This is a genomic window from Phycisphaerae bacterium (assembly GCA_041652575.1).
Lineage (GTDB): Bacteria > Planctomycetota > Phycisphaerae > Sedimentisphaerales > UBA12454 > UBA12454.
This window is the reverse complement of record JBAZHC010000002.1, coordinates 115,344-173,014: the sequence shown is the minus strand read 5'-3', so window position 1 is coordinate 173,014 and position 57,671 is coordinate 115,344. Positions and strand designations below refer to the sequence as shown.

Sequence of the window (57,671 nt, the reverse complement as noted above, 5' to 3'; positions counted from 1 at the left end):
TCACTAAATCAGGATATATTGCTCCAGTCTGAAAAAGCCTTTCAGGCCGCCATACAAAGAGACCCTGCGAATTTCAAAAATTACGAAAACCTGGCCGAAGTTTATCAAAAACTTGCCGAGGTATCGCCGCCGCAGCATCTTTTATGGTTTGAAAAAGCCTTCGAATCGCTCAGCCATGCCGTCAGTCTCTATCCAGCCTCGGCAGATTTGCATTTGACTCTTGCTACTGCCGCACAGCAGATTAACAAAATTGATATTGCCATCGACAATTACGCCCAGGCCATAGCCATCGAGGATGCTTACAGGGAACAATTTAAAATTATGTATCCCGGAAAAGAAGTCTTCAGCAGAATAGGAGAAGTAAATTACAAATTCGCAAAAGAAAGACTTGAACAACTAACCCGGAATGAGGAAAATAAGGATTAACCGTCGAAGCCTCGCGCAGCCGACAACCAAAAGACACAGTTAATATGGAGAAAAATATGAAGATAACCGCAATAATTTCCATACTTTTAATTTCAGTTGCTATCTGTACTGCCCAGCCTGATATGTCGAAATCGGTAGTTATGATTCAGATTGTAAAGCAGCCTTTCGACTATACGACGCCGTGGAAACAAACCTCTATCTCTCAGGGTGTAGGCTCAGGTTTTATAATCGCAGGCGACAGGATTCTAACCAACGCCCACAACGTATCGGATAACAGATATATCATCCTCAAAAAAGAAAACGTCGCGAAAAAATATCCTGCGACCGTCGAATTTATCGGCCATGACTGCGACCTGGCGATAGTTAAACCGACCGACCCTTCTTTCTTTGAAAACACCCAGCCCCTCAGCTTCGGCACTCTTCCGCAGGTCAACAGCACCGTATCGACCTATGGCTTTCCTATGGGCGGCACGCATATCAGCGTTACCGAAGGTGTTATTTCCCGCATCCAGACCGATGCCTATGTCCACACCGGTGCCGATGCCCATCTCGTCGTCCAGACCGATGCCGCGATAAACCCAGGCAACAGCGGCGGTCCTGTGGTACTCGACGGCAACGTCGTCGGCGTAGCCTTTCAGGGAATGATGCAGGCTGACAACATAGGCTATATGATACCGACTACTGTCATCGAGCATTTTCTGCTCGACGTAAACGACGGCAAATACGATGGATTCGGTTCGCTTGGCATAATGCTCTTCGCGGGTCTTCATAACGACAGCTATAAAGATTATCTAAAGCTGCCAGAAAATACTCAGGGCGTCGTCGTAACCGCGGTACTGCTTAACAGTTCCGCCGAAAACGTCTTGCAGAAAAACGACTGTATTACGCAAATCGACAATTACGACGTGGATAACGATGGTATGGTTATGATTTACGGCCAGAAATATCATCTCTCCGAAGTCGTGGAGACAAAACAAATCGGCCAGCCCGTTGACCTGACGTTCTGGCGCAGCGGCCAAAAGCAAACCGCGAAATTACAGGTTCAGCTCAATCGTCCTGTTTTCGAAATTGCACGGCTTTACGACAATCCTCCGCCTTATGTTTGCTTTGCCGGACTTACATTCGTTACCGCAAACAGAAACTTTCTTGAGACATGGGGCAAAAACTGGATTAGCGATATTCCACATACCCTCAGATATCTTATGAGCGATTCGCAGCAGCTCAACAAAGACAGGCTTCGAAAGGAATATGTCGTGCTTGCGGAAATCCTGCCCGACCAGATGAACGCCTACGCCGATGAGTTTATAAATAAACCGCTCGAAACTATTAATGATATCCCTGTACGCAGCATCAGCGATGTCCGCAAGGCTTTTGAAAACAAGGATTGCGAATTTTACATCCTTAAATTTATGAATTCTGAAAAACCTCTGCTGATGGACGCCAGGCAAGCTCATCAGCGAAACGATGCCATTTTGAAAAAATATAATATTCCATCCTGGGCATTCACGGAGAATCAATTATGAAAAAAATTATAAACATTATTGCTTTCATCATTCTTTTGCCGTTTCCTGTTTTCGCCGGCAATGCCGACATCAGCGAAACTCTGAAAAACTCCATCGTTTATCTTCAGATATCGTATTACGGCTACGAGCAGTACCAGCCGTGGAAGAACAGGGACCTTACTGAAGGTTTCGGCATCGGCTGCGCAGTCGCGGGCAATCAGGTCATAACCACCGCGTATAACGTCGCCAACGCCGCTTTTATCAGGGTCCGCAAAGCCGACCGTAACGACTATATACAGGCGAAAATAAAAGTCATCGATTACGAATGCAATCTCGCGCTTATCGAACTGGACGCCAACTCGCCGGGCAAACCTCTCGTCCCGCTCGTCTTCAGTGAAAAATATAAAAAAGGTGCAGGCGTTAATTTCTACTGGCTCTCGGCAGGCAGTCAGATGTACAGCGGCAGAGGTTTTCTCGACAGAGCATCGGTCGATTCTTCTACAATTTCATTTTCTCAAATACTCACTTTCGTAGCCGCCGGAATATCCGACAGCACCGCTTCCGGACAGCTATACTGTCTCGACAATAAACCACTCGGCATCGCCTCATGGTCAAACGAAAATAAGGAGGCCGGCATTATTCCCGCAAAGGTTATTAACCGTTTTTTAGCAGATGTTAAAAACGGAGCATATAACGGCACAGGTTCCGTTGGTTTTGATGCATCCAGGCTCCTCGAACCGGCAATGAGAAAATATCTCAAAATGCCTGACGACCTTCAAAATGGCATTTACATCTCGGACATTTATACAATCGGCACCGGCAGTGATGTCCTCAAAACCGGCGATGTCTTGCTTTCCATCGACAGTTTCGAGCTTAACCCCTACGGCAGGTTTAAACATCCTCAATTCGATATGCTCTCTTTCGACTATCTGATTACGAACAAAACTGCCGGCGATAAAATCTCCTTCGAACTCTGGCGCGACGGCAAAAAACAATTAATTGAAACATTTGTCAAAAACTTTGACGTATCCCAAATGCTCGTCCCCTGGTACGAATTCGACCGTCAGCCCGAATATATTATCGTAGGCGGCTGTATCTTCCAGAAGCTTACGAAAAGTTATCTTGCCGGAAGAGGCGGCGATTGGCGGGGAAAGGTTGAGCCGCACATTTACAATTATCTGCTCAACGAGGCTTTTAAACCCACCGACCAGCGGAAAGAGATTATTGTTTTAAGTTATTGTTTGCCTGCCAATATCAATATTGGCTATCACAACCTCGGTCAGTTTGTTGTTGACAGTATTAACGGAATGAAAATCGGTTCGATGAAGGATATTCCAGTCGCCCTTGCGCTGAACCAGCAGGCAAAATATGATTTGATAGAATTCGAGATGTCTCAGCCCGCTATTGTTTTGGACAGAAGCCAACTCAACTCTGCCGGCCTCGAAATAGCCCAAAATTACGGCATAGATAAACTTTCAAATATTAATTCCAAATAAGACAACTTAAGAACAGGTGGAATATTCTAAGTAATGGCAGAATTCAGGGCTTCAGGACTGTTTTTGCTCCTGTTCCCCATTTATCGCATCGTGGTTATTTTTAACATAATTGAATGTATCAGGCGAAACTACACCGCCGGAAATAAATATCTTGAACCCGTCTTCGATGCTCAAATCCGTCATAATTACATCGCTAAGAGGAACCATCTCGAAAAATCCTGTCGTCGGATTCGGTGTCGTAGGCAAAAATATTTTGCAGTATTTTCTTCCGTCAGGGTCTGTGATATAGCCCGTTAAAAAACCAAACGCTTTCATCCCCGGTCTTGGAAATTCCACCAGCACTACCGATTTAAACACCGTTCGGTCCGGCATCGACATCGCCTTGATAACCTGTTTGCTCGAACCGTAGATTGTGCGTACTATCGGTATTCGCATAAACAGTTTTTCGCCAATCGATATGAAACGCCGGCCTATAACAAGCTGTCCGACTGCGCCGACAAAATACAGCAGCAAAACAAGCAATATTACGGACATAGTCGTCACAGCGATACGCTGGTAAGTGTCAGGAACGGGACTGGTAATAACAAACTTCGCCAGCCACGGCAAAACTCTGCTCACCACCGGCTGCAGAAGGCCGGCCATCGCCTTAAAAAGCCATTGAATAATCAGTAGGCTGACCACAAAAGGCACTGCTATAAGCACCCCTGAAATCAGGTTTTTGCGTATATTAATCTTTATTTCCCTGTTCAGCTTTTCGTCGTATCTTTCAGCCATTGTTTTATCCCGTAAATTCCCTTTTAATCAAGTTATATGCAATTAGCCTTCTGTTGTCAAATATTAAGGAGACCTTGACCTTTTTTAAAAAAACAGGCTTTGTCTTGTTATTTTTAGTCGATACGCTCGCCGACAAATAACCAGCCGTCCTTCTTTGAAGGTTTCGCAGCCGAATCCCAATAATACAGCGTCTTTTTCCTCGGAAACATTTCTACAAGACCAATTTGCCGGTAGCGGGAGGATACATATTGGTCTATCCAGTTAAAGATTAATCTTTCCGAACCCGGCCAGTCCGTCCACGAATCAAGGCCCTTCATTACCACAGCAAATCCCGGCTTATTTGCTTCAATTTGAGTGATTATTTTTCGCTGCATATCGACGACATAAGGCTGCGGTTCCATAATCGGGCAGTCTATCCACGAATCAAAGCATCTTACTACTACAACAAATCTCGGCTTATTCGCTTCAATTTGACTAATCATTTCACGCTGCATATCGACAGCATATGGCTGCGGCTCCATAAGCGGATAAGTATAGATATACGAAGTAGCTGAGCGTCTCTGCGAATAGAAATATATTTCCGGTTCGGAGCCGAGCACTGCTATTTTGTCTTCCTTGCCGGAATGATTCTTTATAAAATTTCCTATCTCACGGGCCTCCGAAAAAGGAAATCTGCCGAAGGTATATCTTGAAAGAATAATCGGGTCGGATTCCAAAAGATAATTTCTCTGGCTGTAAAAACTCTGAAGCCATATAACCAAAATGATTAAGATTGAAATAAAGGAAGTTTTAGCCGCTGACTTTATATTGCGACCGACTAAATTCTTAATCTCAGCAACGCCTGCACCGGCCAATATGCTAAGCACCGGTAAAAAAAGAACGAAATAGTGGGGACGGAAATAAAAACTCGGACAAACAGACACAAAGGATAATATTAAAAAACCGGCAGCAAATACGCTTTGTTCGTGAATCTTCTTATCCCGTAAAATACGCAAAAGACCCAATAACGCCGACAGCCAGACAAACCATGCCGATGGAACTATTATCCCGAGAGTTTCATTAAGATACCCAAGACCTGTCGCAAAAGGAACTACGCTGACATAATGTCTGGCATAGTTGAATGTCCAGAACCAGAACTTTTCAAATACCCCGCAGCGCCATAAAATCAAACAGGTTATCAAAAACGGCACAAGAACGGAAATCCCGTAGATTGCGATTACCAATACCGGCTTCTTCCACGTTATCGGTTTTTGACGAACTTGCTTCCAAATCAAAAAAAACAGACCGAAAAGTATAAATCCAGCTCCGTGTTGTTTCATCATAAAAGCAATGCCCAGCAGCAAGCCGCCTGTTATAAGGTAAAGATATTTCTTTGTCTCGGCAAAATTCATCAAAAGAATTATTCCGGCCATCGCGAAAAAAACGACAAAATTCTCTGCGTTAGCCGTTGCCTGGATAGTGTTGCTTATAGAAGTAATCGCGAAAAAAACTGCCGCCCCGACACCGGCAATCGGCCCAAAAAGTTTTTTAGTCATAAAAAAGAGGAATAAGACCGTTGCCATGTTGATAAACAGTACGGCAAGATGAATGCCGGATACAGTCTGCCCGAAAACCGCTAAAATCACCGCATACGCCGCATAAATGCCCGGCATCTTCATATTGTAAGCCAATGAATATGGCGGAACGCCCTCAAGCATTAGCTGCCCTGCGTAAGCGTATTCGCCCTCGTCACGTTCAAGCGGCACATTAAGAGTTCTGATTCTGATAATTACCGTAACAGATACCAGTAATATAAACAGCATCGTCAGGCAAATATTAAATAAGATACTTTTAGAATCAGTCGGTTTTGGATTATCAGAAACTATTTTTTTCATTTTTTATAAACTATCAAAGTTAATCTAATCAATTCGTTCACCAATAAATATTAAATAGTCGCCTTTTGACGATTTGGCAACTGAATTCCAGTGATATAATGTCTGGCCCTGAACGGCAATCTCCACAAGGCCAATTTGGCGGTAATGGGTAGATACATAGTTATCCGCCCAGTCAAGAATTAGTTTCCCAGACTCAGGCCTGAACAGCCAGGAATAATGAAATTTCACAAAAACAACAAATCTCGGCTTGGTAGCTTCGATCTGATTAATCATTTCACGCTGCATATCGACCGCGTAAGGATGCGGCTCCACAAGCGGATAAACATAAATATAAGGGGTAGCCGAACGCCTGTGAGAGTAAAAAAATATCTCCGGCTCGGAACCTAACACCGCTATCCTGTCATCCTTATTGGAATTAGCCTTTATAAATTCCGCTATCTTCTGCGCCTCCGGAAAGGGATTTAAACCAAAATTGGCCCGTGACAGCACAAAAGCGTCCGATTCCAGAAGATAACTTCTCTGGCTGTAAAAACTCTCGAACCAGACTGCAGGAATAATTAAAATCGAGATAAAAGCTGCTTTAGAAGCCGACTTTATGCGTTTACCTGCAAAATCCTGAATGGCGACAACTCCAGCTCCTGCCAATATGGATAATACAGGCAAAAAGAGAACAAAATAATGATTGCGAAAATACAGCCCCGGACAAACCATTAGAAAAGAATAAATTAAAAAACTGATAAGGAACATACCATATTTGCGAATATTTCTGTTCCAGATAATACTCGAAATGCCCAGCAGCGCGAACAGCCATACAAAAGGAGCCGATGAAACTATTTGCCGCAGGGCCTCTTTTAAATTTGCAAAGCCTTCATGAAAAGAAGTTATACTGATGTATTGCCGCGAATATTCGAACGTCCAGAACCAGAATTTCTCAAACACCCCGCAATACCACAAAATTAAACAGGTAATCAAAAAGGGCAAAATTGTAAAAAAAGAATAAATAAGAATTACAGATGAAAGCCTTTTGTAATTCATCGGCTTTTGATGAACCTGATCCCAAAAAAGAATTGAATAACTGAAAAGTATAAACCCCGCCCCGTGCTGTTTCATCAGGAAAGCGATACCGGACAGGATACCGGCCGTTATAAGGAATAAATACTTTTTAGTGTTAATAAAATTTATTAAAAGCATTATTCCAGCTATCGCGGGCAGAACAACGAAATTTTCCGCGTTTGCCGATGCATTAAGGGTTCTGCTTACTGAAGTAATCGCGAAAAAAACTGCCGCCCCGACACCGGCAATCGGCCCAAAAAGTTTCTTTGTCATAAAAAAGAGCAGTATGATTGTCGCGGCGTTGATAAACAGTACGGCAAGATGAATGCCGGATGCACTCTGACCGAAAACTGCTAAAATCACCGCATAGACCGCATAAATGCCCGGCATCTTCATATTGTAAGCCAATGAATATGGCGGAACGCCCTCAAGCATCAACTGCCCTGCGTAAGCGTATTCGCCTTCGTCACGTTCGAGAGGAATATCAAGCATGCGAAGCCTGATTATTATCGTAACCATAACCAGCAATATAAGAACTGCTGCCAACAGGATACTGGATAAAGTCCTTTTGGGACTCGATGGCTTTCGAACGTTAGGCGACACCTTTTTAATCTCTCTTTTTATCGTATCTTAAAAAAAGACCATTATTGCGTTCCCAATACTATATATTATAATACTGTCAAATATGAATAAAAAGGAAGCAAAAAATAGTCCCGGCAGAAAATTCATCATCGCGATACTTGTCTTGGCAGGCATAAGAGTTTTCATTTTTAATGCCGCTTTCCCCATAGGAAATAATGTCGATGAGCCTGCCCATCTCGATTTGGTTTGTAAATATGCCGAAGGTCGCATCCCCGAAAAAGGCATAGAAAGCTACGACCGCAGGACTTTGGAATTATTAATTATATATGCCGGCCCGGAATATTTCTCCGGCGCCGTTTCTGCCTCAGATATCCTCCCGTTATGGAAATATCCTGATGTAGAAAAAACAGAAGACTTTCAAAACCGTCTCGACTCCTATCTTGGCGAGATAAATCACGAAACGGGTTCTTTCCCGGTATATTATCTCTGCGCCGGACAGTGCTCGAATTGGGGAAAATTCATAGGATTAAATAAAGGGGATTTGATTTACTTCCTGAGATTTTTGAATATTCCTGTGTTCATCGCGATGGTTTGGATTGCTTATCTGACAGGAAAACTTTTGTTTCCGGATAATAATTTCCTGCAGAAAGGTTTGCCGATAATGGTGGCCTTTTTCCCGCAGGACTCGTTTTATTCCATAACTAACGATGCCCTCTCCCCTTTGTTGTTTTCGCTGTCTTTTTTTATGCTTATGAAAATACTATTCGAGGAAAAATCTTTGTCTTTTTATTTCTTCACCGCGGCCGTAATCGCCGTAACTTTTTTGAATAAAATAACGAATATTACAATGCTCGCATTATTGGGCCTTGTAATCATCCTGAAGTTTAGGCAGATAATCACCGAAAGAAAGTTAAAAGAAAATATTCTCAGGCTCTTTGTTCTGCTTGGAGTATCGATAATCCCTCTTTGCCTCTGGATGATAAGAAACTATATCGTCTTGGGCGACATAACCGGCGATGCCGCCAAAATCGACTTTTTAGGATGGAAAGTCAGGCCGTTCTCGCAAATTTGGCATCACCCGATTTTCAGTCTCAGCGGCCTTATGTTTTTCCTTACTGAGCTGACAAAAACTTTTTGGCGGGGTGAATTTGTATGGCATTTAAAAAGAATATCGTCGAATTTCTTTGATTTGTTATATGTAATTTCAACTGGTGTTTTTCTGTTGGTATCGCTGGTCTTTTTATTCAGGAACAAGCAAAAGCGTCAGCGCACTGTTTTTCAGCTTAGTTTTGTTTTGATAGCCGTATCGGTTTTGATGTTAGCTGTTTTATCTGTACTTTATGACTATGGAAAATGCTGGTATCCTTCGCAGGAGCACCCTTATTTCACGTCGGGCAGATTGATAGTAACGGCTTTGGTACCGTTTCTTATTCTATATCTGAATGGCCTGGAAAAGCTGTTGACAGCGTTAAAGCTTAGGTTTAATCCGTTGATATTGGTTGTTTTCTGGGTTGCTGCTATTACTATTTCGGAAATAATATTGACCTGGAAGGTGTTTGCAAGTCCTTACAATTGGTTTCATCTTGGCTGACCATTCTCTCATTACACAACCTGTCTTTTGTCTCCCCTTCAGGATAGGTTATTATACAGGTCTGTAATAACAATATATCTTTTGATATCCTCAGGACAGGCGGCGGTGGGATTCGAACCCACGGATAACGGTTTTGCAAACCGTCGCCTTAGGCCACTTGGCTACGCCGCCGAAAAAGAAAACCGAAATACAAAAAACAAAATCAACAGAATCCGAAAATTGTAAATCCGAATCAGAAAACTTCAAATATTAGAAATCCAAATCAGCAAAATCAGAATATTCAGATTTTGCACCTAATTCAAGTTTCGATATTCACTATCCGGATTATTAAAAAAAATGGGCCGGGTTGGAATCGAACCAACGTAGGCTTGCGCCAACGGGTTTACAGCCCGTCCCCTTTGGCCGCTCGGGCACCGACCCATTTTGCTAATTATAACTCTTTACCTGTAAAGCAGTTAGAGTTAACAACTAAATACAGAACAATATATTACCAGAAAAATTATCTTTTGCAAGAGCTTTAGCCACAAAGTCACCATTTGGTATATAAGTTGATAGTTGTTAGTTGATAGTCGATAGTTATTGGAGTCACTGGAGGCAAAACAGCAGAATAACGTGAAGCGGATAGAGCGTATAGGGTGTAGGGTATAGAGGGAAGAAATTTTAGCCACCCAAGAAGGTTTTCTTGACCTCTATATTATTCAACAGATTTTGGCCTGTATCGTTCAGTTTGATTTCGCCGATACTGAATACATAAGCCCTATGAGCTATTCGCAAAGCCTCTACAGCATTTTGCTCGACCAACAATACGCTGGTACCATTTTTATTGATTTCCACAAGTTTTTCAAAAATCAACTCCGCAAAATTGGGAGACAGACCTAAAGAAGGTTCATCGGCCAATAATAATTTGGGTTTCAGCATAAGCGCTCTGCCCATAGCAAGCATCTGCTGCTCGCCGGTAGAAAGAGTGCCGGCTTTTTGCTTAATTCTTTCCTTAAGCTTAGGAAAAAGTGAAAAAACTAAATCAATATCTTTATTGATTAATGCCCTGTCTCTACGCTGAAAAGCTCCCATTTGAATGTTTTCCAGCACCGTCATTGTTGGAAAAACACGCCTGCCTTCCGGAACCAAAGATATACCCCGGACAACGAGTTGATCGGTTCTTAGCCCTTTGATGTTTTTACCATTAAATAGTATTTCTCCACTTCCAATAGTACCATTTCCAGCTTTCAATAGACCGGCAACAGCCTTAAGGGATGTAGATTTACCTGCTCCGTTCGGACCTATCATTCCTACAATTTCACCTTCATTGACCGTAAAGGAGACATCTTTCAAGGCCGTTACAGTGCCGTATCGAACAGTCAGATTTTTTACCTCAAGTAGCAATTTTTCTTCTCCTGCCCAGGTAGGCTTCGATTACTACTTGGTTCTGTTGAATCTGTTCGGGTGTGCCTTCAGCTATTTTTTTGCCGTAGTTGAGAACAATAATCCTTTCAGCAAGGTCCATAACGGTTTTCATATTATGTTCAATAAAAAAAATAGTTTTGCCCGACAGGCCAAGCTGACGAATGATTTGTTTCATTTTCGGAACCATTCCCGGGAAAAGACCGGCTGTCGGCTCATCAAAAAGCAAAAGCTGCGGCTCCAAAGCCAAGGCACGTGCTATCTCAAGAAGCCTTCTTTGTCCGTGTGAAAGGGTTTCAGCAAGTTCACCTTTTTTTTCTAATAGGCCGACTTCTCTTAGATGTTCAAGAGCGTGCTCGGTATTTTCCTTGTCTTCTTTTTTCAATGCTTTGCTTTGCAGCAAAGCACCTGCTAAGCTTTCACCCTTATCGTATTTCAACGCAAGCATAACATTTTCCAGGACCGTCATTTGTGGAAAGAGCCTGATGTTCTGAAAAGTCCTGCCGACTCCAATTCGTGCGATTTTCCAGGGACTAAGAGAAGTAATCTCCGTTCCCTTAAAAAAGAATTTACCGTCACCAGGCCTGAGAAAACCAGTAACGATGTTAAACAAAGTCGTTTTACCCGCGCCGTTGGGGCCTATCAGGGCGGTAATACCGCCTTTTTTTAATTCAAAAGAGACATTGTCAAGAGCTTTGACGCCGTCAAATTCTTTGCTCAGGCCAGAAGCGGAAAATATATTTGTGTTATCAGGCATTTATCATTTCCACCGATATGTTCCGAGAATACCCTGCGGCCTTTTAAGCATCAGGATAATCAATAATAAACCATAAATCATCTGCCGCAGCGGTGCCGCTATAGAGCTTGGCATACCCAGAAACCGCAACATCTCCGGAAATATAACAAGAACAGCAGCCCCTACAAAAGAGCCGCCTAAACTTCCCATTCCGCCGAAGACAACCATCAGGAGAATCGTTATCGACTCCATTACAGTAAAACTCGATGGGTCGATAAACGTGATATAATGGGCGTAAAGACTTCCTGCGATGCCTGCGAAAAAAGCACCAACGATGAAAACTATAATCTTATATTTATTTATGTTCTTGCCCATAGCAAGAGCCGCTATTTCATCTTCACGAATGCCCCTCAGCACTCTGCCAAAAGGCGAATTGACTATTCTGTTTATCACAAAATATGTTATAAAGACAAAAACAGCGACAAGAACCAGATACTGCCAGACCTCAGATAACTGAACACCAAAGATTGAAAAGGCCGGTATTCCCGGCAGGCCCATCGGGCCGCGAGTAAAAGATACCCAGTTTTTAGCAACGGAATATACAATCACGCCAAACCCAAAGGTCGCAATGGCTAAGTAGTCGCCTTTCAGCCGCAAAGATGGAATACCAATAAAAGCACCTAAAACGGCTGCAACACAAGCCCCGACTAACAGCCCCAGCCACGGCGAGAGACCGTAGTTTAATTCAAGAAGTGCGGAAGCATACGCACCCACGCAGGAAAACGCCGCATGCCCTAATGCAGCAAGACCCGTATAGCCGACAAGCAAATTCAAACTGAGCGTCAGAATAATATAAATGCCCGTTATAACCAAAATATGCAGCAAATATTCCATTTATTACAGTTTTTCTCCTGTCGATTTTACTCCCATAATCCCGCCGGGGCGGAGCAATAAAAATACAATCAAAATCACAAAGGCGATGCAGTCTTTCCAACCTGCGGAGATTTTCCATATCCCCAAATTTTCGGCAAGGCCGAGGAAGAGTCCGCCGAGCATTGCACCCGGAATACTGCCGATTCCGCCGATAATGGATGCGATGATTCCTTTGAGTATGGCGTTCATTCCCATTGTTGGCTCGATATTAGTCTCAAGCGAAATAAGGATTCCGGCAGCCCCGGCCAGAGCCGAACCGATAGCAAACGCCGCAAGGATAATCCGCTCCGGATTTATGCCGACGATACTGGCGGCCATTGGGTCATCAGCAACTGCTCTCATCGCTTTGCCGAGTTTGGTATACTTAATAAATAGCCACAGAGCGACACAGAGGGACACTGAGACAATCAAAATCATTATTTGGATATCTGTAATTATTGCGCCTAAGAAATGACGGCCTTCTTTTACCGGCCCGGTTCGGATAGTAAGAATTTGAGCGCCATAGATTAACTGCAAAAAATTCTGGACAAAGATAAATACCCCGAATGAAGCGATTAAAAAGACCAGATTCGGTGCTTTTTTCCTTCTTAGCGGTTTATAAATCATCCTGTCAATAAGGACTCCGATTATCCCGGCCCCAATTACTCCTCCCAATACGGCTAAAATCAGCGCCACAAGTGAATTACTCTCACTAAACGCTATCCGCAATACGCTATACGCCAAGTACGCTCCCGCTGCATAAACCGCACCATGGGCAAAATGAAAGAAACGGACTGTACGATAAATAAGGACAAAGCCCACAGCGATGAGTGTGTAAATACTCCCAATAATTAATCCATTAATAATAAAGTTCATCTTAGTTTAAAAAATAGTCAGATCTGACATCCCCGGCAGGCGTTATTTCTTTCCCTATTTCTAAAGTTTCTTTTAATCGTCGATAAGTTAATACTATTTCTGGTTTGCAGACAATGCTAAATGGCGATAAATTTGCTTCATAAACAAGTCTATTGAAACATTCGCACAAATTAGTTTTTTGTGTTATTACCTCAATATTCATTATTCCATTTTGCTTTATAGGTAAGAGTAACACTGCTTGATTTGCACTTTCTAATAACCCAAAGTCTAAGTATTTAGGATTTTTAATAAAATCTTGTATTGCCTCCTTAGTTAATTTTGTGCGATACAGTGATTTGCATCTAGTCGGCCATGTAGTAGTTTGGCTTTCATTTAAAAAATTATAAACTTGATCGTACGTAAAAAAATGTGTGCGAAGATTAAATATCTCATGAGCTTGCAAAATAGTGGCAGCATATAAGGTTTCATCGGAATTTTTAATTTGTTCTATAGTGTTAGAATTTAAGAAAATTCTCGTACAATCTGCACAACGACTTGTGGTTAGGCAAAAATACAAAAAAGAAGTAGGAGTCATCCATGTTTGAAATGGTATTGTAGAAGTAGCAAAAAATGTTACCCAATGAAAGTTTTTTGGCCATAGTATGATATTCTTTAAAACACTATAAGCTGTTTTACTAAACATTACCATATTCTCGGGTTGTTGGTTTTGTGGTTGTTCTTGTTCCATCAGAACATATTCCAATTATTCAAACTAATTAATATTGTTATATCATCTAAAATCAGTTACTGACTCGGCTAAATTCTCAAGCAAATCTGTCCATTTATTCTTTCCTAAAGCTGTCAATTGTTCAACCGCATTATCTATAAAAGTATTCACATGTGCTATACAAGCATCGACCACGCCATTTGATTGAATTTTGCATAGTACCTCTTTGGCATGAATTTCTTTAAAGGCTTTACTAAGAAGAAACTCTTTATATTCGTCATGCCGAGTTCGGAGGAAAACTATCAAAGGTAATCTTTTCTTCTTTTGTGAGATATCAGCTCCAATTTTTTTGCCAATAACCTGCTCATCTCCAATTATTTCAATCAAATCATCCCTGATTTGGTTAGCTATTGCTAATAACCGACCAAATTCTTGTAGTTTTGTAACTCGGTCATCATTAATAGAGGATAACAAACATGCTATCTGTATGGCTCCCTTATAAAAAGTGCCTGGAAATTTAGATGTCATTTTAAAATAACTATCTTCTGAAAAGATTGATGTTTTTTCAGATTCTATGTCCATAAACTGACTAGTATAGGCGTCACCTTGTATTGCTCGGAAGGTTTGCATTACTTTTTCAAAATAATCTCCAGATATTTTGGCTTCGCTGCAGGCATCAATTAGAGCTTTATGTGCCAATGATATTAGTATCTGGCTTGCACAAATAGCTTCTTTATAACCATATTTTGCCCAAGTTGTTTGTTTTAAGTCATAAAATGAACTTTCATCGATAATATCATCTATCAAACAAAAACTCATCCCCATAAGCTCGATACCAGCAGTTGCTTTAATTAAAGGCATTGTAAATTCCGCACCGAGTGTAAGAGCACATGCTCGTGTCAAAAAACTTTTTTCACGCCAGCTCCAAGTTTTGTTATTATATTTTAATAATTGTAAAATTGATTTATCTTCAACACTTTCTATGTATCGTTCAATTAGAGGGTCAACAAGTTCCTTAGTAATTGCGATTTCTTCCAAAATATTTTCAAGTTTAGGAGACAAACTAACATGATTATTTTCATGGTGTGAAGTCGTAGTCTCTACTATTCGATCAGTTTTTGGGCACAAAACCGTTGATTTAAACTTAGAGTTCAGAAAACCATTAAGTTGCTCTTGGGTATAAAAGAAAGTGAAATCCATAATTGTTTACCTCATCACGTTTTTCAAAATTTTGTTTCCAGCCAAGTAAATTTACCATTCTGTACTTGTTTAATTCCAATTGGTTTAGTTACATCGCCATTGTTGTCAAAAGTGGTAGAACCAGTTACCCCAGGGAAATCTTTTATAGAATATAATGTTTGCTTGATTGATGCCGCCTCAAGTCCACCCTTATTCATTGCATAAGCTAAAATCTTTAATGAATCATATGAACTCGCGGCATAAATATCTGGTTCTTCATTATATTTTTGCCTAAATATTTGCACAAAATTAACTACGTCTTGTTGATTACTGTTTGGATTATATGTTGGGTATGTATAGATAACTCCTTCTGCTGCATCTCCAGCAACTTCGAGTATTTTAGGGTCTTCAAACATAATACAACTTAGAATTTGATTGTTTAAAGCCATTTCCTTTGCTTGGCGAATAACAAGCCCCATTTCTGAATACCCAACCAGATAAATCGAATCCGGGTTGGACTGTTTCACCTTGTTCAGTTGACTTCTGAAATCAGAGGAATTTTCATAACTTTCCAAATCAACTATCTTTCCGCCTAGCTGAACAAAACTTTGCTGAAAAGCTTTACTTAGACCAACACCGAAATCATTATTGATATGCAATATAGCTATCTGCCTAAAACCAAGCTTCTCGTAAGCGTAACGAGCCATGACGGGCCCTTCGTAAATGTCAGAATATGTGTTTCTGAATATATAATCACCCGCTTTGGTTATATCGGGAGCAGAAGATGCCGGTGAAAGCAGAATAGTATGGCTTTTTTCTGCTATAGGAGCTATAGCTAAGGTGACTGAACTTGCCATTGCACCTATAATAACAGGAACTTTATTAACAGTAATCAGCTTATTTGCTGCATTGACTCCTTGTTTAGGGTCTAATATACTATCTTCATAAATAATTTTGAGTTTTTTATTGTGGATTCCACCTGCAGTATTTATTTCTTTTAAAGCTAAGTCTATACCTTTTTTAGCACTCTGTCCATATTTTGCCCCATCACCAGTAAGAGGTAGGATAGCCCCAATTTTTATTTCATTTGGTTCCTGTGGTTTTTTTGCACAGCCGGGGGTACATAACAGTGTAAAGACAGAAATAGTAAGCAGAAATCCACTAACGATAATCAGGTTTGTAAATCGCCTCATTTTATGATCCTTCAATTTTTTCTTCTCAATATTAATCCTCATTCCAATTGAGCTGTATATTATAGCTATTCCAAACCCAGAATCAATACCTTTTTCCGAAGAAATCCCCCAGTTGCCCCCCCCCCCCCGAATACGAACAATGACGAACCCCCAGTATCCGCCTTCGCCATCCTCCTTCGTTAAAACTTCCGTCTTCGACAAGGCTACGGACGGACAGGCAGGTCCGGGGGCTAAACGATTAAAAGAAAACCCCCGCGATAAACACAGGGGCTTGGGGAAATTGGAATAAATGAATTCTTAGATTCTTACTTTAACGGTATATGCTTTTGCGGAGTTTTCTACAATCAACTGCCTAATCTGCGCATCGGTCAGGCCGGCCCGCTTTAACGCAGGAATCAACCGGTCAGCTATTATAGTAAAGGGCTGAATTTTCTGTCCGCCTTTTTCATCGCCAACATTATACCAGCCTGCATCCTGCGAAATAAGCGTTCGATTGAGCAGGCCAGCCCCCATCAATTCTTTTATGAATTTAACATTTTGCGCTATCGAATTTTCATTAACGCCGTCAAGTTCCACCCACGCCCCTGCCGCGGCGATTTTTATCCTGACATTGGGGTCGGCGATTCCATTAGCATGAACAATTATCAAGGCCGACGGGGAAACGCCTTCCTGGCGGATAATTTCCAATACCTCAAGTGCGGCCTGAGCCTGGCCGGTATGACAGGCAATCGTAAGACCGGTTTTGAGATGCGTCCTTGCCGAGGCACGGATAAGTTTTTTGTCCGTGTCATTGAGCGGGCCGGGGTCGACGGCAGTTTTTATAAAGCCGGGATAAATTCCTGTACCTTCTATTCCGCTGTCCCACTCGGCAGTCCATCTTGCAGCCAACTGGTCGGCGGTTTTGCTGAACGCATATTCGGGAAGATACTTATCATTCGATGCGCCGTATAAGCCTGTATTGGTGAGGATATTCAGGCCAGTCTGTCCGGAGAGCTGTTTCAATATTTTCACATCCCTTGCCAGAAATGCCGGCGAACAATCGACAAATCCTGTAAAACCTCTGTCTTTCAGTTCCAGCAGATATGGCAGCATTATAGAAATAACTTCGTTCGCATCATAACGGTCCGGGCCGGTTTTCCCGGCGCCGATGAAGTCGACAAGTATATGCTCATGCGGCAGCGTTTTGCCGAAAGAACTGGGTTTTATCGGCCCGCGAACAGTCATAATAATATTTTGCTTTTTGGCATGTCCGATACCGAAAGACTGTTTGGCATTTACGAAAGCACCGCAACAGACAATCAGCAGCAGGCTGATAATGATTAAATTATTATTATTCATCGTAACCTTTATAAAGAAAAACCCGCCGAATAAATCGGCGGGCTTTTGGTAATTTGAATGAACAAACCCTGCCATAGTAATGGCAGGGCTAATCATATTTTGTTACCACTTTCCGGATTTTTTGGTTGAGGGTTTTGGCAGCCCCTTCAAAACCTCCGTAGATTTTTTCAAATCAGCATCAGGCAATTCATAATCTTTCAACTTTCCACTCAAATACGCATCATAGCCGCTTAAATCCATAAGGCCATGGCCGCTATAACTAAACAGAATTACCTTTTCCTTGCCCTCTTCTTTTGCCTTATTCGCTTCATCAATGGCGGCGGCAATGGCGTGGCTGGTCTCCGGAGCACAAATAAAGCCCTCGGTCTTTGCCCATGTAAGAGCGGCTTCATAACACTTAAGCTGATGATATGCCCTTGGCTTTAAGAGACCTTCGACAATGGCCTGGCAAACGAGCGGAGCCATTCCGTGATAACGCAAACCGCCGGCGTGTATCGGTTCGGGCATAAATGCGTGGCCGAGCGTGTACATCGCCAGAAGCGGAGTCATACAGGCAGTGTCGCCGTGGTCATAAGCAAATTCGCCGCGAGTCATCGACGGACAAGCCTTCGGCTCTACGGGAATAATTTCAATATTTGTGCCGTTAATTTTGTCCTGCACAAACGGAAACGACAGGCCTGCGAAATTGCTTCCGCCTCCTGCGCAGCCGATAACGATGTCAGGTTTATCAATGCCAATCATCTTGAGCTGTTTTTTCGCTTCGAGACCGATGATTGTCTGATGGAGCATAACGTGGTTAAGAACACTGCCGAGTGAATAACGCGTCTTTCCTTCTTTGTCGCTGACGGCTTCTTCAATCGCTTCTGAAATCGCGATGCCGAGGGAGCCGGGAGTATTTGGCATTTCCTTAAGAATTTTGCGGCCGAAGCTGGTCTCGTTACTCGGGCTTGCGACGCAATTTCCTCCCCAGACCTGCATCATAATTTTTCGGAAAGGTTTCTGGTCGAAACTGATTCGAACCATATAAATCTTGCATTCGAGGCCGAACTGATTGCAGGCGTAAGCAAGAGCCGAACCCCACTGGCCGGCGCCTGTCTCTGTTGTGATTTTCTTTATGCCGGCAACCTTATTGTAATAAGCCTGCGCGACGGCGGTATTCGGTTTGTGACTGCCTGGCGGGCTGGTGCTTTCATCCTTGTAGAAAATTTTTGCGGGCGTTTTGAGATATTTTTCGAGCCGAATCGCCCTTCTGAGCGGAGCCGGACGCCACTGATATAAAATCTCGAGCACTTCGGCGGGAATATCAATCCAACGCTGCATGCTGACTTCCTGTTCGATGATGTTCATCGGGAAAACAGGAGCGAGCATTTCGGGCGTGATAGGTTTGCCATCCGGGCCAAGCGGCGGCTGAAGAGGACTGGGCAAATCGGCTGCGAGATTGTACCACTGTTTGGGGATGTCTTTTTCGCTGAGCAGTATTTTTCTATCCATCAACTGTCTCCTTAATTTATACAAGAGTTGAAGTATCTACTTTTTACTGACACAATACCATAGTATAGTAATAAAAATGGCTTAAAGCAAAGGGAAAATAGTGATAGCCACAAAGACACTAAGGCACAAAAAACAAGATTTAGTATATCGTGGAGAGTCCCGATGCATCGGGATCTCCGCTTCGCTTCGATGAAGCGTATCTGGCGGCGGATATTAGAGCGCATAAAAAAAGCGGCGCCCATGGTGCCAATGCCCTTTGAGCCCAACCTCCGGAAGCCAAGACTCAAGTCACCCACCACAGGGATTACCCGCTGTATATTTAAAGTGTACAATATAATCTAAAGAATTCCAAAAAGCCTCAAAATTGGTCTTCAACAAAGAGCAAACCCTGCCAAGGTATTGGCAGGGCTAACCAAAAATTGGACTGTAAATATCCGAATAGTCAATTTTGCGCAATAAAAAAATTGCGCAAATGTGAAAAATGAGATTTTTTGAAAATTTTTATCTTCAAACCATACAAGCAGTTATAAATTCAGGCCCAAAAAATTTTGCGAAAAGTTCGTCAAAAGCGCGCAAGTTTTCAGTAAGGGTAGAGGCCCTTATTGTTATAGGTATTAGTAACGGTAACGTCACGTGTGCCGGTCCCCGGTTTAGGTTTGGTGTTAAAAGACAAAACACAATAAACGAATAACGATTAACGCGACGTTACCGATACCGCAATCGATTAACGAGGATATGATTATGCAAAAATCTTATTTAGTACAAGACACAAAGGCATTCGCCATCGCCAAGGTTATGGCGAGACCGGCTAAGACACAAAACTATTAATCACAGATTACGCTGATTACGTTGATTATTATTCATCACGAAGAAAAGAAGAAGCACGAAGCAATGGTTACGAAAAAAGAAGATTACGTAATAAGAAAAGTGGCGGGGAGAGATGTAAAAATCGACGCGGATATTTTTTGTCTGCCGATGATACTAAATTCAACGCTGATAATCAGTAAGGCAGGACAGGTCTTTGCGCGCAATCGAAAAACCAGAAAGACAACGGCGATGGCACGAATAATCGTCAAGGCAAAGAAAGGACAAATCGTTGACCACATAAACAGAGACCCGCTGGATAACCGCAGGTGCAATTTAAGAATCGTTACGCACCGACAAAATATGCTTAACCGGATACTGAAAAGCTCGACCGGATTTGTCGGAGTAAGTATAAGAAAAAAGAAAATAAAAAATAAGCTGATTTACTGCGCGGCATATCATACTGAAAACAGACGGCGATGCTTCTACAGCCCGTTTACGCCTAACGGCCTGATAGTCGCGGCAATGGCAAGAGATAAATTCGTAATCGAAAACGGAGATGCCGAGTACGCACCACTTAACTTTACAATATTCAGGAAAGAGCCGTTTAAAAGTATTCTGCTGGCAAGCAATTTATATGAAATGAGAGAGAAGCCCGCCGGATAAACCGGCGGTTTTTCGGATTTATAGTTTCATGCCGAAATAATTTTTGGCGTTATTGTAGCAGATGTCTTCGACCATTTGGCCGAGGAGTTTGGTATCTTTCGGCACAAGGCCTGCTTCGGCATCACTGCCGAGAAGATTACATAAAATTCTGCGGAAATATTCGTGGCGTGGATAGGAAAGGAAACTTCTCGAATCGGTGAGCATTCCGACAAACCTGCTCAAAAGGCCGAGGTTGGAAAGAGCAGTCATCTGCTTTTCCATTCCGTCCTTCTGGTCGAGGAACCACCAGCCTGAGCCGAGCTGCATTTTGCCCGGGACGGAACCGTCTCCCGTAAGGGATGCTGCGCACTGGAAATTACCTATCATCGTGCCCAAAAGTTCATTGTCGCGCGGATTGAGATTATAAAGAATAGTCTTAGGCAGTTTGTTTTGCGAGTCGAGCCGGTCGAGAAACTTGGCGAGCGGTTTTGCGATTTCAAAATCTCCGATGGAGTCAAAACCGGTATCGGGGCCGAGAGTCTTAAATAACCTGCTGTTGTTATTCCGGAGCGCACCGAGATGAAGCTGCTGAGTCCAGCCTTTTTCAGCGTCCATAACGCCGAACTCATACATCATAGCCGATTTGAACTTCAGCATTTCGCGGGTATCAAGGTCTTTGCCGTGGCGAATCTTATCAAATATTTTTTTGATTTCGCTGTCGGTGTAATCTTCGGCAAAAGCGGTTTCTATGCCGTGGTCGCTTAATCGGCAGTTATTCGCGTGGAAAAAATCGTGTCTTTTCCTTATCGCAGCAAGATAGCAGTCGAAATTTTTAATTTCCATATCGGCGGCGGCCTGAAGCTTATCTATCCATTCGTTTAAAGCTTCGATATTCTCAACGGCCATTCCCTTATCGGGCCGCCAGGCTGGATAGACCTTTATCTCAAAGCCGTCTGTCGCGATTTTTCTGTGATGGCGAAGGTCGTCAATAGGGTCATCCGTCGTGCAGATAAGTTTTACATTCATCTGACGCATAATTCCGCGTGTGCTGAACCTGGGAGATTTCAAAAGCTCATTACACTGGTCATATATTTCCCCGGCTGTGGCGGGAGATAAAAGTTTTGTTATGCCGAAGGGTCTTTTAAGCTCCATGTGCGTCCAGTGATAAAGCGGATTGCGAAGGCAATATGGAACGGTTTGCGCCCACATTTGAAATTTTTCCCAATCGCTCGCGTCGCCTGTGCAGTAACGCTCATCGACGCCGTTAGTTCTCATCGCCCGCCATTTGTAATGGTCGCCGTATAGCCAGGCCTGCGTTATGTTTTCGAAGCGGGCATCATCGGCAATCTGCTTTACGGGAATATGACAGTGATAATCGTAAATGGGCATTTTTGCCGCGTGATTACGGTAAAGATTCCTGGCGGTTTCAGTCTGCAAAAGAAAGTCGTCATTGATAAATTCTGAAGCCATATTTTCCCTACAGTCCCAAAGCCTTTCGCAGTTTGCCGGTCATATCAGTTTTTTCCCATGTGAAATTCTCGCCTGTTCTTCCGAAATGGCCGTGATATGAAGTGGCCGCGTAAATCGGTCGTTTGAGTTTCAGATGGGTAATAATGCCTCTCGGTGTAAGCGGGAAAACTTTCCTTACGGCCGATTGAATTTCTTTTTCACTGACCTTCGCAGTGCCCTGCGTGTCAATATGAACCGAAACAGGTTCTGCAACGCCAATTGCATAAGAAAGCTGTATTTCACAAACATCTGCGAGTCCTGCCGCGACGATATTTTTGGCTACATATCTTGCCATATAGCTGGCTGAACGGTCGACTTTCGACGGGTCCTTTCCGCTGAAACAACCGCCGCCGTGAGCACCCATGCCGCCGTAAGTGTCAACGATAATTTTTCTGCCGGTCAGTCCGCAATCGCCTTTCGGGCCGCCAATAACAAACCTGCCGGTGGGATTAACGTGGAAGATAATATTCTTATCAACCATTTTCTTCGGCAGTACAGGCAGTATAACCTTTTTAATTATCTCACTGCGGAGTTTATTATATTTTATATCCGGCGAATGCTGCGTAGAAATAATAACAGTGTGAATCCTGTAAGGTTTTCCGTTTCGGTATTCGACAGTTACCTGGCTTTTTCCGTCGGGACGCAGCCATGGAAGTTTTTTGCTCTGGCGCATCTTCGCAAGTTTTTCGACGAGCTGCTGAGCAAGCTGAATGGGCATAGGCATAAGCTGAGGGGTTTCCTTGCAGGCGAAACCAAACATAATGCCCTGGTCGCCGGCACCCTGCTCCTTGTGAAGGCCCTGGCCTTGGGTAACACCCTGCGAAATATCGGGGCTCTGTGTGCCAAGTCCTACAAGAACGGCACAATTATCATAATCGAAACCCATCTCGGGATCCGTATAACCTATTTCCTTTATGGTCTGGCGAACAACCGAAGGCACATCCACTATTGCGCTGGAAGTAATTTCACCCGCGACCATAACCATGCCTGTCTTTACAAGCGTTTCACAGGCAACCCTGCTGTTGGGGTCCTGAGCAAGATGCGCATCGAGGATGGCATCCGATATATGGTCGGCGACCTTATCGGGATGCCCCATAGTCACAGACTCGCTCGTGAACAGGTAATTATCATTGCTGCAATTTAAACTGGTACAATTTCTTTTCTTTGACATAGTTTATCTTTTCCTTATTAATTAATTATTCCGCCGGCTGTTCATTAAGCTGCCAGTTGTACTTTATATATTCAATCGAATATTGTTTTCGTTTAAGAAAATTCGCATTCGGTTCCGAGATAAAATCCTTTACGAAGTTAAGTATCGCCCTGTCGACAGGCAGGTACTCTCTGAAAAGCTTATTGGTTTCATACCGTTTTAAAAACGCGTCTTCGTGCCATTTATACATTTTGAATATAGGCGAAAGATAAACAACATTGTTGGTCTCATCAATCCGGAGGGCATCCGGGCGGCTGAAATAATTCCGCATTTGCTCGTCAAGCTGTTTTTCGAGTACTTTCCCTATATAAGGTTCCGGTTTCAGCGGGGCGCTTCCCATAGTTCCGTAACTGACGGCGAAACAGGACCTTGGCTCTTCGAACCTTCCGAGAAGCACATCTCTTTCGATTTCATCGAGAGTGTACTGTATCCCCATTATCATAAAATATGTCTGGTCTCTTAACCCGCTGATGTGCATAACACTGTTTGCGGGATAAAAAAGGAGCATAAACCTCGAAGGTTTTACAGGATAATTTTCAATGATACCTTTCAAGGTGCAAATATTATAGGCATTAATCCAGAACGCAATTTTTTCATTTCTCGACCATGTAATATAGACTTCCGGCTTGAGACTGTAAAATTTTTCGACCGCGTCATTTAACTCGAGCCGAAATCGTCTCAATTTGGCGTAATTTACAAGTCCATGCTGATTTACATACCCTTTTAAAATCCCGGTAAAACCAAGATTGAAGGCATCGCCTCCGATATAACCGTCAGGGGTATTGGGCCCTTCAACTTCGGCCGCACTCAAAAGTTCCCCATTGTTATTGGCATCGCCGCTATCGTTAGGTTCGGATTTTATAACTTCATTTTTGGCCGGCGTGTTTACGTCGTCTTTTTGCTGCACAACCGCCAATGCAACCCGGCAATACCCGCCGCTGCAAACAACAGCTATGAACAATATTATAATCAGCCTAAAACTTTTCATATCTTTCCAGCTATAAAACCCATAATTTTACAGCACAATCCAAGTATTTGAGCAATGAATTCTAATGATTTCAGCACAGATTACCAGCCAAAATTTGGTTATATGAGTAATAAGCTCGCTAATATGGAAATAACCTTGACAGAAACGGCAGTTTTGTATACTTTTTTAGATGTTAATTTTACCTATTTTCAGTTTTTTTCGGAATTTACGAACTATGCGTATAAATTACATTATTTTCTGCGGATTAGTTTTATTGTCAGCTCTGTTCCCCGTTTATGCCGTCAATACCGCGAAAATAGATGTTGTTAGAGGCAAGGAGATATTAGTCGATGCTGATACGGCGGTTATAGAGGAGTTTTTAGGGGAAGCTTTTTCTGAATTTATCGCGAAAACCGATTTTTCAGATATTGCCTCGCTACGTACCACGATTATAAGCCGAAGCACGTCATTGCTCGAAAGCGGTCAGATTCAGTATGGGCCGCGGTTCTTCACGTCCGTCCAGAAAGAAATGTCGAGTGTTTTTAAAAATATAAACGCCCTGCCAGAAAGCTATCGTAAGACTCTTCTGACAACGAACTTATTGATTTTAGTCAATGACCTTGCCAATACTGAAACGGCTAAAATGGCCCTTGATTATCTTCAAAGCCCAGATGTTATAGTTCGATATTGGGCCGTAAATTCCCTGAGTAATACCAATATTCTTCGCCAGCTTAACGATACATCTGAAGAAAGCCGGCGGTTGTCGCAGGAATTTACGCAGAAGCTTGGGGCGGCGGCAAAGACAGAACAATCCGGCGATATCCTAATCCTTCTGGCCCAGTTCGCATCAGGGGTAAAGCAGCCGGCGGCAAATGATATGCTGACGGCCATATCGCAGAAGAGAATAGACCTTTATATGGCATGGAAAGCTGACGATGAAATGACTGACGCTTCAATACTAAAGGCTTTGGCGGACAGAACTCAAATAGATGCCGACAGCAGCCGAGCGATGGCTAAAAATTTCGCTATTCTTTATTCGCTTGTGATACAAAAATATATAGTTGCCGACCAGAGTCTCAGCGAGACGAGCCGGAGCAATCTTGTCTCGGTAATCACCCAGTCCGAGAAACTTTTGGGCCGTTTTATTCCTGACTGGCAGGGTTCGTTAAAAAGAGCGATTGAAAAAGGCGGCGGCTCGGCACTGCTTGCCGAGGCAGATTCACTTTTCGGTTCCGCAAGCACCTTAGGAAAATTACCGGCGGCAGCAGGTTTCGATTACGGCAGAAATACGGACGGGACAGCCAAGACTGGCCCGCCTGAATTGCCCAAACCGCCTCAAGCGGAAAAAAAGACCCAAACGCAACCAGATGTAAATAATCCCTCATAAATACCAGACAGACAATGGAGGTTTGTCCTGATGAATGGCCGTGTGACCCTGAAAATATTTTTTTTCTTTCTCCTGCTAATCATCATAATATTTTTAGTACTGCTATTCGGTAAAAAATTAAACTCTCCGGCAAAAGCAGATCCCAACGATACCGTTCTCTACAGCACACACGGCGCAAAAGTCAGAGGGCTCGACCCCGGCGATATCGGCGACGTAACATCTTCCATCATCGCCAGCCAAATGATCGAATGCCTATATCAATACCACTATCTCAAAAGGCCGTATCAAATTATTCCATGCCTGGCTGAAAATATGCCGACGGTAAGCGAAGACGGGCTTGTCTATACGATAAAGATAAAGAAAGGTGTGCTGTTTACAGACGATAAATGCTTCAAAGACGACAAAGGCAGAGAACTGAAGGCGGGCGATTTCGTGTTCGCATGGAAGAGAATCGCGGATATAAAATACATAAGCAAAAACTGGTGGATATTCGACAATAAAATTACCGGCCTCGATGAATTCAGGCAATATTCAAAGACCTGTAAAACATCGGCGGACGTAGATTATAATACGCCTGTCGAAGGCCTGCAAACACCCGACGACTGGACGCTCGTAATAAAATTAAGAAGGCCGTGGCCGCAGATTGTCTATATGCTGGCCCATCTGCCGACGGCGCCAATGGCGAAAGAGGCGGTCGATTATTACAGGAAAGATATAATAAACCACCCTGTCGGAACCGGGCCGTACAAACTGAATCGCTGGCATAAAGGCAGTTATATTGAAATGGTCAAAAATCCTACTTTCAGAGACGAATTTTATCCGTCTGAAGGCGAAGCAAACGACGCAACAAACGGTATTCTCGCCGATGCCGGCAAAAAACTTCCACTGACGAACAGGCTGGTAACTGTTCTTATACAGGAAGACCCGCCGCAATGGTTTTTGTTTTTGCAGGGTAAAATCGACGTCTCGGGCATACCGAAAGACAATTTTTCCGAGGCCATCGACCTCAGACGGCAACTCACGCCTGAAATGCGGGCAAGAAATATCAAACTGCTGACTTTCCGAGACCCAAGCACTTACTGGTTCGGGTTCAATATGGAAGACGAAGTTCTCGGCAAAAATCTGCCGCTGCGTATGGCATTAAGCTGCGCCGTTGACAGGGACAAATATGTCGAATTATTCACCAACAACCGCAGCGAGGCGGCTTACGGCTTTATTCCGCCATTGATGAGCTGCTACAATGCGAATATCAAAAATATATCGCAAACTTCATATAATGTTCAAAAGGCCAGAAAACTGGTAAAGGAAGCCGAGCAAATCTATGGCTCTAAACTGCCGAGGCTGGTACTGTCAATGCCCGGGACAGATATTGTTTTCAGGCAGCAAGGCGATTTTCTCAAAAGATGTTTCAGCGATGCCGGACTCGATGTAGAGATGGATTATATGGATTGGCCGACGTTCCAGAATAAAATCAAGACTAAAAGCGCACAAATATTCGCGCTGGGCTGGGTTGGAGATATCCCTGACGCGGAAAATTTTCTACAGCTTTTCTACAGCAAAAATGTTTCTCCCGGGTCGAATAACTTCAACTATTCCAATCCTGAATTCGACCAGATATATGAAAAGGCCTATGTAATGTCTGACGGGGCCGAAAGAGACGCTCTTTATAAAAAGGCCGAAGAAGTAGTCGTAAAAGACTGCCCGGCAATATTTCTTACGCACGGAGTGGCATTTATTCTGACGCACGACTGGGCAATGAATATCAAACCGAACGCCTTCGCATACGGGACGAGCAAATACCGCAGGGTTGACGAGGCAAAAAAAGCCGCATATAAAGAACTTTTAAGAAAATTAAAATGATTGCATATATAATAAGACGACTGCTTTATACGATTCCGATAATTTTCGGAGTCCTCCTGGTAACGTTTATATTGTTCAACGTTGTCAGCGGGGATGTGTCCGACCAGATAGCAGGCAAAGCGGCATCGGCAGAAACCATAAAAGAAATCCGTGCCGAATACGGCTGGGACAAGCCTTTGTTTCTGTCGTGGGACAGCCAGTTTATAAACCATTTGAAAAACTGCCTGACATTCCAGTTCGGCAGGTCCTGGAGCGACCGCGAACTGATAATCACTAAAATCGCACAAGGCGCGCTGCCGTCTTTGTCGCTGACGGTTCCGATGTTTATCGGCGAAGTTGCAATATCAATCAGCCTGGCGCTGATAGTCGCTTTCTTCCGCGGGACGATAATCGATATTATGTCGGTATTTATATGCGTTGTGCTGATGAGCGTTCCGTTTTTGAGTTTTATTCTGTTCGGACAGTATTTCCTGGCCTTCAAATGGGGACTGTTCCCTGTTTATTTCTGGCCGGATTTGCCTTTGCCGCAATATGTCGCGCTGCCTGTTCTTATAGGCATCATCGCAGGGCTTGGCGGAAACCTGCGATTTTACCGCACTGTTATGCTCGATGAATTACGCAACGATTATGTCCGAACGGCTTTCGCCAAAGGACTCAGCAGCCGTTCGGTTCTTTTCCGTCACGTTCTCAAAAACGCGATGATACCTATTATCACACAGGTTATCCTGGCAATACCATTTTTGTTTTTAGGTTCGCTGCTGTTAGAAAGATTTTTCGGGATTCCGGGACTTGGATACCTGATGATTGACGCCATCGGAGCGCGGGATTTTCAGGTTATAAACGCAATGACGTTCATCGGGGCAATCCTGTTTGTCGTGTTCAACCTGATTACCGATATATGTTATTCAATTGTGGACCCGAGGGTAAGCTTTGAATAAGGCAAAAGAAAAAAACAATGTTCCGAAGATTAAAGGCCGAAGCTACTGGGCCGACAGCCTCAGACAATTGCGCAAGCATAAGCTCGCTATGTATTCACTGGGCATAATAGTCGTTTATATCCTTGTCGTAATGTTTATCTATCTGGCCAATTGGACAAAAATCGATGTGCCATTTCTGGACTGGAACCAGCAGGTCGGCAAAGAATATGAAAGGCCGAACAAACAAAATATTTTAGGCACCGATTTTCTTGGCCGTTCTGTTTTGCGAAAAACCATATACGGAGCGAGAGTTTCCCTGACCGTTGCCTTTTGGGCATCCATCATCAGTATGTCAATAGGCGTTCCTCTCGGCGCCGCGGCAGGATACTTCCGCGGCTTCATCGACGACATAGTCGTGTGGCTCTATACGACATTAAGCTCTATTCCCTATATTCTGCTTATCCTCGCTTTCGCTCTTGTGCTCAGGGGGAAAACGCTCAGCCTCCATTGGCTGGGTCTCGGCACAATATCGCTTTCAGGCATATCGACCGTTTACCTTGCAATCGGCCTGACAAGCTGGGTGGGCATTTGCCGGCTTATCCGCGGCGAGGTTATGAAACATAAAGAGCGGGATTATATTTTAGCGGCACAATCTTACGGATGCGGCAGTTCGAGGATAATTTTCAGACATCTTATCCCGAATGTTTTTCATCTGATTATAATCAGCTTTTCCCTGCAGTTCGTCGGGTTCATACAGGCTGAGGTGATTTTGAGTTTTCTGGGACTGGGCGAAAAAAACAGTCCGAGCTGGGGCGCTATGATTGACGCGGCAAGGCTGGATTTGCCCAAGGGCTACTGGTGGGAAATGACGGCGGCCACCGCGGCAATATTTATTATTTCGCTGGCATTAAATATATTCGGCGACGCTCTTAGAGATTCGCTCGACCCGAAACTGAAGGTGCAATAACCCTATGAGCGATAATAAGACATTATTATCCATTAGCAATCTTTCGACATCTTTCGATACCGAAAACGGCGAAGCCAAAGCCGTTCAGGATGTTTCATTCGATATAGAAAACGGGGAAACATTCGCTCTGGTCGGCGAAAGCGGGTGCGGCAAAAGCGTTACCGCCCTTTCGATTATGAAGCTCGTACAAAAACCTGCGGGCAGGATTGCATCGGGGAAAATCCTTTTCCGCGGTCAAAATATTCTCGAATTCCCTGAAAAACAAATGCGGAAAATCCGCGGTAATAAAATCGCGATGATTTTTCAGGAGCCGATGACGAGCCTGAATCCGGTTTTTACAATAGGCTACCAAATCGCCGAAACAATATCACTTCATCAAAAAAAAAACCGTTCCGACGCATGGCTGATGGCCGGGCAGATGCTCGAAAAAGTCCGCATCCCCGACCCTGCGCGACGGCTCTATGAATATCCGCATCGGCTTTCAGGCGGAATGAGACAGCGGGTTATGATTGCAATGGCGATATCGTGCAAACCTTCGCTGCTGATTGCCGATGAGCCGACGACGGCACTGGACGTTACGATACAGGCACAGATACTCGATTTGCTCGATGAACTTCAGCAGAGCGAAAAAATGAGTATTCTCCTGATAACTCACGACCTCGGCGTTGTCGCCCAGCGAGCCGATAATGTAGCGGTAATGTACGCATCGAAAATCGCCGAACGGTGTTCGTGCGTCGAACTTTTCAGGAAACCTTTGCATCCTTATACGAAAGGTCTTTTAAATTCCCTGCCGCAGTTAGGCACAAGACAAAACAGATTAAATACTATCGCAGGAAATGTTCCGGAACCGCTGAATTTTCCGAGCGGGTGTAAATTTCATCCGCGATGCCCTGTAGGCTGCAATGACAAAAAATGCCAAACTCAGGAGCCTGCGTTAAAACAGGTTTCCGATAATCACTACGCCGCCTGCTGGTACGCGGAAGGATATAAATAGCCACAAAGACACAAAGAAATAAAAAATAATGAAAAATATTTTATTAAATGTTGAAAATCTTAAGACGTGGTTTCCCATTAAAAAGGGACTGCTCAGAAGAACTGTCGGCCACGTCAAAGCGGTTGACGATATAAGTTTTGAGATTGCCGCCGGCAGCACATTCGGGCTTGTAGGCGAAAGCGGCTCAGGCAAGACAACCGCGGCAAGGACGATAGCCAGACTCATCCACGCAACAAGCGGAAAAGTTTATTTTAACGACGAAAACATTTTGCCGATGCCTCAGTCCCTGCTTCGGGGAATCCGTAAAAATATATCGATAGTCTTTCAGGACCCGTACAGTTCACTGAATCCGAGAATGACGATAGGCTCAATTATCGCAGAACCCCTGAAGATTCATAAAATCGCAAAAGGCTCGGAACTTATCGACCGCATATCAATTCTGCTGGAGAAAGTCGGCCTTTCGGCTTCTCATATTAACCGCTATCCGCACGAATTTTCCGGCGGTCAGCGGCAGCGAATCGGTATCGCAAGGGCGCTGGCGGTCGAGCCTAAACTGGTAATCTGCGACGAGCCTGTAAGCGCCCTGGACGTTTCAATTCAATCCCAGATTTTAAACCTTCTCAAAGACCTTCAGGAGCAGTTCAACCTGACGTATTTTTTTATCGCTCATGATTTGTCGGTGGTTGAATTTATAAGCGATAATGTGGCGGTGATGTACATGGGCAAGATAGTTGAAATCGCCCCTGCTCTCGCTTTATATGAAAAACCTCTGCACCCCTATACGAAATTGCTTCTCAGCGCCATTCCCCTGCCTGTACCTGAAAGAAAGAGAACATCCGTTTCGGCCCCTGTACTGGAAGCGGAACCGTGCGCAGGCTGTCCGTTTTACGGGCGATGCCCGATTGGCGACGATTTTTGCAGTAAAAATGTGCCCCCGCTCGAGGAAAAGGCCCCCTGCCATAAAACCGCGTGTTTTAAAGCCTGATTTATGATAAAAGCTTCTCGACTTTTTAGCCGATATAGGTATATAATGTATTCGATTTAATATGACCGACTATAATATAACAAAAATAACAACTGAAGATGCCCTGACGACAGTCTCGTTTAATGTCACAAGTCTGACCACTGACCAGGGGCTGGATGCTGTTTCGCAGCAGATTTCGGACCTTATAAAAAATCAAAAACCCAAAAATCTTCTCATTGATTTTACCGGCGTTAAATTTTTCTCGTCCCAGGCACTGGGAATACTCCTCGACGCAAAGAAAAAGTTGTCCGCCCAAAAAGGCAACGTAATGATAAGCGGTATAAACCCGCAGCTCTACCGTGTTTTTAAAATCACTAATCTCGATAAATTATTCAAATTTTATCCCGACGCACAAAGTGCGATTGACGAGTTGAAAAAAGCATAAAAGACCTTATTCCGCCAGAGGCGGATAAATTCGAAAGGGGTGGGTATGGATATAGAAAAACAATTTTCGATTTTTATGGTAAATAAGCCCGGCATTATGGCTCAGATACTTTCCGAATTTGCCAGAGCAAAAATAAATATCTTCGCTCTTACCGTAATGGATTCCGTCGAGCACGGCGTATTACGAATAGTTGCCGAATCCGCCGATAAAATGCGGGACGTCCTGAATCGTATCAATATGCAGTACAACGAAACGGAAGTCCTGTGCGTAACACTGCCGAACAGGCCTGGCGCTTTCGCGGCGGTAGCGGAAAAACTATCGAAAGCCCATATCAATATCGCATACGGCTATTGCACGGCCGGTGCCAAAGGCGGCAAAACGACGGCAGTTCTAAAAGTCGCAGATGTAAAAAAGGCGATGAAAATACTCGGCGATTCCGCTGAATCAAACAGCGATTCACGCCAGGCCGAGCGACGGCCGCCGCCATCGAGAAAAGGCTGATTAGCCGTTACTGTAAGAGTTTTAAGTTTTAGTTCCAAAGAGGACGCCATCTGTGGCAGAAAAAAAATCGGCCGAGAAGATTGCTGTTTTTTTCAAATATCATCTTCTGTTAACTCAAAGAACAGAACTAACAGCAGGTATAATTCTAACATCAGCGGCTGTTTTTCTTCATTTAATCTTTATGCTGCATGCCGGTGCATTTTGGCGAGATGAAATCGGCAGTATCGCTCTGGCGACAATGCCCTCTCTATCCGATATATGGCATTGTCTGAAGTACGATTCTTTCCCCATTCTTTCCTCGCTGATAGTACGATTCTGGACGGTTTTGTTTACAAACAGCGAGCCGGGGCTAAGGTATTTTGGATTTCTGACAGGCATCGCTATCCTTGGTATATTTTGGCTGAATGGCCGCTGGTTAGGTTATCGTGTACCACTATTATCATTAGCTTTATTTGTATTTAATCCGTTATCCATCACAATCACTGATTCTATTCGGCCTCATGGTGCCGGAATTTTTCTAATATTAATTTCATTCGGGCTGATATGGAAAATAATACAGGAAGCCCGATTATGGCAAATAGCAGCAGGAACAATAGCCGCAATTTTGAGTGTCCAATGTCTATATCAAAATGCGTTTTTCCTCGCTTCTATTATATTTGCCGGGGCCATAGTTACGATTTACCGCCGGCAACCAAAAAAGACAGTTATACTTATTATGATTGGACTTTCCGCCGCGATAAGTTTATTACCATATGTGCAGCCGATAAAAAACGCCCAATACTGGGTAAGTATTATAAAAAGGCCGATCAATTTTCCTGCAATTTTAAGAGTATTTTTTTCTGCACTAAATATCGACGGAGGATATTTCCATTTAATATGGTGCGGCCTTATCCTGCTGAGCCTTGGCATTATTTTAAGCGTTAGTAAATCACGATCCTGCCGCGACAGAAGCAGAAACTCTCTTTTGTGGTACTGTCTAATCTCAATAATTCTTTGCGTAACGGCACAATTGTTTTTTATAAAAAATATGCAGGTTCCCGTTTGGCCGCGATATTTTTTGCCAGTGATGGCGATAACAGCCTTGTTTCTGGACGTTGTTTTTGCAAGCTTTAATATACTGAATATTGTCCGGATAATCCTGGCAGTAACAATAACAATAATATCATTCAATACCTGCAACCAATCAGTTCGAGTCCGGCAAACTAATATCGATATGGTTGCGCTCAGGCTGGAAAAATATGCCGGCGAAGACGATACTATCATAATCAATCCATGGTACCTGGCCACAAGTTTTAAAAATTATTATAATGGTAAAGCTTATTATACTACACTTCCGCCAATCGAAGATTACAGTATTCAGCGTTTCGACCTGATCAGAGAAAAAATGGCATCTTTAAATCCTATTGAACCCGTTATCTCCATGGCTTCTGATTGTCTGGCATCGAACCATTCTATATGGATAGTCGGATGGGAAGAATCATTTCCGAGCAGTCTACAGCCGCAACCATTGCCGCCGGCACCAAACAGCAAATATAGATGGAATATGTTTGTCTATATAAATAATTGGGAAGAACAATTTCTGTATTTCGTCAAGGCCAACAGCGGGCAAGATACCGTTCTCCCGCCGGTAACCGATAAACCTGTAAATCCACTGGAAAATTGCTCAATTATGAAAATTGAGGGTTCGCAGTAAATAATCTTGACAAGCCGGAAACATTTGCAATAATTAGAGGTTTGCCATATTTCAGTAATGGATTTTTTAATGTTTAAGTCTTTTGAATACAAACTGGATCATCTCACAGGCCGCACAGCGGACGCGGGGCTTTTATGCTCAGAAATGTCCATTGACGCAGCAAAACTGTTTGTAGGTATTATGCCGCAGGTTAAGGAGAATACCCCCTAAAAGACTTTATTATATTACGAATTTAAAAAGCCTTGCAGGGAGTAAAACCTGTGAGGCTTTTTTATTTATCGGGAAGGAAATTTTAATGAAAAAGAAGCAAAACTGGTATGAAGACAAGAATCTGTGGAAGAATCTCGAGGCAACTCTGTTCAATCCGAGAATTATAGCATCTGCCGATGAACAGGTTAAACAGGTGATAACGCTTTGCGGTATGCGGAAAGGTGCGAGAGTTCTCGATTTGTGCTGCGGAACCGGCAGACATTCGCTGGAACTGGCGAGCAAAGGGTTCAAGGTTGTCGGCGTTGACCTTACAGAACAATATTTGAATAAGGCACGCAAACAGGCCCGCGCAGAAGGTTTGGATATACAGTTTGTTCGTGATGACATGAGACGATTTTGCCAGCTCGATTATTTCGACGCGATAATTAATATGTATACAGCGTTTGGTTATTTCGAGAATCCTGCCGATGACAGGCGAGTTCTGAGTAATATTTATTATTCGCTGCGCAAAGGCGGAACGCTGATTATAGAAACTATGTCAAAAGAGATTTTGGCACGAATATTCCAGCCGAAGTTATGGTCTGAAGAAAATGGCGTTATCTGCCTGCATGAACATAAAATATCAAGAGACTGGTCATGGGTCGACAACAAATGGATATTGCTGAAAGGCAGGAAAAGACAGGAAGTCAGGTTCGGCCACAGGATTTACTCCGCCACTGAATTGACCAGCCTGCTGAAAGACTGCGGATTCAGTTCCGTAAAAGTTTACGGAGACCTGACGGGAACTAATTACGACCAAAAAGCACAAAGGCTTGTGGCCGTTGCGAAAAAATAACTATGAAAAAAGGATAACCAGGTGGGTTTAACAACTTTTTATATGATAAAAAACGCTGCCGGCGAAAAGAAGGGGTTGGACGATGAGACCGAATCCGGAAAGTCGGACAAAGAAAGTCTGCTGAAAAAAATAGCGAGAAAAACAGCTAAAGCGATATTGAGACAAAACAAAACAACAGACACAAAAGGTTCGTACTAAAAATGTTTCTAAATCGCAAAAATGTTTTATTCCACTGTAACGCTTTTGGCGAGGTTGCGGGGTTTATCGACATCGTGGCCGCGAAGCACTGCGGCGTGATAGGCTAACATCTGCAGCGGGACTACGGTAACCAAAGGCTGTAACTCTTCCGGCACTTCCGGAACAGTTATAAGGAAATCTGCGTACCGTTTGATGTTCTCGTCGCCTTTACTTGCGACAACAATTGTCCTGCCGCCGCGAGCCCTTACCTCTTCTATATTGCCTATAATCTTATCATATTGTGAGCATTTTGTCGCGATAAAGACCGCAGGCATTCCGTTAGTGATAAGAGCGATTGGGCCGTGCTTCATTTCCGCCGCCGGCAGGCCCTCGGCGTGAATATAACTTATCTCTTTTAGTTTAAGCGCACCTTCAAGGGCAACAGGATAATTGAATCCCCTGCCCAAAAACAACCAGTTTTCCCTGTCGCAGGTTGCCTCGGCAATCTTCTTTATATGCTCAGACAGAGAAAGAACCTCTTCGATTTTCGAAGGAATCTTCGAAAGCTCCTCTATGTAATATCTTACCTGTTCGCTTGAAAGATGTCTTCTTCTGCCAAGCTCAATCGCCAGCATCGCCAGTACCGTTACCTGCGCGGTAAAGGCCTTTGTGCTTGCGACGCCGATTTCCGGTCCGACTCTCAAATAAACTCCCGCATCTGTGTTTCTGGCGATAGTTGAGCCAACGACATTTACGATGCCGAGCGTTATAGCACCCCTTTCCCTTGCCTGTTCCACTGCGGCCAGCGTATCGGCGGTTTCGCCAGACTGACTGATGGCTATAACTATTGTGTCATCCTCGATAATAGGATTGCGATATCGAAATTCGCTTGCGTATTGCGTTTCAGTGTTAACTCTGGCCAACTGCTCGATGAGATATTCTCCGATGAGTCCTGCGTGCCAGGCCGTTCCGCAGGCGTTGATAACGATTCTTTTTGCCCTCGTAAGTTCTCGCCAGTATTTTTCCACGCCGCCCAGCACTATCCTGCCGTCGCGTAAATCGAGTCTGCCGCCAAGACACATACCAAGCGCCTTAGGCTGCTCGCAGATTTCCTTGAGCATATAATGAGTGAAACCATCCAATTCAATCGCATCGAGCGAAAATTCGAGCTGTTTGAGGTCCTTGCGTATTTCCACGTTGTCGATTGTCTTGGTATGAAAACCCTTCGGGGTTATGGTAACCATTTCGTTATCGGCAAGGTAAATCACCTGCGTGGTATGTTCAACAATCGCGGCGGCATCGGAGGCGAGTATATATTCATTTTTGCCAAGTCCGAATATGAGGGGGCTGCCCTTCTTTGCGCCGATGAGCATTTCCGGAAAATCGGTACAAACTATCGCCAGACCGTAAGTGCCGACAAGCTCGTTGAGCGCCCGCTGAACGGCCCATTCGAATCTGTTTTGTTCATGGCCGGGTTCTTCGCCGTCAGAGTTGGCGTAAAGATGGCCGATAAGATTGGCGATTACTTCGGTGTCGGTTTCACTAATGAACTTACAGCCTTTGCTTATGAGCCAGGTTTTCAGCGTGTTGTAATTTTCGATAATGCCGTTATGGGCGACTGCGATTTTGCCGGTGTAGTCGAGATGCGGATGGGCATTTATCGTGTTGGGCTGGCCGTGCGTCGCCCAGCGTGTATGGCCGATGCCGACCACTTCTTTTTGGTCCGGCTCGCTCAAGAGAGCTTCGAGAGCGCTGATTCGGCCGCTGGATTTGGTTATCCTAATCCCAGTCTTATCAGGATTTATCAGACCAACGCCTGCCGAGTCATATCCCCTGTACTCAAGCCGTTTTAAGCCCTCAATAAGTATCGGCTGAGCCGGTTTTTTGCCCAAATAAGCAACAATTCCGCACATAATTACCTCAATTTAGCATAAAAAATAAGAATTAAGCCATTATATCGGCTAATCTTAAAATGTAAATAATCAAAGTCTCTATTGCAAATCAAACCTAACTATAGTAATATCCTTAACATAGTCCAACGGTTACGGTTCCGCCGTCGCTAAAACTATGGCGGACAATGACGAGACTCGTTTCGTATTTCGTAATACGGTTATGACTTAAATTATCATCCCCTTCGGGGTGTAGCTCAGTTTGGCTAGAGCGCCTGGTTTGGGACCAGGAGGCCGTAGGTTCGAATCCTATCACCCCGATTTTTGCTGTAAAAAACGGCAAAAATCAGACATGCAAATAGTAGAAAAGTCGAATGGGTAAATATCCAGCCTCTGAAAAATCAAGACCGAGAATGATAAAAAAAATAATGTCTTTCGTTCTGACCCTTGCGGTTCTGGCAACTTTGGCTTACATCGCACGCTGTATCTATCCGGCCATCGTTACCATCAGAGAACTCCTAGCGGAAAATAAACAACTCAGACAGGCCATCACAAATCTTACAACCGAAGAGCAAATCGGATACGCAAAAATTATTTCGCAGGAAAAACGAAACGGCAAAACCTTTACAACAATGAAATTTGTCGAAACGGCAAGAAATAACAAACTCGAAAAGATACTCGAAAAAGAATATACCATCGAGGGTGATATTATTCACTTCGACGCCCTGATTGTAAAATTCGGCAATAAAATGGTAATGGACGGCAGAGTAAAAGCCCTGTACCTGTGGCGAAGAATTTACGGCGAAACAATGGCTCCGGAAAACGGATTTCCAATTGAAACGGCAGGAGCCGAGCCGGAAAGATATAAAGATATTTTCGAGAATCTGCCTTTAAGACACAAAGAACTATTCTGGACCAATATATGGGATTTGGCAAATAACCCCGATAAACTTCAGGAATACGATATCGAGGCGATTTACGGCAATGCGGTCTATTCGAAACTCCGGCCCGGCCTTATTTATATCTTCAAAATCAGCCCAACCGGGCAGGTTTATCCTGAAGTAGTTCCGGATATGTAGGAGAACGGACATTGGTTGCGGTTACGTTTTTAACCGCAAATTACACGGAATAACACAGATTTATTTTTAGCCACGAATGAACACGAATTATTATTTATCATTTTTTTGCAACTCAGGATATTTCCATACCCAAGTTATTTCTTCGGATTTGTAATTCTTAAAAATATCTCTCTTTGCAGTTTGAATTAAACTAAGTTTTGTATTGTCAATATTTTTTTTAAGCTCATCAATATCATCCTGACTTAACTTAAAGATATATTCACTCTTTTTATAATTAAATTTATTGGGTGATTGAAAATCAAATACTACGGTATATTTTCCTTCCCTCCAAATAAACTCGGAATTAAATAATTTGACAACCTCCGCAAATTCTTTTTCTGAAGTCAAATCTTCTATGTCTTTCTCCGTACGGAGTTTGCCAGAAATTTTTAATAATTGAAATTTGTCCAAAGCAACTTTTAAATTTTCTTTATACTTTGCTTTAAATTGCTCATGTTGAAACCTGACAAACGCCTGGGCGATACCTGTATGTAATACTCTAATTACTGTAGGAAGGTATGTCTTCTTGATAATAGACGTTGAGCCTAGGGGGTCTTGTATTTCACTTAGACTCTCAGAAAGACCTGCCCAAGCAAAAGTGTATGATGCTCCGCTTTCATGTTTAATCCTAATAGAAAATTTATTGAGAGTGATGTCTCTTTTTTCACTCAACAACGTAAGATTAATATTGAATATCGGTCCAAAAGTGGTGTATCCTATTTCTGGCTCAGTATGGAGGTAGAGTGAAATTTTAGGTTTTGCAAGAAACCAATATACCCATGTAACTATTTGCGGAGTCCAAGCAGCTGCACCAATTAGCGATACCCAATTCATTGCATCCATGATTTCACCTATTTTTCTGTTAATTTCTTTATTTGTCTTTTCCTTGTTGCCTCCTCAAAGTATTCAGACAAATTATAGCCTGAAAAAGAGGAAAAAGCAAAATAAATTCCCTGCAACTAACGCCCCGCCTCAAGCGGCGGGGGCTAAACAAAAAACCCCGATGTTAAAACAATCGGGGTTTTACGTTTTTTATTTCCCCGGGCATCCACCTTCGGTAAATCTACGGACGGACAGGCAGGTCCGGGGGTTAAGCAATTGGATTATTAATCCAATTTCATAGTCATTAAGAATTCGGCGTTTGTACGGCACTTGGCCAATCTGCTCTTGAGCAGTTCGACGGCCTCGACCGGATTCAATTCACTCAAAACTCTTCTTAACCTGTAAACAAGTTCAAGCTCCTTTGCATCGAGAAGCAATTCCTCACGCCTTGTGCCGGATTTGCTGATGTCAATCGCAGGATAAATTCTTCGCTCAACCAGTCTGCGGTCAAGATGCAATTCCATATTGCCCGTGGCCTTGAACTCTTCGAAAATAACTTCGTCCATCTTCGAGCCTGTATCGACAAGAGCGGTAGCGAAAATCGAAAGCGAGCCGCCCTCTTCGATATTACGTGCGGCACCGAAGAATTTTTTCGGCATCTGCATAGCGTTTGCGTCAACGCCGCCTGTCAGAATCTTGCCTGAATGCGGCACTTCGGTATTGTACGCACGGGCAAGTCTTGTGATTGAGTCGAGAAGGATTACGACGTCCTGGCCGTATTCGACCATACGTTTTGCTTTTTCGATAACCATTTCGGCGACCTGGCAATGTCTCGAAGCGGGTTCGTCGAATGTCGAGCTGATAACTTCGACATCGCGGGCGACTTTGCGCTCCATTTCGGTAACTTCCTCAGGACGCTCGTCGATAAGGAGAACAATCAGCCTGATTTCCGGATGGTTGGTACTTATCGAATTGGCGATTTTCTGGAGAAGTATGGTTTTGCCCGTTCTTGGCGGAGCGACGATAAGGCCGCGCTGTCCTTTTCCGACAGGCGTAATGAGGTCGATAATTCGCATATTGAGTTCATTGGTGCTTGTTTCGAGAATGAATCTTTGCTCCGGGTGGAGAGGCGTAAGGTCGCTGAAGTTGACCTTTTCAGAAAGCCTGTCAGGCTCTTCGAAGTTTATGGCCTCGACTCGCAGGAGAGCGAAATATTTTTCGGATTCCTTTGGCGGGCGAATCTGGCCGCTGACTACGGCGCCGGTACGAATGCCGAACCTTTTAATCTGGGAAGGCGAAACATATATATCGTCCGGGCTGGAAAGGTAATTGTAATCGGGATTGCGCAGGAAGCCGTAGCCGTCGGGGAGAACCTCAAGCACACCTTCGCCGTACATCAAGCCGTTCTGCTGGATACGCTCTTTGAGTATCTTGAAGATAAGCTCCTGCTTCTTCATACCAGTAAATTCTTTTACGCCTTCTCTTTTGCAGACCTCGTGGAGTTCGGCGACGGTCATTCTCTGAAGGTCGGTTATATGAAGGTTGCCGCGTTTGATGCGTTCATACTTGGCATGGGTCGACTCGAAATCGTTCTTTTTGTCGTGGTCGCCGTTCTCCGCTGTCCCGCCGTTATGGCCGTTGACGGCCGGTTTTTCAGACTCTTGGGCCGGGGCCGGTTCGACTTTAGGCTGAGGGGCGGCCTGAACTGGAGGCTGCTCGGTCTGTACCTGCTGCTGGGCCTCGGCCGGCTGTTCATCGGTATCGGTTTTCTTTACATACTTTCGCTTTTTTGGGGCTTTGTCTTCGGCTTTTATTGCTGCCTTAGCCATTTGAATTCCTTCCTAAAACTTTTGGATATTAGATTTTTGTCTCCGCCACCGGCGGATAAATTCGTATGTTTTAAAAAATAAAATGTTTTTTCTCTCTGTGTTCAAACTATGGACAACCATCACAGGGCAAAATCACAGTTTCTGGAAACACCTGTCACCGCAGGCAGATAAATCTGATTTGCCGTTATATTATGTAAAAATCAAATGTGATTTTACCGCTTCCGCTGATGTACTACAATACAACTTTAAATGCCTAATCTATTGATATTAAAGCGGGAAAAATCTCGCCGATCTGTTTAGTCAGCTCCGAAAGGCCATCATTATTGTCTAACATATAATGAGATATTTTTTGTTTTTTGTCCAGAGAAATTTGGAAATTTTCTCTTTTTTTTAGCTGATTTTGGTCAAAAAGGCCTTTTTCAGCGATTCTTTTGAGCCTTAAAGGCTCATCACATCTAACAAAAACAAGTTTATTACACCTTTTTTCCCAGCCAATTTCTAACAGTAAAGGCACATCGAGAACAATCGCCTTTACGTTTGCGTCATTTTGATACCGTTCTATCAGTTCTTCGGTTTTCTTCAGTACCGGCGGATGAATTATATCATTAATCGCCTTTACGGCGGCCGAGTCGCCAAAAACAGACTCTGCAAGGCCGGCCTTATCCACGTTTCCGGCTTTATCGAAAACCTTATCGCCGAATCGCTGACGGATTTGCCGTTTGATATCATCGGTTTGCAGGAACTCTTTGGCAATGGCATCGGCATCAATTACGGCACAGCCTCTGCTTTGGAGCTCTTTTGCGACGGTACTTTTGCCCGAGGCTATGGCGCCGAGTATTCCGATTATTGGTTTTTTGTTCATTTTTAGAAAAATAGCCACGAAGGCACTAAGACACTAAGTTTTAAAATATATATTATTTCTTCGTGCCTTTGCGTCTTAGTGGCTAAAAGAAGAAATGCCCAGGAGAGGACTTGAACCTCCATGAGCCGAAGCCCACCAGCCCCTCAAGCTGGCGCGTCTGCCAATTCCGCCACCTGGGCAAAGCCGAAGGCATATATTACCCTAAAAAATAACGGAATCAAGGGTATTTTAGAGGTTAAAAATTTCCGTAAAAACAGATGAATATATGATATTGACAATCAAAAACCTGTGAAATAGAATATCGGCAGTTATTAAATGCGAGTTACGGATGGCAAGTATTGATAATCATGTACGCTGGCTCGAGGAACAGCTAAAGCGGTGGGTCAATGGCGGAATCATTCAGGACGGCCAGGCTCAGGCTATCCGCGGTTTGTATCCCGCTCAGCAGGCCGCTCGGCCGTGGGCCCTGATTGTATTTTCCGGAATCGGGTCGGTAATTATCGGCCTGGGCGTAATACTGCTGTTCGCTTATAACTGGGACGATATGTCCAAGGCCGCCAAGCTCGGCACAATTTTTTCAGCTCTGATAATTTCGCATATCATCGGAATATCTGTCTTTCTGAAAAGCGAGCGTTTCGAAAAAATGGGCGAGGCGCTGACGATTTTAGGGACGATGCTTTTCGGGGCGGGAATCTGGCTGATAGCGCAAATATATCACATCGAAGAACATTTCCCCACAGCATTCTTTATCTGGGGACTCGGCGCTTTGGCGCTTGCGTGGACAATGCCGTCAATCGCACAGGCTATCGTCGCGGCGATATTGTTTACTATCTGGGTCATAGCGGAAGCCACTGCTTTTGATAATTCCATTCCTTACGCATTTATATTTATACTTTTATTGTTCCCACTGGCGTATAAGCAGCGTTCCAGTCTGCTGCTGGGCGTTTTGCTTATAGCTATGGCATTTTCAACTATTTTTATCGCTGCGAACACTGCCGAATCGGCAACTTTTCATTCGCTGTTAGGCCTGCTTGTTCTCTATGTAGCCATCGGCCTGATTCATCAGAAATTCAGCAGGCTTGAAAATTTCGCGCCTGTTTATTTTTTCATAGGTCTTGCAGGATATTTTTTAACACTGTTCGTGCTGAGTTTTCCGGATTTGAACAGAGAAACGCTCAAAGACGTTAAGATGTTCCCGAATATCAGCGTTGTACTTTACTGGCTGATACCTCTTGTGCTCGCGACTGCCTGCTGGGTTGTGGTTAGTAAAGATTTGATTAAAAAAATAAAATTAAAATATTACTCACCTGATTTGTTTTTGCTGCCTTTGGTGCTGATTTTCTTCTGCTGTTATTCACTGATGCCGGCAAAGATTTTTTACTGGCCTGTTACTGCGATATTTAACCTGGTATTCCTGGCGCATACGGGAATGCTGATGGCAAGGGGATGCAAGGAAGTAAACCCCGCACTGGCTATCGCGGGGGCCCTTCTGCTTGCGGCATTGACATTCGCAAGATTTACAGACCTTTTTGAAAGTCTGGCGACACGGGGCGTAATATTTATCGTTGTCGGTATTATACTTTTCAGTCAGGGATTTTTCTATATCCGAACCAAAAAGAGGATAAAGGAACAGGCCCTATGAGGAAATGGCTTATAATTATTGTCGCGGCTTTGCAGGTCGCCGTTCTGGCGCAGATGGCGGGCCAGCGCGAACTGGTAGTCAGGAACGGCAAAACAATATACCTGCGAACAGCACCGGTCGACCCGAGAGATTTATTCCGCGGAGATTATGTAAGCCTGGTTTATGAAATATCGAGCGTTCCCAAAAGCCTTCTCAGGGGCGGTCTTGCTGAAAATAAATGCAAACAAGGAATGCGCGTCTATGCCGTGCTCGATGCCAATCAGGATAATTTATGCCAATTGTTATATGTTACAGATAAAAAACCAAGGGAAGGGTTATTCATCCGAGGCAGAGTCGGCCGTGAGTATGTTGAAAGTTCTTCTATCCGAGTCCTCTATGGCATCGAAGCCTATTTTACGCAGCAGGGTAAAGGAAAACAATTAGAACGAGGCCGAAGACAGGAAGAAATTCAGATACCATTAGAGATGGAACTTAAACTGGGGACAAACGGTATAGCTGTTTTGAGGGGACACCGTTATAGTCCTTTGGGGATAGACATTGAGACCGAGCACAAACTGAGCGAAAGAGGCAGACAGCCGATAACAGGAATTAAGGTAAAAATGCTCAACGCCTCTGATAAACCGCTTGCGATTGTTGACCTGCCGCATGGCAGAGCTTTCGTGCTCGAACCCGATTCGACAGAATTTAGAACAAATAACTGGGAATGGGTCAATAAAGACGCTGCGCAGAAACAGATCGAGAACGGCGACCTGAAAATATTACAGCCGGGCGAAATATACGAAACGCATATAGATATCAACGATTCCTACTGGTTTGTAAAGTCAGGCGACCAAACCCCGCGAACAATCAGCGGATTAGGTAATTGGAACGATAGTTTTCGCTTAGTTTACCGCCCTGCTCCAAAAGAAGCCTGCGCACATCTGGAAAAAGCAGAGCTTATATGGCATGGTTATTTATCATCAAGAACTTTCACGGGGTTATCCTGGTAAACTATCTTTGATGCTATCTGGCTTGTGTCAGATGCTTATGGGCATTTTGCAATTTCTGCAAAAAATTGTTACGCCTGAACGCTGTGGTCCATTTCTTCAAAACAATCCAGCCGCCAAACCGAATCAGGCTGTTTCGCCAAGGACGGTACCACTTCTGCCAGCCAAGCTGAATGTTATGGAGAAAGAAAATAATGGCGGGAAATGAAAATGTATTTACCGCTATGAGAAACATATATTTGAACCTGTAGAACCTGCCCATAATTTTTTTTGCGCAGGTATGTATTTGTTCGGCAGTCATAGGTTCGTCCGGCTCGAATAAAGGAAAATTGCCGTCGTAATACTCCCAGCCGATATCCTGTCGCGGATAAATCCTGTTCTGCCGCGATAGTCTCTGCCTCAATTCCGTGCCGGGAAGAGGAACAGGAAGCATTACCTGAACCGTATCGATTTTGGCCCTTGCGATAAAATTCTTATAGCCCCTGACACGTTCCTCTACGGGTATATCGAGACCGATTTTCTCCTTCAGCGGATAACCAAAGATAAACATACCATGCACCAAAAATCCGAATTTGCGAAATACCCTTGCCCATGAGACCATCTCGGAAGAACTCATATGCTTATTCATTGCTTTTAATTCCGCATCGATAGGCGATTCAAAACCGATGGCGACCGTCTGAACCCCCGCACGCTGCATCGCGGAAAGCAGCTCGGTATCGCGAGCCTTGTCCAGTCTTATCTGAACGGTTATGTCCAGCCTTCGCCTTATCCGCCTTTCGTAATCGGCGAGCAGATTGCAGAGCCTTATCGTCTCATCGCGCTGCTGGCCGAAGAGGTCGTCAACTATAAAAAAATGTTTTGCATTTCTCGTCTCGACAAGAGAAGCGATGTGCTCAAGTAAACGCTCCGGCTCGGCGTGTCTCGGCTTGCCCCTGACTGTGCAAAATTCACAATCCATACCGCAGCCGCGTATTCTCTCGACAGGATAAATTTTCATATTCGCATAGCGAACCAGAGAAAAATCTGGCAAAGGCAGTTTATCGAAATCTGTCAACGCCTCTCTTTTGGCGGTAATAATAATTTTGCCGTCTTTGACATACGCGATGCCTTTTACGCTGCCGGCGTCCCTGCCGGTTTCTATTGCCTCCAACAATTCGGTAATTGCTTCTTCCGCTTCGCCAAAAACAATATAATCAATTCCTCTGGAGAACGCCTCGGATATGTTATCTTCCACGAAATGCTGACCGCCTGCTATCGTAACGACGCCTTTGTTTTTGTAAAACTGAGACATTTGATAGAGCCGGGGAATGGTGCTGGTCAGGCCGCCATAAAGGCCGACAACATCGGCGGGTCTTTGCAGTTGTAAGAATTCATGGTCTGCGCCACCGGTTTCGGATACAGGGCCGAATCGGCCGAGATTATTTTCGTCTATAACCTCGACATCCCATTTGGCCATTTTATTTGCGGCGCTGGCAACGCAAACAGGCCCCAATGCGGTTGTCTTTACGGCAATATGCGAATAAATATTAAAGGCCGGATAAGCCGGTATGACTATTCTGAATCGATATCTGTGTCCGGATAAATCAAACACGATAAAACCCTATATATGTATTTTTTGATTTACATAGTCCCCTGATGCATAACACCTGAAAACAGCTTACGACGCCAAATAACAAAAATCAAGAATTTTTTAAGCTATTTATAAAATGCGGCTATTACAAAGATTATCCAGATAATAACCCCCGCGATAAATTTTGCGCCCAGACCGACAAACTGTCCCATGCCTGCACCTGTCGCGGTTCTGATGGACTTTTTGAACTCTGTGCCGGCTTTTCTTTCGACAATTAAAACCGCCAGTGCCGCTCCGAGAGCGGAGCCAAGCAGTGTTCCAAGAATTGGAATCGGTATAATAATTGTGCCGATTACAGCACCGATTACAGCGCCGATAATCGCCGCGACCATTGTTTTTTTGCTTCCGCCGGCGGCCTTTGTTCCGGCGGCGCCGGAGATGAATTCCAAAATCTCGCCGATAACCGCTATAACTACCGCGGCTATTATCGTATAAACGCTGAAAATATTTTTTTGCCATAAGGCGAAGAGAATTGCTGTAACAATCATCAGCCAGTTTCCCGGCAGATAAAAAAACACCAGCCCGAGCCAAAAGGCATTGACAAACATTAACAAAACCAGCCACAAATATATCATAGCTCTTTATTTTACCGCTACTGCAACCTGTCCGTTCTTTTTCTGTGTAAATAATGAAACGATAACCAGAGTTATAAAACTAAGCGGTATGGATATTATTCCCGGCTGATTCAGATGGAAAGGAGCCTGCGATCTTAAAAGGCCGTATCTTTCGAACATATCCGGTGAAATCAGAATCAGGCCTACAGCGGCAATAATGCCGACTGTTATCGAAGCGATGATGCCGGAGGCAGTGGTTTTCTTCCAGAACAGCAGCATTATTATTGCCGGCAGATTCGCGGAGGCCGCGACAGCGAAAGCCCAGCCGACAAGATAAGATACATTCATACCTTTAAATACAATGCCGAGAATTATCGCAATAAGACCGACGGTAAACGCGGCGGCTTTGCCGATTATGACTTTCTGTCTTTCATTAAACTGCAGATTATAAAACCTGTCGAGCAAATCATGCGCGACCGCGCCGGATGCGGCGATAATCAGACCGCTTACCGTACCGAGAACGGTTGCAAAAGCAATCGCTGAAATAATCGCAAACAGAAACGTATTAAACGACCGGGCAAGCAGTGGAGCCGACATATTATCGCTGAACGGATTTACCACACTGTTGACCATCGCGCCAAGACCCATATACAGTGTGAGAATATAGAAAAAGCCAATAGTCGCAATTGCGACAATAGTTGACTTACGCGCACAGGCGGGACTGGGTACAGTATAATATCTTATAAGAATATGCGGCAGCGCAGCAGTTCCGCAGAAAAGCGCAAGCATAAGAGAAACAAAATCAAGCCGCTGCAGTATTGATCCTTCTACCTCGAATTTAAGCCCCGGCCTCATTATTTTATTGCCTGGAGTCTCTACCGGAGCGAAAAGCGTTACCATATGGTCACCATCGCTGAAGACCGCCGCCTTTTTCCATCGCTTTACGATTGTATCTTTATCGGATAACAGCGAAAGCATTTTAAACATACCCACCGGACCAGTGTTGGCCTCTTTGCCTGATTTGCCTGCGATTTGTACCAGACTTCCGAGCTGCAGTTCGTTATTATTCTCAATGCCGTTAATAAATCTGGTTCCATCGCCTCGAATTGTTTCAGAAGCGGTTTCAACCAGTTCGATTGTCTCATTATTTTTATTTACCTGCCACCATGTAAACCTGTCCTTTTCCTTAAGTTTGACAAAATTGACAGAAAGCTCGCCAGCAGAAGTTGTACTTGCCTGCTGAGCGGCAAATGTGAATCCGGCCGAGGCGGGTTCAATCCTTCCATTTTGGCGTAAACCGGGAATTTTTCTATAATCATAATATGGGTTTTTTCCGCCATGGTCGGGCTGTGTCGTCAACCCCCGATGACAAACAGCGATAACGAGAATTGTGGAAAATATAAGCAAAAGAGCGCCTTTAAGAAATTGTACATAAGTCGTGGACTTCATACCGGCGGTCGCGACAATAATTATAACGATAGTTCCGACCATAATAACCCCAACGGCGTGAGGCAGACCCAAAAGAGGCGTAACCAGGACACCCGCCCCAACCATTTGCGGAATTAGATAGCAAATAGAAACTATAAGCGTGCTGATACCCGCTACGAGCTGAATGCCCGGCGAATTAAAGGTCGAATCAAGCGCATCGGTGAATGTATATTTCCCCAGACGTTTCATCGGCTCTGCGACAACAAAGAGCGCGACTATCCAGCCGGCAAGATAACCAATCGAATATAAAAATCCGTCGTAGCCGACAACCGCAATCATACCACAAATGCCGAGAAACGACGCCGCGGAAAGATAATCGCCGGCAAAGGAAACTCCGTTTACAGCCCAGTGAATCTGACCGCCTGCCGTATAAAAACCGCTTGCGGATTTGGTTTGCCTGGCAAAATAGAACGATAAAAATAATACGAAAATTACGAAAGTTGCGAAAATAATAAATGCCATTACTTTTGTCCTCCTTCTGCCGCGTTTTTACTTTCCCGCCGTTCCTGACACGTACAGAGATGATTGTAAATCATCGCGAGAATAAGGGCGAAAATTATCAATCCTAATCCGTAGACAACCGCAAGGTTCTGCCCGAATATTATTTGTTTTTCCATTAAAACCGGTTTCGCCACATTCACGGCGACAAAACCGGCGTAAATAACAGCGTAGATGACAAACATTAATATCCCAAGTTTGCTTTTATAGCCTACTGCGTAATTGGGATTGTCTGTCTTGGAAGGCTCGTGAAACATAATATCCTCCTTAAAATAAGATTTTCAGCCTGAATTTATGATTACAGAACGCTTAAAATCAGGGGGATAGTACAAAATCACAATAATCAGGTCAAGTTAAATCCCTGTTTTCACAAAAGTTTACAGAATGAACCATTTCAGATATAATGTTTATCTGGTTACTGTGTTTTTTACGTTTTTTTTGGAGCAGAAAATGAAAAAAATATTGCTGATTGCCATATTGGTGTTTTGCGGCGGATGCCTGACAAACAGGTATGACAGGATTACACAGACATCTACCATAGACGCCCTGCTGGCCGGTGCTTATGACGGACAAATGACCTGTCGGCAATTGCTGACTTACGGCGATTTCGGCATCGGCACATTCGACAAACTCGACGGTGAAATGGCAATCCTGGACGGCAGGATTTATCAAATTAAATCCGACGGCAAAGTTTATCGCCCCGTCTCTGACATCAAAACGCCTTTCGCAACAGTCTGTAATTTTAAACCAGATACGCAATTTAAAATTCAAACGGCAGATTTCAAAACCGTCGAATCTATTATCGACGAAAAAGTTCCAAACCAGAACCAGTTTTTAGCAGTTAAAATTTCCGGAACTTTTAAACATATAAAAGTGCGAAGCGTTCCCGCACAGCAAAAACCTTATCCGCCTTTGGCTGAGGTTGCCAAAACCCAGCCGGTTTTTGAAATCAATGACGTAACAGGCACAATCGTCGGTTTCAGGACTCCGCCTTTCGTAAAAGGTCTGAACGTCCCCGGCTGCCATTTCCATTTTCTAAGCAGCGATTTCACACAAGGCGGTCATATCCTGGATTTTGAACTTGCTTCGGGTAAATGCGAAATAGACAAATGCAATGAGTTTTTACTGATTTTGCCTAAAGACGATTCGCTGAAAAATATTGATTTATCGAAAGATAAATCGGAAGAGCTTCAAAAGGTCGAGAAATAAAAAAACCGGCGGAATAAATCCGCCGGCGTGTTTATATAAAACAATTTAATCGTCAAAAGTTATTTGCCGCCCTGTCCAGGACCGCCCGGTCTTCGCGGCATATTCGGGTCACCGGGACGCCTCTGCGGCCTTTTCATTTCAGTATACGATTCAACAGTCACCCATTTTACTCCATCTTTGGTTTCCACGGTGCCTTTGACAACAACAATTTTATTTGCCATAGTTTCGCCAAGCTCTTTGCCTTTTGCGTCAAGAACAACATTCCATATACCGCGTCTTGGATGTTCAATTTTGACAGCGGTAACAGCACCATCGGCGTCTTTTTCAACGACTACTCTGCCCCTGATAGCATTCGGGTCAAACATCGGTCTTTTCGGCATATTCGGGTCAGCAGCCTTTGAAACGCCGACAAATACAAATCCAACAACCGCAACCATAAGAATTAACGTAATTAACTTTTTCATTTTTTAAAACTCCTAAATTAAAATGCCTATTTCTATCTTGGTTTCACGTTTTTTTCACAAAAACAGTATTTTTTATCGTCTACCTTCCTTTCTTTTATGACATACAGCATTATAGACGTTTTCAGCAGACCAAATATTGCATAAAGAAAAAAACAAAAAACCCCAATATATGTTTAATATTGAGGTTTTTATTCTTGCCCGCACCTTACACAAGGTTAATAATACTATTTTTTAGGTGCATTCGGGTCATTAGGGTCACATTTATTCGGCTCTGCAACCTTTTTGCACCCGCTGAAATTTACTATAACAGAGGCTTTAGGTACATTAGGATCATTCGGTTCAACCGCATTCGGCTCGGCAGCATCTGCAAACCAGCTAATCTCAGTTTTAGGTGCATTAGGATCTGCAGGTGCATTGGGGTCGGGCGTATTTGGGCACTTGCCAACATTTTTAAAACCAACAGCAACAAACGCAACTACTGCCAAAACAAGAGTTAATACAACTAATTTTTTCATTTTAAATCTCCCTGCTTAAATTGCCCATTTTAACATTATCTATACACATTAATTTTGTACAATTTGCAAAAACAAATGTATTTTTTACCGCCGCCTCATCACTTCCTTTCTCTCCCTTAAAAAAGTAATTCTTTAATCCGTATATACAATGAAACTCGACATTATAATACTTATAAAAACGACTTCAATAAGAAAAATGTTAAAAAAAATCCCGTACCCAGAGCCTCCGGATACGGGATTTCTGATTTTTCTATGTCAATTTTTATGTCGGAATAATTTTTATTTTATATCCGCGTGATATTCCTGCAGGGATTTAACCTTTCCTTTGCCTTTTTGAACAGCTTCGATTCCTTTTGCGCTGGCGACTGCAGCGGCAATAGTCGTTATATAAGGAATCTTATGCTTTATCGCGGCTTTTCTAATATAAGAATCGTCGTACTGGCTGGTTTTGCCGGCAGGCGTATTTATCAGGAGCTGTATTTCACCGTTCTTTATAGCGTCGATAATATTCGGCCTGCCCTCCTGCATCTTGTTTATTCTCTCGACCTTGACATTGTTTTGCGTCAGATACTGATATGTTCCGCCGGTAGCTAAAATCTTGAAGCCGAGTTTCGCAAGACTTTTTGCGACATTAACAACGCTGGGCTTATCCGCGTCATTTACAGTAATAAGCGTAGTTCCTTTGCTCGGCAGCGTTTGTTTGGCGGCATCTTCAGCCTTATAAAACGCAAGTCCGAACGAATCCGCCATGCCGAGTACTTCGCCGGTCGAACGCATCTCAGGACCGAGTATCGGGTCAACCTCCGGGAACATATTAAACGGAAATACAGATTCTTTTACGCCGAAGTGCGGGAACTTTTTCGGCTTCAGTTTCAGGTCTGATATTTTTTTGCCTAACATCAATTGCGTTGCGAGTCTGGCCATCTGTATTCCGCAAACTTTTGAAACCAGCGGTACAGTTCTCGACGCTCTCGGGTTAGCCTCAAGAACATAAACCATATCGTCGGCAATGGCATACTGCATATTCATCAGGCCGATGACATTAAGTTTGGTCGCGATTTTTCTCGTATATTCATAAATAGTATCGAGATGTTTCTGCTCAATGCTTATCGGCGGAATAACACAGGCTGAGTCGCCGGAGTGGATTCCCGCAAGCTCAATATGTTCCATAACCGCAGGCACAAAAGCATCTGTACCGTCGGCAAGCGCATCCGCTTCGCATTCGATCGCGTTTTCGAGGAATTTATCGATAAGTATCGGCCTTTCAGGCGTTACGCCCACGGCCGCGTCAACGTATCGTTTAAGCATTTCTACGTCGTGGACGACTTCCATACCGCGTCCGCCGAGGACATAAGACGGCCGAACCATCAAAGGATAACCGATTTGAGCGGCAACTTTGGCGGCCTCGTCAAATGTGCTTGCCATACCGGAAGCCGGCATTGGTATATCAAAACTTTCCATCTTGACCCGGAACCTGTCGCGGTCTTCGGCAAGGTCGATACTCTCAACAGAAGTGCCGAGAATTTTTACGCCAGCTTTGGCCAGTTCCGCCGCGATATTCAAAGGCGTTTGTCCGCCGAACTGGCAGATTACGCCTATCGGTTTTTCCTTTTCATAAATACTCAATACATCTTCAACGGTCAAAGGTTCAAAGTAAAGTTTATCGCTCGTATCGTAATCTGTTGATACTGTTTCCGGGTTGCAGTTTACCATAATGGTTTCGTAACCTGCATCGCGAAGCGCGAATGCCGCGTGAACGCAGCAGTAGTCAAACTCAATGCCCTGACCGATTCTGTTCGGGCCGCCGCCGAGTACCATAATTTTCTTTTTATCGCTTACGGCGACAGTATCCGGAGCGTTATAGCTGGAATAATAATACGCAGCATTTTCAACGCCGCTGACAGGCACAGCGTGCCAGCCTTCGACAACGCCCAGACCTGTCCGCTGCTTCCTGATATTTTCTTCTTTTACGTTCAGTAATTGCGCCAGATATTTATCAGCAAAGCCGTCTTTCTTGGCTTTTGTCAGAAGTTTGTCGGGCAGTTGTTTGCCTTTGTATTTGAGGATTTCCTCTTCAAGCTCGACAAGTTCCTTCATCTGCTGCAAAAAGTGCGGCTTGATATATGTCTTTTCGTAGAGGGCCTGAATATCGGCGCCTTTCCTAATGGCTTCGTACATTATGAATTGTCTCTCACTCGTCGGGTCTCTGAGCATATCCATAAGTTCAGGTAACGATTTTTTATTGAAATCCTTTGCAAAGCCCAGGCCATATCTGCCGTTTTCGAGCGAGCGGATAGCCTTTTGGAACGCTTCCTTGTAGTTTTTGCCGATGCTCATAACTTCGCCGACGGCTCTCATCTGCGTGCCGAGCTTATCCTGAACGCCTTTGAATTTTTCAAACGCCCATCGCGCGAACTTCACAACTACATAATCGCCGCTCGGCGTGTATTTTTCGAGTGTCCCGTCTCTCCAATATGGGATTTCATCGAGCGTAAGACCGCCTGCGAGCATTGACGAGACCATAGCAATTGGAAATCCGGTAGCTTTTGAGGCAAGAGCGCTTGAGCGGCTGGTTCGCGGGTTAATTTCGATAACGACTACTCTTCCGGTTTTCGGGTCGTGAGCGAACTGGATATTAGTTCCGCCGATAACCTGAATAGCCTCGACGATATCATAAGAATACTTTTGCAGTTTTTTCTGGAGTTTCGCATCGATTGTCAGCATCGGAGCGGTACAATACGAATCGCCGGTATGAACGCCCATCGCATCGACGTTTTCGATGAAGCAAACTGTAATCATCTGGTTCCTGGCGTCGCGAACGACTTCCAGTTCCAACTCTTCCCAGCCGAGTACGGATTCTTCAATCAGGATTTGTCCGACGAGACTTGCCGAGATACCTCTGCTCGCTACAACCCGAAGTTCTTCAATGTTGTACACTAATCCGCCGCCGGTTCCGCCCATAGTATATGCCGGCCGGACAACTACCGGGTATCCAAGTTCTTCAGCTACTTTTTCAGCTTCTTCAACGGTGTAAGCCGGTGCGCTTTTGGGCATATCAATGCCGAGTTTGTTCATTGTGTTTTTGAATTCGATTCTGTCTTCGCCGCGTTCGATTGCGTCAACATTTACGCCGATAACTTTTACGCCGTATTTTTCCAGCACGCCGGCCTTGCTGAGTTCCGAAACGAGATTAAGTGCGCTTTGGCCGCCGAGATTGGGCAAAAGACCGTCAGGACGTTCTTTTTTGATGATTTCGGTCATCGCCTCAAGCGTTAACGACTCAATATATGTGAAATCCGCCATTCCTGGGTCGGTCATAATCGTGGCGGGATTTGAATTGGCGAGAACTATTTTATAGCCCAGCTTTCGCAGAGCCTTGCAGGCCTGTGTGCCGGAATAGTCGAATTCGCAGGCCTGGCCGATGACTATCGGGCCGGAACCTATTATCATGACTTTCGTTATGTCATTTCTTCTTGGCATCTTATCCTCCCTGAAAAAGCTACAAATTTGTGGCAACAGAAGACAATTTTGTGGAAATTATAGACAATTTCGTAAGCATATAAAGCAAAAAATTACATAAATTTCAAGCTGCCGGGGTATAAACGGGGAAATATTGCAGAATCCGAATTACAAAATGGAGATTCGAGGAGTAATCTAAAAAAAAATTCTTTATTAAACTCTTCCTACGACGAGGCAGCAATTGTGGCCGCCGAAGCCGAATGAATTGCTCGCCGCGTAATTAATCTTTCTTTCTTTTGCGACTTTAGGCACAAAATCCAGTTTGGTGTCGCAGGCGGGGTCAACATTATCAAGATTGATTGTAGGATGGATTATCGAAGTTTCTATCATCTTGCAGGTCGCTACCAGTTCAATCGCTCCGCTTGCACCGAGCGAATGACCAAGCATACTCTTTGTCGAGCTGATTGAAAGTTTATAGGCGTGCTGGCCGAAGACTTTCTTTATCGCCAGCGACTCTGCGGCATCGTTAAGCTCTGTGCTTGTGCCGTGGGCGTTAATATAATCGAATTTTTCCTTCTCAACGCCGGCCTGTTTAATCGCAATTTCCATCGCTCTTGCGGCACCTTCACCGTCCGGAGGCGGAGCGGTTATGTGATGAGCATCGGCCGTTGCGCCATAGCCGAGAAGCTCGGCGTAAATTTTTGCGCCGCGTTTTTTAGCATGTTCATATTCTTCAAGAACAACTATACCGGCACCTTCGGCAAGAACAAAACCGTCACGGCCGATATCGAACGGCCTCGAAGCGAGCTGCGGTTCATCGTTTCTGGTACTCAATGACCTTAATGCACAAAAAGAACTAAGGCCGACCGGGGAAACGGCTGCTTCTGAGCCGCCGGTTACCATAACATCGCTGCGGCCTGAAATGATATTATAAAGCGCCTCGCCGATGGAATGCGAAGAAGAGGCACAAGCGGTAACGACACAGAAGTTCGGGCCTTTAAGGCCATACATCATCGAAATCGTACCGCAGGCAGCGTTGCCCATAAGTTTTGGAACAGTGAAAGGCGAAACAGAGCGGGGACCTTTGTTCAGCAGACGAATGTGCTGCGTCTCAATTTCCTGGATGCCGCCTATGCCGGACCCGACAATCGTACCACAACGTTCGAGGTCTTCTTTCGAGAAATCGATTCCGCTGTCTTTGACCGCCTGCACTGCAGAGGCTACCGCAAGCTGGCAGAAACGGTCCATCCGTTTGCCTTCGCGGTGGTCAACGAATTTGGTAATGTCGAAATCCTTTAACACACCTGCAAACCTGACCGGGTACTGCGAAACATCGAAACTTTCTATGTTCGAAACGCCGCTTTTGCCCCTGCATGCCAAGTCAAAGAAGACATCTACGGAGTCTCCAAGAGGTGTGGCACAGCCCAGGCCCGTTATAACTACTCGCCGTTTGTTCATCATAACTGCCTGTTGTTATCCCTGATCTTTTTGCTTCAATACCGAAACGATGTAATCGATAGCGGCGCCGACGGTCTGAATCTTTTCAGCCTCTTCGTCTGGTATGCTCGTATCGAACTCATCTTCAAACTCCATAACAAGCTCAACTGTGTCCAGAGAGTCCGCGTTAAGGTCGTTGATAAACGATGTCTCACGGGTAATTTCAGACTCATCTGTACCCATTTGCTCTGCAACAATCTTAATAACCTTTTTTTCAATACTTTGGACGTCAATACTCACTTTTCGTCTCCTTGAATAAATAAATTCCTTTTAACGTTTCATCGGTGTACTGCCCTGCTAATTGGGCGGTAATATACCTGCCAACGACGACAGTTGCAATCATTTTTTTAATATTACATTGCCATTCCGCCGTCGACCTGCAGGACCTGACCATTAATATAGCCAGAATCATCACTTGCCAAAAATGCCACTGCCTTTGCCACATCCTGAGGAGTGCCAAGTTTTTTGGCCGGGATGATGGCAAGAGCCGCTTCCTTAACCGGTTCCGGCAATGTATTTGTCATATCGGTAACAATAAAACCCGGCGCAACGCAATTGGCGGTAATGCCTTTTTTCGCAACTTCTCTGACAACCGACTTTGTCATACCGATAAGACCGGCCTTGCTGGCGGCATAATTTGCGCTGCCCGCCTGACCCATAATTCCGGCAATGGAACTAATGCTGATAATCCTGCCGAACTTGTTGCGAATCATCGGACGAAGAGCGGCACGCGTGGCCATAAAGGCCGCCCGTAAATTTACACTCATCAGAATATCGTATTCATCATCGCTCATCTGCATCATAAGCCTGTCTCGTGTAATACCTGCGTTATTCACGAGAATAGCTATTCCATTGTACTGCTTCGATAGCTCTTCCATAACTTCGTTAAGCTGGTCTGTCTTTGTGATATCAACACATTTGGTAATAACGCTGTAGCCGGCATCGGCGACAACTTTTTCAAGCTCTTTGAGCTGCTCTGCATTCAAATCGAGACCGGCGACAATCCTGCCCTGCTTAAGCAGTTCAAGCACAATCGCCCTGCCGATTCCTCTTGCCGCTCCCGTTACTACCGCAAGTCTTTTGTCTTCAGCCATTACTTTACTCCCGTCAATTTCTTCATACTTTCAACATCACCGATATTCGTTATATCAGTCCTTCTATTAATCCTTCTCATAAGGCCGGTAAGAACTTTATTCGGCCCGATTTCATAAAATTTCGTCACGCCGTCAGCCAAAAGTCTTTCCATACACTTTTGCCATAATACTGTGCTGGTCAGTTGTCTCACAAGTCCCTGTGATATTTGCTCTTTATTTTGATAATATTCTGCATCCACATTTGCTATAACAGCTATACTGCCGGGGCTGTCTATTTTGCACTGAGCAATGGCTTTTTTTAGTTCTTCTGCGGCTGGGGCCATCATTTCAGAATGAAACGCCCCTGCCACTTTAAGCTCAATCGCCTTCATGGCCCCGTATTTCTCGGCAAGAGTCAAAGCTCGCTTACAAGCGTCTATATCGCCTGTAATAACAATCTGGCCGGGACAATTAAAGTTCGCACAACTCAAAAGTTGTCCCTGTGCGGCCTCGGCACAAAGCTTTTCAACGGCCGGCTGTTCGAGACCGATTATACTTACCATTGAGCCTTTCGAGGCATCGGCAGCGGCCTGCATAGCCTGGCCGCGTTTCTGTACAAGTTTCAGACCGTCTTCGAAACTGATAACGCCGGCGGCGTAAAGAGCCGTATATTCGCCGAGACTTAAGCCCGCAGTTACATTCGCAGGTTTTAGAAGTCCTTTACTCTTTAGAACTTCGAGAATCGCGACGGATGTCGCGAAAATTGCCGGCTGTGAAACCGTGGTGGAATTAAGCGTGTCTTCCGGACCTTCAAAACAGATTTTTATAATATCATTACCGACTATTTGACATGCTTTGTCAAAAAGCTGCCTGGCCAACGGCTCGGAGTCGTAAAAATCCCTGCCCATACCGACTGCCTGA

Annotated in this window: 52 protein-coding genes and 4 tRNA genes (2 of these 56 cut by a window edge); 23 read left to right on the top strand and 33 right to left on the bottom strand. The window is 44.2% G+C overall.

Annotated features, from left to right (window positions below; genetic code table 11):
- The 3 genes in view from WC496_02375 to WC496_02365 are tightly spaced (at most 56 nt apart) and all read left to right on the top strand, a layout consistent with a single transcriptional unit that may run on beyond the window.
- Positions 1-426, top strand: partial view of an O-antigen ligase family protein gene (locus WC496_02375; protein ID MFA5291861.1) — the end only. It extends 1,839 nt beyond the left edge of the window; the window shows 426 of its 2,265 coding nt (coding positions 1,840-2,265); its start codon lies off the left edge, out of view; the stop codon is at positions 424-426.
- A gap of 56 nt (positions 427-482) precedes the next feature.
- A complete protein-coding gene (locus WC496_02370) occupies positions 483-1,949 on the top strand; it encodes a trypsin-like peptidase domain-containing protein (protein ID MFA5291860.1) in 1,467 nt (488 codons plus the stop codon).
- Positions 1,946-3,424, top strand: a complete 1,479-nt coding sequence (locus WC496_02365) for a hypothetical protein (protein MFA5291859.1) — start codon at positions 1,946-1,948, stop codon at positions 3,422-3,424. Before WC496_02370 ends, WC496_02365 begins: the two co-directional genes overlap by 4 nt.
- Before the next feature lie 51 nt (positions 3,425-3,475).
- Here the strand turns inward: WC496_02365 and WC496_02360 are convergent, their stop codons facing one another.
- The 3 genes from WC496_02360 to WC496_02350 all read right to left on the bottom strand — a co-directional run bounded on the left by WC496_02360 (position 3,476) and on the right by WC496_02350 (position 7,617).
- Positions 3,476-4,198: a DUF502 domain-containing protein gene (locus WC496_02360; protein ID MFA5291858.1), complete on the bottom strand. Its 723-nt coding sequence runs from the start codon at positions 4,196-4,198 to the stop codon at positions 3,476-3,478.
- Positions 4,199-4,311: 113 nt separating this feature from the next.
- The gene (locus WC496_02355; GenBank protein MFA5291857.1) at positions 4,312-6,072 is read right to left on the bottom strand and encodes a glycosyltransferase family 39 protein; all 1,761 of its coding nucleotides are present in this window, start codon (positions 6,070-6,072) and stop codon (positions 4,312-4,314) included.
- Positions 6,073-6,096: 24 nt separating this feature from the next.
- Positions 6,097-7,617 (bottom strand): glycosyltransferase family 39 protein, encoded by a 1,521-nt coding sequence (locus WC496_02350; protein ID MFA5291856.1) that lies wholly within the window; start codon positions 7,615-7,617, stop codon positions 6,097-6,099.
- Between WC496_02350 and WC496_02345 the strand changes: the two genes are divergently transcribed.
- Positions 7,616-7,759, top strand: coding sequence for a hypothetical protein (locus WC496_02345; protein MFA5291855.1), 144 nt, complete (start codon positions 7,616-7,618; stop codon positions 7,757-7,759). The two genes, WC496_02350 and WC496_02345, sit on opposite strands and share 2 nt — an antisense overlap.
- 51 nt (positions 7,760-7,810) lie before the next feature.
- Positions 7,811-9,298: a DUF2142 domain-containing protein gene (locus tag WC496_02340; protein MFA5291854.1), complete on the top strand. Its 1,488-nt coding sequence runs from the start codon at positions 7,811-7,813 to the stop codon at positions 9,296-9,298.
- Between the two features lie 97 nt (positions 9,299-9,395).
- Here the strand turns inward: WC496_02340 and WC496_02335 are convergent.
- The 11 genes from WC496_02335 to WC496_02285 form a co-directional block, all read right to left on the bottom strand.
- Positions 9,396-9,469: transfer RNA gene (locus tag WC496_02335), tRNA-Cys, on the bottom strand.
- Positions 9,470-9,635: 166 nt separating this feature from the next.
- A tRNA-Tyr gene (locus WC496_02330) sits at positions 9,636-9,718 on the bottom strand.
- Between the two features lie 240 nt (positions 9,719-9,958).
- On the bottom strand, positions 9,959-10,681 hold the full coding sequence (locus WC496_02325) for an ABC transporter ATP-binding protein (protein ID MFA5291853.1): 723 nt from the start codon (positions 10,679-10,681) through the stop codon (positions 9,959-9,961).
- Positions 10,671-11,456: an ABC transporter ATP-binding protein gene (locus tag WC496_02320; GenBank protein ID MFA5291852.1), complete on the bottom strand. Its 786-nt coding sequence runs from the start codon at positions 11,454-11,456 to the stop codon at positions 10,671-10,673. Before WC496_02320 ends, WC496_02325 begins: the two co-directional genes overlap by 11 nt.
- Positions 11,457-11,459: 3 nt before the next feature.
- On the bottom strand, positions 11,460-12,329 hold the full coding sequence (locus WC496_02315; GenBank protein MFA5291851.1) for a branched-chain amino acid ABC transporter permease: 870 nt from the start codon (positions 12,327-12,329) through the stop codon (positions 11,460-11,462).
- A 3-nt stretch (positions 12,330-12,332) separates the two neighbouring features.
- Entirely contained in the window at positions 12,333-13,223 is an 891-nt protein-coding gene (locus tag WC496_02310) for a branched-chain amino acid ABC transporter permease (GenBank protein MFA5291850.1), read from the bottom strand.
- A 1-nt stretch (position 13,224) separates the two neighbouring features.
- Positions 13,225-13,950: a hypothetical protein gene (locus WC496_02305; GenBank protein MFA5291849.1), complete on the bottom strand. Its 726-nt coding sequence runs from the start codon at positions 13,948-13,950 to the stop codon at positions 13,225-13,227.
- 42 nt (positions 13,951-13,992) lie between these two features.
- Positions 13,993-15,129, bottom strand: a complete 1,137-nt coding sequence (locus WC496_02300; protein MFA5291848.1) for a polyprenyl synthetase family protein — start codon at positions 15,127-15,129, stop codon at positions 13,993-13,995.
- A gap of 23 nt (positions 15,130-15,152) precedes the next feature.
- Entirely contained in the window at positions 15,153-16,301 is a 1,149-nt protein-coding gene (locus tag WC496_02295; GenBank protein ID MFA5291847.1) for a penicillin-binding protein activator, read from the bottom strand.
- A 297-nt stretch (positions 16,302-16,598) separates the two neighbouring features.
- Positions 16,599-17,735 carry a phosphotriesterase gene (locus WC496_02290; GenBank protein ID MFA5291846.1) on the bottom strand — a complete coding sequence of 379 codons (1,137 nt, stop codon included), beginning with the start codon at positions 17,733-17,735 and terminating at the stop codon, positions 16,599-16,601.
- Positions 17,736-17,741: 6 nt separating this feature from the next.
- Complete coding sequence (locus tag WC496_02285; GenBank protein MFA5291845.1) at positions 17,742-19,130, bottom strand: TrpB-like pyridoxal phosphate-dependent enzyme; 1,389 nt, start codon at positions 19,128-19,130, stop codon at positions 17,742-17,744.
- Between the two features lie 891 nt (positions 19,131-20,021).
- Here WC496_02285 and WC496_02280 point away from each other — a divergent pair.
- The gene (locus tag WC496_02280; GenBank protein ID MFA5291844.1) at positions 20,022-20,600 is read left to right on the top strand and encodes an HNH endonuclease signature motif containing protein; all 579 of its coding nucleotides are present in this window, start codon (positions 20,022-20,024) and stop codon (positions 20,598-20,600) included.
- An 18-nt stretch (positions 20,601-20,618) separates the two neighbouring features.
- Here the strand turns inward: WC496_02280 and uxaC are convergent, their stop codons facing one another.
- Genes uxaC through WC496_02265 form a run of 3 tightly spaced genes read right to left on the bottom strand, consistent with a single transcriptional unit; the run spans position 20,619 to position 24,286 of the window.
- Positions 20,619-22,049, bottom strand: a complete 1,431-nt coding sequence (gene uxaC / locus WC496_02275; protein ID MFA5291843.1) for a glucuronate isomerase — start codon at positions 22,047-22,049, stop codon at positions 20,619-20,621.
- 7 nt (positions 22,050-22,056) lie between these two features.
- Complete coding sequence (metK, locus tag WC496_02270; GenBank protein ID MFA5291842.1) at positions 22,057-23,259, bottom strand: methionine adenosyltransferase; 1,203 nt, start codon at positions 23,257-23,259, stop codon at positions 22,057-22,059.
- A 25-nt stretch (positions 23,260-23,284) separates the two neighbouring features.
- A complete protein-coding gene (locus WC496_02265) occupies positions 23,285-24,286 on the bottom strand; it encodes a DUF547 domain-containing protein (protein ID MFA5291841.1) in 1,002 nt (333 codons plus the stop codon).
- 214 nt (positions 24,287-24,500) lie between these two features.
- On the opposite strand from WC496_02265, the gene WC496_02260 reads away from it, so the two are divergent.
- The 12 genes from WC496_02260 (at position 24,501) to WC496_02205 (ending at position 35,236) form a co-directional block, all read left to right on the top strand.
- The gene (locus WC496_02260) at positions 24,501-25,652 is read left to right on the top strand and encodes a hypothetical protein (GenBank protein MFA5291840.1); all 1,152 of its coding nucleotides are present in this window, start codon (positions 24,501-24,503) and stop codon (positions 25,650-25,652) included.
- Positions 25,653-25,682: 30 nt separating this feature from the next.
- Positions 25,683-27,512, top strand: a complete 1,830-nt coding sequence (locus tag WC496_02255; protein MFA5291839.1) for an ABC transporter substrate-binding protein — start codon at positions 25,683-25,685, stop codon at positions 27,510-27,512.
- Positions 27,509-28,450, top strand: coding sequence for an ABC transporter permease (locus WC496_02250; GenBank protein ID MFA5291838.1), 942 nt, complete (start codon positions 27,509-27,511; stop codon positions 28,448-28,450). Before WC496_02255 ends, WC496_02250 begins: the two co-directional genes overlap by 4 nt.
- Positions 28,443-29,396, top strand: coding sequence for an ABC transporter permease (locus WC496_02245; protein MFA5291837.1), 954 nt, complete (start codon positions 28,443-28,445; stop codon positions 29,394-29,396). The genes WC496_02250 and WC496_02245 overlap by 8 nt, the downstream gene beginning before the upstream one ends.
- 4 nt (positions 29,397-29,400) lie before the next feature.
- On the top strand, positions 29,401-30,390 hold the full coding sequence (locus WC496_02240) for an ABC transporter ATP-binding protein (GenBank protein ID MFA5291836.1): 990 nt from the start codon (positions 29,401-29,403) through the stop codon (positions 30,388-30,390).
- 28 nt (positions 30,391-30,418) lie between these two features.
- A complete protein-coding gene (locus tag WC496_02235; GenBank protein ID MFA5291835.1) occupies positions 30,419-31,375 on the top strand; it encodes an oligopeptide/dipeptide ABC transporter ATP-binding protein in 957 nt (318 codons plus the stop codon).
- A 61-nt stretch (positions 31,376-31,436) separates the two neighbouring features.
- A complete protein-coding gene (locus WC496_02230; GenBank protein MFA5291834.1) occupies positions 31,437-31,799 on the top strand; it encodes an STAS domain-containing protein in 363 nt (120 codons plus the stop codon).
- Between the two features lie 45 nt (positions 31,800-31,844).
- Positions 31,845-32,300 carry an ACT domain-containing protein gene (locus WC496_02225; protein ID MFA5291833.1) on the top strand — a complete coding sequence of 152 codons (456 nt, stop codon included), beginning with the start codon at positions 31,845-31,847 and terminating at the stop codon, positions 32,298-32,300.
- Between the two features lie 52 nt (positions 32,301-32,352).
- On the top strand, positions 32,353-33,993 hold the full coding sequence (locus WC496_02220) for a hypothetical protein (protein ID MFA5291832.1): 1,641 nt from the start codon (positions 32,353-32,355) through the stop codon (positions 33,991-33,993).
- Positions 33,994-34,062: 69 nt separating this feature from the next.
- A complete protein-coding gene (locus WC496_02215) occupies positions 34,063-34,203 on the top strand; it encodes a hypothetical protein (GenBank protein MFA5291831.1) in 141 nt (46 codons plus the stop codon).
- Complete coding sequence (locus tag WC496_02210) at positions 34,193-35,038, top strand: methyltransferase domain-containing protein (GenBank protein MFA5291830.1); 846 nt, start codon at positions 34,193-34,195, stop codon at positions 35,036-35,038. Before WC496_02215 ends, WC496_02210 begins: the two co-directional genes overlap by 11 nt.
- A 21-nt stretch (positions 35,039-35,059) precedes the next feature.
- Positions 35,060-35,236: a hypothetical protein gene (locus WC496_02205; GenBank protein ID MFA5291829.1), complete on the top strand. Its 177-nt coding sequence runs from the start codon at positions 35,060-35,062 to the stop codon at positions 35,234-35,236.
- 26 nt (positions 35,237-35,262) lie between these two features.
- Here the strand turns inward: WC496_02205 and glmS are convergent, their stop codons facing one another.
- Positions 35,263-37,128 carry a glutamine--fructose-6-phosphate transaminase (isomerizing) gene (gene glmS, locus WC496_02200; protein MFA5291828.1) on the bottom strand — a complete coding sequence of 622 codons (1,866 nt, stop codon included), beginning with the start codon at positions 37,126-37,128 and terminating at the stop codon, positions 35,263-35,265.
- A gap of 222 nt (positions 37,129-37,350) precedes the next feature.
- On the opposite strand from glmS, the gene WC496_02195 reads away from it, so the two are divergent.
- Both WC496_02195 and WC496_02190 read left to right on the top strand, forming a co-directional pair.
- Positions 37,351-37,425: transfer RNA gene (locus tag WC496_02195), tRNA-Pro, on the top strand.
- 53 nt (positions 37,426-37,478) lie between these two features.
- The gene (locus WC496_02190) at positions 37,479-38,183 is read left to right on the top strand and encodes a hypothetical protein (protein MFA5291827.1); all 705 of its coding nucleotides are present in this window, start codon (positions 37,479-37,481) and stop codon (positions 38,181-38,183) included.
- 90 nt (positions 38,184-38,273) lie between these two features.
- On the opposite strand, the gene WC496_02185 is transcribed toward WC496_02190, so the two are convergent.
- The 4 genes from WC496_02185 to WC496_02170 form a co-directional block, all read right to left on the bottom strand.
- Positions 38,274-39,065 carry a hypothetical protein gene (locus WC496_02185; protein MFA5291826.1) on the bottom strand — a complete coding sequence of 264 codons (792 nt, stop codon included), beginning with the start codon at positions 39,063-39,065 and terminating at the stop codon, positions 38,274-38,276.
- 263 nt (positions 39,066-39,328) lie between these two features.
- Entirely contained in the window at positions 39,329-40,873 is a 1,545-nt protein-coding gene (rho, locus tag WC496_02180; protein ID MFA5291825.1) for a transcription termination factor Rho, read from the bottom strand.
- A gap of 253 nt (positions 40,874-41,126) precedes the next feature.
- Positions 41,127-41,735 carry a dephospho-CoA kinase gene (gene coaE / locus WC496_02175; GenBank protein MFA5291824.1) on the bottom strand — a complete coding sequence of 203 codons (609 nt, stop codon included), beginning with the start codon at positions 41,733-41,735 and terminating at the stop codon, positions 41,127-41,129.
- 95 nt (positions 41,736-41,830) lie between these two features.
- Positions 41,831-41,914: transfer RNA gene (locus WC496_02170), tRNA-Leu, on the bottom strand.
- Positions 41,915-42,063: 149 nt separating this feature from the next.
- Here WC496_02170 and WC496_02165 point away from each other — a divergent pair.
- Positions 42,064-43,377, top strand: a complete 1,314-nt coding sequence (locus WC496_02165) for a DUF2157 domain-containing protein (protein MFA5291823.1) — start codon at positions 42,064-42,066, stop codon at positions 43,375-43,377.
- Complete coding sequence (locus WC496_02160) at positions 43,374-44,366, top strand: GDYXXLXY domain-containing protein (protein MFA5291822.1); 993 nt, start codon at positions 43,374-43,376, stop codon at positions 44,364-44,366. Before WC496_02165 ends, WC496_02160 begins: the two co-directional genes overlap by 4 nt.
- Before the next feature lie 13 nt (positions 44,367-44,379).
- Here WC496_02160 and WC496_02155 read toward each other — a convergent pair whose 3' ends face one another.
- From WC496_02155 to WC496_02140, 4 genes are all read right to left on the bottom strand, one after another.
- Positions 44,380-45,954: a radical SAM protein gene (locus tag WC496_02155; protein MFA5291821.1), complete on the bottom strand. Its 1,575-nt coding sequence runs from the start codon at positions 45,952-45,954 to the stop codon at positions 44,380-44,382.
- Between the two features lie 104 nt (positions 45,955-46,058).
- Positions 46,059-46,568: a DUF456 domain-containing protein gene (locus WC496_02150; GenBank protein ID MFA5291820.1), complete on the bottom strand. Its 510-nt coding sequence runs from the start codon at positions 46,566-46,568 to the stop codon at positions 46,059-46,061.
- A 6-nt stretch (positions 46,569-46,574) separates the two neighbouring features.
- A complete protein-coding gene (locus tag WC496_02145; GenBank protein ID MFA5291819.1) occupies positions 46,575-48,497 on the bottom strand; it encodes a cation acetate symporter in 1,923 nt (640 codons plus the stop codon).
- Positions 48,497-48,790, bottom strand: a complete 294-nt coding sequence (locus WC496_02140) for a DUF485 domain-containing protein (GenBank protein ID MFA5291818.1) — start codon at positions 48,788-48,790, stop codon at positions 48,497-48,499. Before WC496_02140 ends, WC496_02145 begins: the two co-directional genes overlap by 1 nt.
- 193 nt (positions 48,791-48,983) lie before the next feature.
- On the opposite strand from WC496_02140, the gene budA reads away from it, so the two are divergent.
- A complete protein-coding gene (budA, locus tag WC496_02135; GenBank protein MFA5291817.1) occupies positions 48,984-49,742 on the top strand; it encodes an acetolactate decarboxylase in 759 nt (252 codons plus the stop codon).
- Between the two features lie 59 nt (positions 49,743-49,801).
- Here budA and WC496_02130 read toward each other — a convergent pair whose 3' ends face one another.
- From WC496_02130 to fabD, 7 genes are all read right to left on the bottom strand, one after another.
- Entirely contained in the window at positions 49,802-50,206 is a 405-nt protein-coding gene (locus tag WC496_02130) for a hypothetical protein (protein ID MFA5291816.1), read from the bottom strand.
- A gap of 224 nt (positions 50,207-50,430) precedes the next feature.
- Complete coding sequence (locus WC496_02125) at positions 50,431-50,721, bottom strand: hypothetical protein (GenBank protein MFA5291815.1); 291 nt, start codon at positions 50,719-50,721, stop codon at positions 50,431-50,433.
- A 279-nt stretch (positions 50,722-51,000) separates the two neighbouring features.
- Complete coding sequence (carB, locus tag WC496_02120) at positions 51,001-54,201, bottom strand: carbamoyl-phosphate synthase large subunit (GenBank protein ID MFA5291814.1); 3,201 nt, start codon at positions 54,199-54,201, stop codon at positions 51,001-51,003.
- 192 nt (positions 54,202-54,393) lie between these two features.
- Positions 54,394-55,638, bottom strand: coding sequence for a beta-ketoacyl-ACP synthase II (gene fabF / locus WC496_02115; protein MFA5291813.1), 1,245 nt, complete (start codon positions 55,636-55,638; stop codon positions 54,394-54,396).
- A 15-nt stretch (positions 55,639-55,653) separates the two neighbouring features.
- Positions 55,654-55,911 (bottom strand): acyl carrier protein, encoded by a 258-nt coding sequence (gene acpP, locus WC496_02110; GenBank protein MFA5291812.1) that lies wholly within the window; start codon positions 55,909-55,911, stop codon positions 55,654-55,656.
- A gap of 119 nt (positions 55,912-56,030) precedes the next feature.
- Positions 56,031-56,771, bottom strand: coding sequence for a 3-oxoacyl-[acyl-carrier-protein] reductase (gene fabG, locus WC496_02105; protein MFA5291811.1), 741 nt, complete (start codon positions 56,769-56,771; stop codon positions 56,031-56,033).
- Positions 56,771-57,671, bottom strand: partial view of an ACP S-malonyltransferase gene (fabD, locus tag WC496_02100; protein MFA5291810.1) — the 3' portion only. Its footprint extends 41 nt past the window's final position; 901 of the gene's 942 nt are visible here — the last part of the coding sequence; its start codon lies off the right edge, out of view — the gene reads right to left on this strand; it ends in the stop codon at positions 56,771-56,773. Before fabD ends, fabG begins: the two co-directional genes overlap by 1 nt.

What these genes read in the sequence shown, in the direction of transcription:
- WC496_02370 (MFA5291860.1), top strand. Translation starts at nt 483, where the DNA reads ATGAAGATAACCGCAATAATTTCCATACTTTTAATTTCAGTTGCTATC.
- WC496_02365 (MFA5291859.1), top strand. Translation starts at nt 1,946, where the DNA reads ATGAAAAAAATTATAAACATTATTGCTTTCATCATTCTTTTGCCGTTT.
- WC496_02360 (MFA5291858.1), bottom strand. Translation starts at nt 4,198, where the DNA reads ATGGCTGAAAGATACGACGAAAAGCTGAACAGGGAAATAAAGATTAAT.
- WC496_02355 (MFA5291857.1), bottom strand. Translation starts at nt 6,072, where the DNA reads ATGAAAAAAATAGTTTCTGATAATCCAAAACCGACTGATTCTAAAAGT.
- WC496_02345 (MFA5291855.1), top strand. Translation starts at nt 7,616, where the DNA reads ATGCGAAGCCTGATTATTATCGTAACCATAACCAGCAATATAAGAACT.
- WC496_02350 (MFA5291856.1), bottom strand. Translation starts at nt 7,617, where the DNA reads ATGCTTGATATTCCTCTCGAACGTGACGAAGGCGAATACGCTTACGCA.
- WC496_02340 (MFA5291854.1), top strand. Translation starts at nt 7,811, where the DNA reads ATGAATAAAAAGGAAGCAAAAAATAGTCCCGGCAGAAAATTCATCATC.
- WC496_02320 (MFA5291852.1), bottom strand. Translation starts at nt 11,456, where the DNA reads ATGCCTGATAACACAAATATATTTTCCGCTTCTGGCCTGAGCAAAGAA.
- WC496_02315 (MFA5291851.1), bottom strand. Translation starts at nt 12,329, where the DNA reads ATGGAATATTTGCTGCATATTTTGGTTATAACGGGCATTTATATTATT.
- WC496_02310 (MFA5291850.1), bottom strand. Translation starts at nt 13,223, where the DNA reads ATGAACTTTATTATTAATGGATTAATTATTGGGAGTATTTACACACTC.
- WC496_02305 (MFA5291849.1), bottom strand. Translation starts at nt 13,950, where the DNA reads ATGGAACAAGAACAACCACAAAACCAACAACCCGAGAATATGGTAATG.
- WC496_02300 (MFA5291848.1), bottom strand. Translation starts at nt 15,129, where the DNA reads ATGGATTTCACTTTCTTTTATACCCAAGAGCAACTTAATGGTTTTCTG.
- WC496_02295 (MFA5291847.1), bottom strand. Translation starts at nt 16,301, where the DNA reads ATGAGGCGATTTACAAACCTGATTATCGTTAGTGGATTTCTGCTTACT.
- WC496_02290 (MFA5291846.1), bottom strand. Translation starts at nt 17,735, where the DNA reads ATGATTAGCCCTGCCATTACTATGGCAGGGTTTGTTCATTCAAATTAC.
- WC496_02285 (MFA5291845.1), bottom strand. Translation starts at nt 19,130, where the DNA reads ATGGATAGAAAAATACTGCTCAGCGAAAAAGACATCCCCAAACAGTGG.
- WC496_02280 (MFA5291844.1), top strand. Translation starts at nt 20,022, where the DNA reads ATGGTTACGAAAAAAGAAGATTACGTAATAAGAAAAGTGGCGGGGAGA.
- uxaC (MFA5291843.1), bottom strand. Translation starts at nt 22,049, where the DNA reads ATGGCTTCAGAATTTATCAATGACGACTTTCTTTTGCAGACTGAAACC.
- metK (MFA5291842.1), bottom strand. Translation starts at nt 23,259, where the DNA reads ATGTCAAAGAAAAGAAATTGTACCAGTTTAAATTGCAGCAATGATAAT.
- WC496_02265 (MFA5291841.1), bottom strand. Translation starts at nt 24,286, where the DNA reads ATGAAAAGTTTTAGGCTGATTATAATATTGTTCATAGCTGTTGTTTGC.
- WC496_02260 (MFA5291840.1), top strand. Translation starts at nt 24,501, where the DNA reads ATGCGTATAAATTACATTATTTTCTGCGGATTAGTTTTATTGTCAGCT.
- WC496_02255 (MFA5291839.1), top strand. Translation starts at nt 25,683, where the DNA reads ATGAATGGCCGTGTGACCCTGAAAATATTTTTTTTCTTTCTCCTGCTA.
- WC496_02250 (MFA5291838.1), top strand. Translation starts at nt 27,509, where the DNA reads ATGATTGCATATATAATAAGACGACTGCTTTATACGATTCCGATAATT.
- WC496_02240 (MFA5291836.1), top strand. Translation starts at nt 29,401, where the DNA reads ATGAGCGATAATAAGACATTATTATCCATTAGCAATCTTTCGACATCT.
- WC496_02235 (MFA5291835.1), top strand. Translation starts at nt 30,419, where the DNA reads ATGAAAAATATTTTATTAAATGTTGAAAATCTTAAGACGTGGTTTCCC.
- WC496_02230 (MFA5291834.1), top strand. Translation starts at nt 31,437, where the DNA reads ATGACCGACTATAATATAACAAAAATAACAACTGAAGATGCCCTGACG.
- WC496_02225 (MFA5291833.1), top strand. Translation starts at nt 31,845, where the DNA reads ATGGATATAGAAAAACAATTTTCGATTTTTATGGTAAATAAGCCCGGC.
- WC496_02215 (MFA5291831.1), top strand. Translation starts at nt 34,063, where the DNA reads ATGTTTAAGTCTTTTGAATACAAACTGGATCATCTCACAGGCCGCACA.
- glmS (MFA5291828.1), bottom strand. Translation starts at nt 37,128, where the DNA reads ATGTGCGGAATTGTTGCTTATTTGGGCAAAAAACCGGCTCAGCCGATA.
- WC496_02190 (MFA5291827.1), top strand. Translation starts at nt 37,479, where the DNA reads ATGGGTAAATATCCAGCCTCTGAAAAATCAAGACCGAGAATGATAAAA.
- WC496_02185 (MFA5291826.1), bottom strand. Translation starts at nt 39,065, where the DNA reads ATGGATGCAATGAATTGGGTATCGCTAATTGGTGCAGCTGCTTGGACT.
- rho (MFA5291825.1), bottom strand. Translation starts at nt 40,873, where the DNA reads ATGGCTAAGGCAGCAATAAAAGCCGAAGACAAAGCCCCAAAAAAGCGA.
- coaE (MFA5291824.1), bottom strand. Translation starts at nt 41,735, where the DNA reads ATGAACAAAAAACCAATAATCGGAATACTCGGCGCCATAGCCTCGGGC.
- WC496_02165 (MFA5291823.1), top strand. Translation starts at nt 42,064, where the DNA reads ATGGCAAGTATTGATAATCATGTACGCTGGCTCGAGGAACAGCTAAAG.
- WC496_02160 (MFA5291822.1), top strand. Translation starts at nt 43,374, where the DNA reads ATGAGGAAATGGCTTATAATTATTGTCGCGGCTTTGCAGGTCGCCGTT.
- WC496_02150 (MFA5291820.1), bottom strand. Translation starts at nt 46,568, where the DNA reads ATGATATATTTGTGGCTGGTTTTGTTAATGTTTGTCAATGCCTTTTGG.
- WC496_02145 (MFA5291819.1), bottom strand. Translation starts at nt 48,497, where the DNA reads ATGGCATTTATTATTTTCGCAACTTTCGTAATTTTCGTATTATTTTTA.
- WC496_02140 (MFA5291818.1), bottom strand. Translation starts at nt 48,790, where the DNA reads ATGTTTCACGAGCCTTCCAAGACAGACAATCCCAATTACGCAGTAGGC.
- budA (MFA5291817.1), top strand. Translation starts at nt 48,984, where the DNA reads ATGAAAAAAATATTGCTGATTGCCATATTGGTGTTTTGCGGCGGATGC.
- WC496_02130 (MFA5291816.1), bottom strand. Translation starts at nt 50,206, where the DNA reads ATGAAAAAGTTAATTACGTTAATTCTTATGGTTGCGGTTGTTGGATTT.
- WC496_02125 (MFA5291815.1), bottom strand. Translation starts at nt 50,721, where the DNA reads ATGAAAAAATTAGTTGTATTAACTCTTGTTTTGGCAGTAGTTGCGTTT.
- carB (MFA5291814.1), bottom strand. Translation starts at nt 54,201, where the DNA reads ATGCCAAGAAGAAATGACATAACGAAAGTCATGATAATAGGTTCCGGC.
- fabF (MFA5291813.1), bottom strand. Translation starts at nt 55,638, where the DNA reads ATGAACAAACGGCGAGTAGTTATAACGGGCCTGGGCTGTGCCACACCT.
- fabG (MFA5291811.1), bottom strand. Translation starts at nt 56,771, where the DNA reads ATGGCTGAAGACAAAAGACTTGCGGTAGTAACGGGAGCGGCAAGAGGA.